Consider the following 55,096-nt stretch of genomic DNA (forward strand, 5'->3'; position numbering starts at 1 on the left):
GGGCCGTGACCGGGAGCTGAAGAAGGCGATCGAGGGCTACTGGAAGGGCCGCGTCACCGCCGACGCCCTCCGGTCCACCGCCGCCGAACTGCGCCGAACGAACTGGAAGCAGCTGGCCGAGGGCGGCGTCCACGAGGTGCCGACCGGCGACTTCTCGTACTACGACCACGTCCTGGACACCACCGTCATGGTGGGCGCGATCCCCGCGCGGCACCGCGAGGCCGTCGCGGCCGACGCCCTGGACGGCTACTTCGCCATGGCGCGCGGCACGCAGGACGTCGCCCCGCTGGAGATGACGAAGTGGTTCGACACCAACTACCACTACCTGGTGCCGGAGCTGGGCCCCGACACCGTCTTCACCGCCGACTCCGCCAAGCAGGTCGCGGAGCTGGAGGAGGCCCTCGCCCTGGGGCTGACCGCCCGCCCGGTCCTGGTCGGGCCCGTCACCTACCTGCTGCTCGCCAAGCCCGCGCCGGGCGTGGCGGCCGACTTCGACCCGCTGACCCTGCTCGACCGGCTCCTGCCGGTGTACGCGGAGGTCCTCGCCGACCTGAGGGCGGCCGGTGCCGCGTGGGTGCAGCTCGACGAGCCCGCGCTGGTGCAGGACCGGACCCCGGCCGACCTGAACGCCGCCGCGCGCGCCTACCGCGACCTCGGCGCGCTCACCGACCGGCCGAAGCTGCTCGTCGCCTCGTACTTCGACCGGCTCGGCGACGCCCTGCCCGTCCTGGCCAAGGCCCCGGTCGAGGGCCTCGCGCTCGACTTCACCGGCCCGGCGGCGGCCAACCTGGACGCCCTGGCCGCCGTCGGCGGCCTGCCCGGCAAGCGGCTCGTCGCCGGGGTGGTCGACGGACGCAACATCTGGGTCAACGACCTGGAGAAGTCCCTGGCCGTCCTCGGCACCCTGCTCGGCCTCGCCGACCGGGTCGACGTCTCCACCTCCTGCTCCCTGCTCCACGTGCCGCTCGACGCCGCGGCCGAGAAGGACGTCGACCCGCAGATCCTGCGCTGGCTCTCCTTCGCGAAGCAGAAGACCATCGAGATCACGACGCTGGCCGAGGGCCTGTCCCGGGGCACCCACGCCATCGCGGGCGAGCTGGCCGCCAACCGCGCCGCCCTCGCCTCCCGCGCGAACTCCCCCCTCACCCGGAACCCGGCCGTGCGGGCCCGCACCGAGGCCGTCACCGACACCGACTCCCGGCGCTCGCGGCCGTACGCCGAGCGGGCCGCCGCCCAGCGCGCCCGCCTGGGCCTGCCGCTGCTCCCGACCACCACCATCGGCTCCTTCCCGCAGACCGACGAGCTCCGCACGGCACGCGCCGACCTGCGGGCGGGCCGGATCGACGCGGCCGGGTACGAGGAGCGCATCCGGACCGAGATCCGGGAGGTGGTCTCGTACCAGGAGAAGACCGGGGTCGACGTCCTGGTGCACGGCGAGCCCGAGCGCAACGACATGGTGCAGTACTTCGCCGAGCGGCTCGACGGCTACCTCGCCACCCGGCACGGCTGGGTCCAGTCGTACGGCACCCGCTACGTCCGTCCGCCGGTCCTCGCCGGGGACATCTCGCGGCCCGAGCCGATGACGGTGCGCTGGACCTCCTACGCCCAGTCCCTCACCGCCAAGCCCGTCAAGGGGATGCTGACCGGCCCGGTCACCATGCTCGCCTGGTCCTTCGTCCGCGACGACCAGCCGCTGGGCGAGACCGCCCGGCAGGTCGCCCTCGCCCTGCGCGACGAGGTGGGCGACCTGGAGGCGGCCGGCACCTCCGTCATCCAGGTGGACGAGCCGGCGCTCCGCGAGACCCTGCCGCTGCGGGCCGCCGACCGCCCGGCGTACCTGGCGTGGGCGACCGAGGCGTTCCGGCTGGCCACCAGCGGCGTACGACCGGACACCCAGGTCCACACCCACATGTGCTACGCCGAGTTCGGCGACATCGTCCGGGCCATCGACGACCTCGACGCCGACGTCATCAGCCTGGAGGCGGCCCGCTCCCACATGCAGGTGGCCCGCGAGCTCGCCGCCCACGGCTACCCGCGCGAGGCCGGGCCCGGCGTCTGGGACATCCACTCGCCCCGGGTGCCGAGCGCCGAGGAGTCCGCCGCCCTGCTGCGCACCGGCCTGGAGGCGATCCCGGCCGAGCGGCTGTGGGTCAACCCGGACTGCGGTCTGAAGACCCGCGCCTGGCCGGAGACCCGGGCCTCCCTGGAGAACCTGGTCGCCGCCGCCCGGACGGTCCGCGAGGAGCTGTCCGGCGCGTGACGGTGCGCGCCCCCGGGGCCGTGGCCGGGAACCCCGGCCGACGCCCCGGGGGTGTGCGCGCGTAGCGTGGGGTACACGTCGGCATCGCCCCTCACCTCCGGAGATCCGCCTGTGTCCAGCAGCGTCGCACCCACCCGTACGTCCGTCGTGGAGTCCCTCATGGAGCGCTTCCCCGGGATTCCCCGGGAGGCCGTGCTCAAGGAGGACCTGCTGCGCGGCGGGGTCGCCTTCGACCCCTCCGCCCTGTCCGGCAACGAGGGGGGCGAGGTGAAGCCGAAGTCGTACTTCATCTTCTCCTTCGACCACCGGACGCTGCCGGAGCTCGGGGAGGCGGCGCTGAACCGCCCGCCGGAGGAGATCGTGCTGACCGGCGGCCCGTACGGGCTGCGCCGCACGGTGGTGTCGGTGCGGGTGAACCCGTCCTCGCCGTACCGGGTCGCGCCGGACGAGGACGGGGCGCTCGCCCTCTTCCTGGACGGGGCGCGGATCGCGGACGTCGGCCTGCCGCCGATGCCGGAGTACTACCGGCACCCGCTGTCGAACGGCAAGTCCGTGATGGAGGTGGCGCCGACGATCCAGTGGGGCTACCTGATCTATCTGACGGTCTTCCGGGTGTGCCAGTACTTCGGCGCCAAGGAGGAGTGCCAGTACTGCGACATCAACCACAACTGGCGCCAGCACAAGGCGGCGGGCCGCCCGTACACCGGGGTGAAGCCGGTGGACGAGGTCCTGGAGGCGCTGGAGATCATCGACCGGCACGACACGGCCCGCTCCTCGACCGCGTACACCCTGACCGGCGGGGCCGTCACCTCGAAGGTCGGCGGGAAGGACGAGGCCGACTTCTACGGGCAGTACGCGCAGGCGATCGAGGAGCGCTTCCCCGGCCGCTGGATCGGCAAGGTCGTCGCGCAGGCCCTGCCCAAGGCGGACGTGCAGCGCTTCCACGACTACGGCATCCGGATCTACCACCCGAACTACGAGGTGTGGGACCGGCGCCTGTTCGAGCTGTACTGCCCCGGCAAGGAGCGCTACATCGGCCGGGACGAGTGGCACCGCCGGATCCTGGACTCGGCGGAGGTCTTCGGGCCGCGCAACGTCATCCCGAACTTCGTCGCCGGGGTCGAGATGGCGCGCCCCACGGGCTTCCTGACCGTGGACGAGGCCATCGCCTCGACCCGGGAGGGCCTGCGGTTCTTCATGTCGCGCGGGATCACGCCCCGGTTCACCACCTGGTGCCCGGAGCCGACGACGCCGCTGGGCCGGGAGAACCCGGACGGCGCCCCGCTGGAGTACCACCTGCGGCTCCTGGAGGCGTACACGGAGACGCTCCGGGACAACGGCCTGACCGCCCCGCCCGGCTACGGTCCGGCCGGTCCCGGGCGCGCGGTCTTCTCGGTCAGCTCCTTCATGGACGCGCTGGCGCCGGAGCCCGGCGAAGGGGAGTAGGACGGTCCGGCCGTCCCCAGGAAGCGGACGTGGGGGCGGCCGCCGGGCTCCGGGTGCGTCACGGCGGCCCGGACCCGGTAGACGTCCGTGATCAGCTCCTCGGTGAGCACCTCGTCCGGCGTGCCCGAGGCGACGACCCGGCCGCCGGAGAGGACCACGAGCCGCTCGCAGTACGCGGCCGCGAGGTTCAGGTCGTGCAGGGCGACGACGGCGGTCAGGCGCAGCCCGGAGACCAGCTCCATGAGGTCCAGCTGGTGCTGGACGTCGAGGTGGTTGGTGGGCTCGTCGAGGAGGAGTTCGCGCGGCTCCTGGGCGAGGGCGCGGGCGATCTGGACGCGCTGGCGCTCGCCGCCGGAGAGGGTCCGCCAGGGCTGGCGGGCGCGGTCGGCGAGCCCGGTGCGGGCGAGGGCGGAGCGGACGGCGGTCTCGTCGGCCGCCGAGGGCGGGGTCCAGGCCCTGCGGTGCGGGACGCGGCCGAGGCGCACGACGTCGAGGACGGTCAGGTCGGTCTGGGTGTCGGACTGCTGGTCGACCGTGGCGAGGCGCCGGGCGACGGTCCTGCGGCCGAGTCCGGCGAGCGGGTCGCCGTCGAGGGTGACGATCCCGGAGTCGGGGGCGAGGACTCCGGCGAGCAGGCGCAGGAGCGTGGACTTGCCGGAGCCGTTGGGGCCGAGGAGGCCGGTGACGGTGCCGGGGACCGGGGCGACGCTGACGCCGTCGAGGACGAGGGTGCCGCCGGCGGTGCGCGAGACCCGGTCGGCGCGCAGGCCTTCCGTCCCGGGGGCCGTCGGGGTCATCGCGTGCTCCTCGTGCTGCGCGTGCGGTAGAGGACCAGGACGAAGGCCGGGACGCCGATCAGCGAGGTGACCACGCCCACCGGGACCTCCTGGGGGTCGAGGACGGTCCGGGCGAGGGTGTCGGCCCAGACCAGGAAGACCGCTCCGGCCAGGGCGGTGACCGGCAGGAGCCGGGCGTGGCCGGGGCCGGTGAGCGCGCGGGCGGCGTGCGGCAGGACGAGCCCGACGAAGCCGACGGCCCCGGCGGCGGAGACCAGGGCGGCCGTCAGGAGGGCGGTGACGCACAGCAGGACGATCCGGGTCCGGGCGACGGCGACGCCGAGGGACGCGGCGGCCTCCTCGCCGAAGGCGAACGCGTCCAGGGTCCGCGCGTACCCGAGGCAGGTCGTCAGGGCCACCGCGAGGACCCCGAGGCACACCCACACGTCGGTCCAGCCGGCCCCGGCGAGCGAGCCGAGCAGCCAGAAGAGGACGCCCCGGGTGGTCTCCGCGTCGGCGGCCGTCATCACCACGAAGGAGGTGAGGGCGGAGAAGAGCTGCATGGCGGCGACGCCGGAGAGGACCACGCGGTCCGTGGAGCCGCCGAGGGTGTGGCTGAGCAGCAGCACCAGCGCGAAGGAGCAGACCGCGCCGAGGAACGCCCCGCCGGTGACGGAGAGGAGTCCTCCGCCGATCCCGAGGACGACGACCGCGACCGCGCCGGTCGAGGCGCCGGAGGAGACGCCCAGGACGAAGGGGTCGGCGAGCGGGTTGCGCAGCAGCGACTGCATCACCGCGCCGCACAGGGCGAGCCCGGCGCCGCAGACGGCGGCCAGGAGGGTACGGGGAAGGCGCAGGTCCCACACGATGCCGTCCCGGATCGGGGAGAGCGCCGGGGCGCCGCCCCCGAGGTGGGCGGCGACCGTCGCCCACACGTCGGCGACGCCGATGCGGGCCGGGCCGATGGTGATGGCCACGGCCACCGACGCGGCCAGGAGCGCGAGTCCGGCCGCCGTCCACAGCAGGGCCGCCGCTCCCGCGCGCACCGGGGACGGCTTGGCGGCGGTGGGCGTCACTGGGCGAGACCGTACGAGCGGAGCGCGGCCGCCACCTTCTCGACGGCCTCGACCGTGCGGATCGTGGGGTTGAGCGCCTGGCCGCTGAGCAGCACGTACCGCTTGTTCCTGACCGCCGTCATGCTGCGGGTGACCGGGTCGGACTCCAGGAACTCGATCTTCTTGGCGGCGCTCTCGGCCGACTGCGAGCGGCGGGTGAGGTCGCCGATGACGAGGACGTCGGGGTCGCGGTCGGCGACGGTCTCCCAGTTGATCTGGGGCCACTCCTCCTTGGTGTCGTCGAAGACGTTCTTCGCGCCCAGCTCGCGGGAGACGATGCCGGGGGCTCCGCAGCAGCCCGCCATGTAGGGCGCCTCGGCGTTGGCGAACCAGTAGAGGACCGTGGCGTCCTTGAAATCCCCGCCCGAAGCGGCCTTCGTCACGCGGGCCCTCAGCTCCGCGACGAGCTTCTCGCCGCGCTCCGGGACGGCGAAGATCCGGGCCAGGTCGCGGATCTCGCCGTAGACCGTCTCCATGGTGAGCGGCCGGACGCGGACGCCGTCCCCGTCGCCGCTGTTGTCCTTGCCGACGCAGTCGGTGGGCGAGAGGTACGTGGGGACGCCGAGCTCCTCGAACCGCTCGCGGGTCGCCACGCCGCCCTTGCCGAGGGTGTACGTGAAGGAGGCGGCGGCGAAGTCGGGCTCGGCGTCGAGGACCTTCTCGAAGGAGGGGTAGCGGTCGGCGAGGCGCGGGACCTTGGCGTTCTCCTTCTCCAGGCCCTTGAGGACGGGGTCCGTCCAGGTGCCGGTGCCCACCATGCGGTCGGCGAGGCCGAGGGAGAGCATGATCTCCGCCGCGCCCTGGTCGAGGGCGACGGCCCGCTCCGGCGCGCGCTCGACGCGGACGGGCCGTCCGCAGTTGTCGTCGAGGACGACGGGGTATCCCGTCTTCGCCTTCCCAGCGCCGCCGGCGGGCCGGTCGGGGGCGGGGGTGGTCACCGTGCCGCAGCCGGTCGCGGTCAGGAGCAGGACTCCGGCGAGGAACGGCACGGCGGAGCGGACGGGGTGTGCGAGCGGCACGGGGCTTCCTTCTGCGGCCACGGCTCATACGCGGAGCCTGTCGTACGGTGCTCCCCGGGCGCGCGTGTGCCGCCGGGGCCGCCAGCAGGTCTTCGGACTCGGGGTCGGCCGGACGGGGCGCCTTCCCGGGCCGTCGTCGCCGCCCAGTGGCCGATGCTCCGCCCGTCACCCTCACCGCTGCGCGTCAGTTCCGGTCTCGCACCGGATTCCCTGACCCGTGCACCCACCCGTTCGGGTGCGTACAAAGGTGCGACTGGCCTCGGCACAGTACCACCGGCCCGGGGGCGTGCCCCGGGGCGCGGGGGCGTCAGACGCGCAGCTCCTTGGCCTCGAAGCGGCCGTCCCCGAGGACCAGGACGAAGGAGACCTGCTGCCCCTCCGAGACGGTCCGGCTCTCGTCCTCGATGTCCTCCGCGCTGAACCAGACCTGGTCCTCGGAGCCGACGGGGACGACGAACCCGTATCCCCCGAGACGGTTGAAGGAATGCACGAATCCCTTGCTCCTGCCCTCCACGGCGGCCTCCTCCTCGGCGTCGGGGACGCGGGCGAGGGGTGTCCCGGCCGGGTCCGGCCGTGTCCGCGTCTCAGGGGAGGTGTACCCCGCCGGCCCGCGCTTCGCCCGTCGGGACCGGTCGGCGCCCGCCGGACCTCTTCGCCCGGCGGGGCGGGTGCGAGCACCCCCGGCGATCTCGTAGAATATTCAACAGAGGTCCGGTGCCGAAGATCCCCCGTGTTCGGCACCGGGCCTCGTCGTGCGTCCGGCGCGGGACGGGGCCGTCTCAGGCGCCGCCGGGGTAGGCGATCCTCGTGGTGATCCTGGCGATGCGCGCCGCCGTCTCCGAGGGGGAGGCCACCGGCTGGACGATGTGGCTGACGGTGAGCCGCACGACCGTCTCGACGGCGAGGCCGCGGGACTCCTCGTCCACGTCGGGCCAGGCCTCGGTCGCGTACGCGTCGAGCATCGCCATCGCCGTGCCGAAGACCGGCTCCGCGCGGGTGGTGAGGTAGGCGAGGAGGTCGTCCTCGCCGCCCCGCGCCGCGACCAGGACGCTCTTGATGAGCGGGTTGTCCACGGTCTGCTGGAGCGTGTAGCCGACGCCGGCCGCCGCGGCCGCCTCCAACTCCCCTCGATGCGCGTCGAGTTCGCGCTCGATGCCGATCAGGAAGCCCTCCAGCTCGCGCTGGACCAGGGCGTTGCCGATGGCCTCCTTCGCGCCGAACTCGTTGTAGAGGGTCTGGCGGCTGATGCCGGCGGCCCGTGCGATGGAGGTCATGCGCAGCCCGCTCCACCCCTCGGCGGCGACGAGGCGGTAGGCGGCGTCGAGCACCTGCTCGCGCAGCAGGGACCGGACGCTCTCGCGGAAACGTGTCATCGTGCCCCCACTTTATCCACCGGGAACCGCCCCGAGGAGGGGTGCGGAAGGGGTCTCCGACGCCCCTCCCCGCACGGGTTCAGAGCGCGGTGCCGCCTGTCACGTCCACGTACTGGCCGGTGATCCAGCGGGCGTCGTCGGAGGCGAGGAAGGCGACCACGTCCGCCACGTCGGCGGGGGTCCCGATCCGGTTGAAGACCGAGAGCGCGGCGAGGGCGGCGCTCGCCTCGGGCGTCGTCCGGCGCCGCGCGTTCATCTCCGTCGCGATGTAGCCGGGGGCCACGGTGTTGACCGTGATCCCCCGGGGCCCCAGCTCCTTGGCGAGGGCGAGGGTCATCGTGTCGAGGGCCCCCTTGGTCATGGCGTACGTGACGGAGTCCGGGAAGGCGTGCCGGGTCACCGCCGAGGAGATGTTGACGATCCGGCCGCCGTCGCGCAGCCGGTCCAGGCCCCGCTGGATGAGGAAGAGCGGGGCCTTGACGTTGATCGCGAACAGTCGGTCGAAGACCTCGGGGGTGAGCTGGTGGATGCGGCCGGAGCCGCTCGCGCCCGCGTTGTTGACGAGGACGTCGAACCCCGGCCCCTCGCCCCGCTCCGCGAGGCCCGCGTCCAGGGCGGCGTAGAAGACGTCGACGGCGTCCGGCTCCGCCAGGTCCGCGCGGAACGGGAAGGCCCGGCCGCCCTCGCGCTCGACGGCCGCCACCGTCTCGCGGGCGGCCTCCTCGTCGCTGCCGTAGTGCACGGCGACCAGGGCTCCGTCCCGGGCGAGCCGCTGGGCGATGCCCCTTCCGATGCCCCGGCTCGCCCCGGTGACGATCGCGGTTCTGCCGGCCAGTGCGGACATGTCGGTGGTGCCTTCTCTCGGTGCGTTGTCCGGTGTGTTCGGTGCGTTCGGTGCGTCGGCTTCGCCCGGCTCGGGGCCGGGGCCGGTCAGGAGGGCCGGCGTCCGGCCGCCGGGGCCGGGTCGAGCGTATGCCGGTACCACTCCAGGTGGTCCACGACCCCCTCGGCGAAGCCCGGCCCGGGGTCGACGGCCAGCTCCCGCCAGGGCCGGTCGTCGGCGAACCAGTGGTCGGCGGCGAGCATGTCGAGGTGGTGGACGGCGAAGGGGTGGGCCGCCAGGAGGGCGCGCGCCTCCGCGAGGCCGAGGGCCGGTCCCCGGCGCGGTCCGGCCCTGTGGGCGAGCAGCTCCTCCCCCACCGCGAGCAGCTCGCCTGCGGGCACCGGATCGGGGTGGTTCACGTGGTACGGGCCGGGCCGGGTGTGCGGCGAGAGGGCCGCGGCGAGCAGGACCCGGGCCAGGCTTCCCACCTCGATCAGGGAGTGCAGCGAGGTGGCGTCGCGCAGCGGGCCGGGCAGCGCGCCGAGGAGCTTGACGAGGCCGGGCAGCAGCTGCCGGTCCCCGGTCCCGTAGACGAGGTGGGGGCGCAGGACGGTCCCGCCGGCCTCCATGACGTGCCGGTCGCCCGCCGCGCGGGTGCCGCTGGTGGCCGAGACCGGGGCGATCGGCAGGGTGCCGGGGGCGGCGGCGCGGAAGGGGCCGCGGCCGTGGACGGAGGCCGTGCTCAGGGCGACGATCCTGGTCACCCCGGCGCGTACGGCCGCGTCGACCAGGGCCCGGGTGCCCTCGTCGTTGACGGCGCGGGCCGTCTCCGCGTCGCCGCCGATCAGGGAGGCGCAGTGGATCAGGACGTCCGCCCCCTCGCAGGCCCGGCGCAGGGAGCCGGGGTCCCGGAGGTCGCCGGGGACGGTCTCGACCGGCGGGGCGGTGCCTTCCTGTCCGGCGGGCGGCGGGGCCAGCGGGCCGCGGGCGAGCAGGCGTACGTGTCCGGCCTCGGGCGTCGTCGCGGCGGCGGCCGCCACCCGGCCGCCGACGAACCCGGACGCGCCGGTGACGAGGATGCGGGGAGCCATCGTTGCCGTCCGGCCGCTCAGCCCGCGAGCCGGACGCCGGGGCCCGCCGCCACGAGCTCCCGGCACGGGGAGGTGAGCGTGCAGCGGAAGACCGGGCCGCCGTCCTGGTGGCCGGTGACGCGGACGGTGGTCGCCCCCGGGCCGGGGGCGGGCACGACCTCGGCCTCGATCCAGCAGGGGACGTCGAGTTCCACGTAGCGCGAGAAGGACAGCTCCGTGGCGACGGGGAGGTAGGCGGTGCTGCCGGTCTCCAGCATGGCCGCCTGCCGGGCGGCTTCGAGCAGGAGCATCCCGGGGACGTGGTCGTTCGGGCGGCGGAAGAGCGTGGGGTGGGCGGTGTTGATCCGCAGCTGCCACCGGCCGGGGCGGTCGCCGGGGCCCAGGACGACGTCCTTGGCGTCCTCGCGGCCGACCAGGTGCGGGGCCACCGCCGGTATGAGGGGGACCGGGCGGCCGAGGGCGGCCATGCGCTCGCCCCGCATCCTGCGGTAGGCCGGTGCCGAGGTGCAGCGGATCGTGCCGCCGCCGGTCGAGATCCGGCGGCCCTCCCGGCTCAGGACGACGTCGACGCGCAGGTTCCGCACCCGGCCCGCGCGCCCGTCGTAGCCGGGGAAGGAGAGGTCGGCGGTGAGGGCGAGGGGGGCGCCGTCGAGGGCGAGCGCCTCGGGGTCGGCGGTGTAATACAGGTCCCACATGACGAACTGATCGTCCACGGGTACCCCGAGCCCGGCGTGAACCACGAGCATGGTGGCCTGACGCATCGTCTCGGCCACCAGGACCGGGTCGTGCCGGTCCCCTGCCGCCGGGGAGAAGAAGGGATGCGAGGCAGGCCAGCGGGCGGAGACGGAGAAGCGGTCCTCCCGTGACCGCGTCCAGCCCGTGGGGATGATGTCGGCCGGGTCGTCCCGGTGGACGAACTCCCCGGGGACGGGTGCCGTCACTCCTCGGCGGTGCTGTTCCATCGCTCCCCCTCGCACTTCCTGCACACCCCGGACGGCAAATCCGTCCGGCGTAGGGTACGTAGAGCGCGGTTTTCTTTTCAATGCTTCATGTCACACGTTGAGCACAGACAGCGAGACAGCGGGAGGCGCCTTGGCGCAGCAAGCGCGTGCAATCCGGACCCGGCGGACGATTCTGGAGTCGGCCGCGGCCGTTTTCGCCGAGCGCGGCTACGAGCGGACGACCATCGGGGAGATCCTGGTGCGCGCCGGGGTGACCAAGGGGGCGCTGTATTTCCACTTCGCCTCCAAGGAGGAGCTGGCCCTCGGCGTGCTCGACGCCCAGATGCTCGACGAGCCGCTGACCCCGCAGGACGTCAAGGTGCAGGAGCTGGTCGACCAGGGCTTCCTGCTGGCCCACCGGCTGCAGCGCGACCCCCTGGTGCGGGCGAGCGTCGCGCTGGCGCTGGACAGCGGTGCCACGGGGATCGACCGGGCCGCCCCCTTCCGGGCCTGGATCGACCAGGTGTCGGAGGCCCTGATGGTGGCCAAGGCGCAGGGGGAGATCCTCGTCCACGTGGACGTGACGGACACGGCCGAGCTCTTCTCCGGCGCTTTCGCCGGAATCCAGACGATGTCCCAGATCCTGTGCGACCGGAATGACCTCACCCATCGCGTTCTGGTCCTGCTCCGGCACGTCATGCCGACGATATGCACTCCGGCGGTGTTGATCCGCCTGGAAATGACTGAGAGCCGCGCACGGCGACTGGCCGCCGAATACGACGCGAGCCGGCTCCGGCACAACGAGGAGAACCTCGCGGAAAGCGCCCACCCGTAGGCCGGCCGCACGGCCCGCGCAGCGCCCCGACGCGTCACGCGTCGGGGCGCTCTGGCGTTTGTGGCACTGAGTGTGCTTTGCTGAGGGTACTCAGTGCCACAAGCGTCTAGGGGAGCTCCACATCATGGGCAAGGACTTCGACCTTTACCGTCCTTCGGAGGAGCACGACATGCTCCGGGAGTCGGTGCGTGCGCTGGCGGAGGCGAAGATCGCCCCGTTCGCGGCTGCGGTGGACGAGGAGGGTCGCTTCCCGCAGGAGGCCCTGGACGCCCTGGTCGCCAACGACCTGCACGCGGTGCACGTGCCGGAGACGTACGGCGGCGCGGGCGCGGACGCGCTGGCGACCGTGATCGTGATCGAGGAGGTCGCCCGGGTCTGCGGCTCGTCCTCGCTGATCCCCGCGGTCAACAAGCTGGGCTCGCTGCCGGTGATCCTGTCCGGCTCGGAGGAGCTGAAGGCCAGGTTCCTCGGCCCGCTGGCCAAGGGCGACGCGATGTTCTCCTACGCCCTCTCGGAGCCGGACGCCGGTTCGGACGCGGCCGGGATGAAGACCCGCGCGGTCCGCGACGGCGACTTCTGGGTCCTCAACGGCGTGAAGCGCTGGATCACGAACGCCGGGGTGTCCCAGTACTACACGGTGATGGCCGTCACCGACCCGGAGAAGCGCTCCAAGGGCATCAGCGCGTTCGTGGTGGACAAGGACGACGAGGGCGTCTCCTTCGGCGCGCCGGAGAAGAAACTCGGCATCAAGGGCTCGCCGACCCGCGAGGTCTACCTCGACAACGTGCGCATCCCCGCCGACCGGATGATCGGCGCCGAGGGCACCGGCTTCGCCACCGCGATGAAGACCCTGGACCACACCCGCATCACCATCGCCGCCCAGGCGATCGGCATCGCCCAGGGCGCCCTGGACTACGCCAAGGGCTACGTCAAGGAGCGCAAGCAGTTCGGCAAGCCGATCGCCGACTTCCAGGGCGTGCAGTTCATGCTCGCCGACATGGCCATGAAGCTGGAGGCGGCCCGCCAGCTCACCTACGCGGCCGCCGCCAAGAGCGAGCGCGTCGACGGCGACCTGACCTTCTTCGGCGCGGCGGCGAAGTGCTTCGCCTCCGACGTCGCCATGGAGGTCACCACCGACGCCGTCCAGCTCCTGGGCGGTTACGGCTACACCCGTGACTACCCGGTCGAGCGCATGATGCGCGACGCCAAGATCACCCAGATCTACGAGGGCACCAACCAGGTCCAGCGCATCGTCATGGCCCGCAACCTCCCGTAACCACCAGACCGTTGACCCGTTGAAAGGAGACAGGCCGTGACCCTCAAGATCGCTGTCTGTGTGAAGTACGTCCCCGACGCGACCGGCGACCGCGGTTTCGCCGACGACCTGACGACCGACCGCGAGGCCGTCGACGGTCTGCTCTCGGAGCTGGACGAGTACGCGGTCGAGCAGGCCCTGCAGATCGCGGAGGAGGCCGACGACGCCGAGGTCACCGTCGTGACCGTGGGCCCGGACGACGCCAAGGACGCGCTGCGCAAGGCGCTGTCGATGGGCGCCGACAAGGCCGTCCACGTCAACGACGAGTCCATTCACGGCTCGGACGTCTTCGCCACCTCCGCGATCCTCGCCAAGGCCCTGGAGAAGACCGGCTTCGACCTGGTCGTCTGCGGCATGGCCTCGACGGACGGCGCCATGGGCGTGCTGCCCGCGCTGCTCGCCGAGCGGCTGAACCTGCCGCAGGTCACCCTGCTCTCCGAGGTCTCCGTCGAGGACGGCACCGTGAAGGGACGCCGGGACGGCGACGCCGCCACCGAGCTCCTGGAGGCCCCGCTGCCGGCCGTCGTGTCGGTCACCGACCAGTCCGGCGAGGCCCGTTACCCCTCCTTCAAGGGGATCATGGCCGCCAAGAAGAAGCCGGTCGAGGAGCTGGACCTGGACGACCTGGACGTCGACGCCGACGAGGTCGGCCTCGCCGGGTCCTGGACCCTGGTCGACTCCGCGACCCCGCGTCCGGCCCGCACCCAGGGCACGATCGTCACGGACGAGGGCGACGGCGGCAAGCAGCTCGCCGCCTTCCTCGCCGCCCAGAAGTTCATCTGACCCGCCCCGGCCAGACACCCACACAGGAGCAACGAATCATGGCTGAGATCCTGGTTCTCGTGGACCACGCCGACGGTGCGGTCCGCAAGCCGGCCCTCGAACTGCTGACTCTGGCCCGCCGCATCGGCGAGCCCTCGGCGGTCGTCCTCGGCGCCGGCGAGGCCGCGGCCTCGATCGCCGCCACCGCCGGCGAGTACGGCGCGGCCACCGTGTACGTGGCGGACGCCGCCGAGTTCGCCGACCAGCTGGTCGTGCCGAAGGTCGACGCGCTCACCCAGCTCGCGCAGGAGAAGGGGGCGGCGGCCGTCCTGGTGACCTCCTCCGGCGAGGGCAAGGAGATCGCGGCCCGCGTCGCGCTCCGCCTCGGCTCCGGTCTGATCACCGACGCCGTGGAGCTGGAGGCCGGCGAGAACGGCCCGGTCGCCACCCAGTCCGTCTTCGCCGCCTCGTACCAGGTCAAGTCGACGGTCTCGAAGGGCGTGCCGGTCGTCACCGTCAAGCCGAACTCGGCCGCCCCGGAGGCCGCTCCGGCCGCCGGCACCGTCGAGAACGTCTCGGTCGCCTTCACGGGCAACGCGGCGAAGGTCGTCTCGCGCACCCCGCGCGTCTCCACCGGCCGTCCCGAGCTGACCGAGTCCGCGATCGTGGTCTCCGGCGGCCGCGGCGTCGGCGCGGCCGAGGGCTTCGGGGTCGTCGAGAAGCTGGCCGACTCGCTCGGCGCGGCCGTCGGCGCCTCCCGCGCGGCCGTGGACGCCGGCTGGTACCCGCACGCCAACCAGGTCGGCCAGACCGGCAAGCAGGTCTCGCCGCAGCTGTACGTCGCGGCGGGCATCTCCGGCGCGATCCAGCACCGGGCCGGGATGCAGACGTCGAAGACGATCGTCGCGGTCAACAAGGACCCGGAGGCCCCGATCTTCGACCTCGTGGACTACGGCGTGGTCGGCGACCTCTTCGAGGTGCTGCCGCAGCTGACGGACGAGATCGGTCCCCGCTGACCTTCCGGCACCGGAAAGGGGCGGGTGGGTGGCACTCTGTGCCACCCACCCGCCCCTTTCGCCTGACGCGGGACCGGGGCCCCGCTCACATCCAGCCGTCGAGCGGGACCTCTTCGCAGAGCCGGACGACCGGCCGGCGGCCGGAGACGCCGACGTTCGAGGAGAGCTTGACCCGGACCCCGGGGCGCACCGCGTGCGGCGGTCCGTCGACCCGGCAGCGGACCACGAAGCCCTCCGTCATGTGCACCGGCCAGAGGTCGGCGTCGGCCGCGGCGACCCCGCGCCGTACGGAGATCACGCCCTCGCCCCCGCTGAGTTCGGGCGCGAGGTCGGTCGACCCGCAGGTCGGACAGAGCAGTCGCTGGAACGTGGTGGTGTGGCACCAGCGGCAGCGCTGGAAGTAGAGCTCGGAGTCGGGGTCCGACTCGTCGGCCTGGACGGCGGTCCCGCTCCTCAGTCCCGTGTGGAACACGATGCCTTCTCCTTGCACTCGGCGGCTCGACCGTGCATGGAGCAAAGATATGGCACTGAGTGCCATCAAATAAAGACCTGAGTTCCCTCAATTGGAGATACTGAGATCCCCGGGCCCCTTCGGACGCCGCTCCGACGCCGTCCAGGCGCTGTCAGGGCACCGTCCGGTCGCCGTCCGGGCGTCTCTCAGTCCTCGCCGAGGCTCGACTCCACCTCGCGCACCACGCGCCACATCGGGGTGGAGCGCTTGGTGATGACCACGACGACGTCCTCCGCCTCCTCGGCCGGGAGGTCGACGGCCGGGGCCGGGCTCCAGGTGGCGCGCACGAACTCCAGGGCCTCGTCCACCGCCGCCAGCGGGTCGCCCTCGCCGCCCGAGCGCAGCCAGTGGCGCAGGGCGTGGTTGTGGGCGGCGACCACGGCCGCCGCGACCACGTTGGCGCGCAGGGTGCCGTCCCTGCGGTCGGCCCAGCGGGTGCGCAGGTAGTCGCCGAGGGTCTTCTCGTACCGCCAGACCACCGACAGCTCGTACGTGCGGAGCCCGGCCACCTCGCGGGTGAGCCGGTAGCGCTGCACGGAGAAGGTGGGGTTCTCAGCGTACATCCGCATGACGAGCCGGGCGGCGCCGCAGACCCGGGCGATCGGGTCGTCGGAGTCCGCGCTCGCGGCGAGGAAGCGGGTCATGTCGTCGAGGCAGTGCTCGTGGTCGGGGAAGACCACGTCCTCCTTCGACGGGAAGTACCGGAAGAAGGACCGCCGGCCGACGCCCGCGAGCGTCACGATGTCGTCGACGGTGGTCTGCTCGTAGCCCCGCTCCAGGAAGAGCTGGAAGGCCGCGGCGATGAGGGAGTCCCGCATCACGGGCTTCGTTGAGTTCGTCGACGCTGTTCCCATGCGTCGAAACTAGCATCGGAAACGCATCCGCGCGGCACTGGGTGCCGGACGAATCCGGCACCCAGTGCTTTTCCGAGGGTACGGAGGCTCAGCGGGCGGACATCCGGAGCGCGCCGTCCATGCGGATCGTCTCGCCGTTGAGGTAGTCGTGCTCGGCGATCATCGTGACCAGCCGGGCGTACTCCTCCGGGCGGGCGAGGCGCTGCGGGAAGGTGACGCTCGCGGCGAGACCGGCCCGGACGTCCTCGGTGAACCCGGCCATCATCGGGGTGTCGACGATGCCGGGGGCCACGGTGACGACCCGGATGCCGAACTGCGCCAGGTCGCGGGCGGCGGTTACGGTCATGCCGGCGACGCCCGCCTTGGAGGCGGCGTACGCGATCTGGCCGACCTGGCCCTCGAAGGCGGCGATCGAGGCGGTGTTGACGACGAGGCCGCGCTGTCCGTGCTCGTCGGGCTCGTGCCGGGCGATGGCCTCGGCGGCGAGCCGCGTCACGTTGAAGGTGCCGATCAGGTTGACGTTCACGACGGCCCGGAACAGGTCGAGGTCGTGCGGGCCCTTGCGGCCCAGGATCCGGGCGGAGGGGGCGATGCCGGCGCAGTTCACGGCGAGCCGCAGCTCGGCGCCGTCGGCGTCGATCTCCGCGAGGGCGGCGCGGACCTGCTCCTCGTCGGTGACGTCGGCGGCGAGCAGCCGGACGCCCTCGGGCAGGGTCCCGGCGGCGGCCACGGCCTTGTCCAGGTCCAGGCCGTAGACGGTGGCGCCCCGGGCGGCGAGCGCGGCGGCGGTGGCGGCACCGAGGCCGGAGGCGGCGCCGGTGACGAGAGCGGCGGAGCCTGCGATGTCCATGGAACTCCTCGTTCGTGTCGTGCGGGGGCGACCCTGCCGCCGGGATGGCCGCCGGATCGGGCGCGTGCCCGCGGAGGACCGCGCGGTCCGCGCGATCTGCGCCGCCCACCATAGAACCGCGTGCGAGGCCCCCGGAAGCGGAGGCGGGGGCCGCGCCTCCGGGGCCGGGGGTCCGGAGCGGTCAGCCCGCGGCCGCCGGGGGCACGGCGTACGGCCGGAGGGTCATGAGGGAGTCCTCCACGGAGGCCACCATGGCGAAGGGGAAGCGGTCGAGTTCGAGGCAGAGCGCGACGTCGTCGGGGTGGGCCCCTTCGCGCACGCCCTCCCTCAACTCGGCGGCGGCGCGCGACTCCTCGGCGCGGCGGAGGAACCCGGCCGCGTCCGTCCCGGCCCCGGCGGCCCGCCCCGCGATGTACCGGGCGCACGCCAGGTCCTCCTCGGCGCGCCCGTCCTCGCCGGTCACCACGAACGTGACCCGGTCGCACCCGCGCGCCCGCAGCAGCCGGGCCGTCGCCTCCGCCACCACGAAGCCCGCGCACAGCACCAGCGACGCGTCCTTGACCGCGAGGGCGCCGACGGTCCCCGCCGTGGTCTTCTGCACGACGGTCCGCCCGCCGAGGTCGGCGGACCGCAGCAGGCCCGGCGAGTTGACGGCGTCGAAGCCGGGCGCGGGCGGGCCGTCCTTGAGCGCCACCCAGTCCGGGTGCCGGGCCTTCAGCGCCAGGGCCTCCTCCAGGGAACCGGCGAGGACGATCCGCTCCGCTCCCCGGCCGAAGGCCCAGGCGGCCACGGTGAAGGCGCGCATGACGTCGACCACGACGGCCGTGGAAGGGACTTCGGCCGGCTCGGGGATCCCGAGGAAACGAGCATCCATCCCGTCATGATCACGTACGACCGGCCTCCGGCGCCCGGGCAGTGGCGGGCGTCACACCCGCGGTAACGGCCGCGGCGGGGGCGTTGGCGCGACGGCAGCGGGACGTGAGCAGCGCCCGGCAGGCTGGGGACGACCATCGTGGCCGGCGCGCGCCGGCCACGGCCGGCAGACCGCGGGGGACCGCCGTGCGTGCCGGACACCGGCCCGGGGCACCGGCGCGGCCGCCTCGCCTTCCGTACCGGGCGCCCGACCACGCCCGGACGGCCGGGGCGCGCGAGAAGGAGCAGGTAGCGGAAGTGCTCACCAAGCGGGTGACGGTGACCGTCCACGCGTCCGATCCGCTCAGCCGGGCCGGACTGATCAGCCACTTGCGGCACCAGCCGTCCCTCGACGTCCTCCCGGAGCGGGCGGAGGACGGGCACGGCGGGCCGGAAGGAGCCCCGGAGAAGCGGGACGCCCCCGCCGTCGCCGTGCTGCTCGCGGACCGGATCGACGAGTCCACCACGGCCGAGCTGCGGCGCCTGCTGCGCGGCCGGGACCAGCGGGTCGTGCTCGTCGCGGGCGAACTGCGCGAGCCGGACCTGCTGTCGGTGGTCGAGTACGGGGTGCGCGCCATCATCTGGCGCCACCAGGCCACCGAACAGCGCCTGTTGAGCGCCGTGCACAGCGCGGCGCGCGGCGAGGGGGAACTGCCGCCGGACCTGGTCAGCCGGCTCCTCAACCAGGTGGGCCGGCTCCGGCGGGCGACCCCCGCTGGGCACCGGACGCCGGGCTGCCCGCCATGGACGCGCCGAACGGGAGGGCGGGCGGCGGCCTGTGGCGGCGCGGACTCGGCCCGCCGGGCGACGACTTCGATCCGGACGTGTTCTCACCTCCGCGTACCGCCTCGGCGAGGACCAGATCCGCCGGGCGGCCCGTTCGGCGTGTGCCCTCGCCGCGTTCGAGAGGTCCGCGCCGCCCTTCGCGTACGTGCGGCACGATGTCCGGCCGGTCTCCGCGCCGCTGCTCGACAGCCGCGCGCGGCGGATCCGGCCCGCCGTCGGCTTCGCTGATCCGGTGCTCCCCCGAGGAACCGTTGGGGATGCTGCGCGAGCCGATCGGGCGGGCCCGCGACCGGGGGCGGGTGGCGGCTGCGGACCGGCGGTGGGCGCGGCGTCGTCGCGCTGTTCGCCGGCGAGCCGGGCACCGGAAAGACACTCGGCGCCGAGGTGGTGCCGGGCGGAGGGCTGCCCCGGGCGCCGTGACGACCGGGAAGCTCCCGCGCGTCGCGCCGGGCCCCGCGGCGCCCGGCGGCCGTACTGTCGAACCCGTCACCGGGGGACGGCCGAGGAGGACTTCCGATGCGCAGCGTGACCTATTCGATGAACGTCTCGCTCGACGGCTACATCGTCGGACCGGACGGCGGCTTCGACTGGACGGAACCCGACGAGGAGGTCTTCCGCTTCTGGATCGACCAGATGCGGGGGGTCGACGTCCACCTGCTGGGCCGGCGGCTGTACGAGACGATGCTGTACTGGGAGACCGCCGAGCAGGACCCGGCGCTCGACGACGCGTCGCGCGAGTGGATCTCGCTCTGGAACCCGCTCCCGAAGGTGGTGTTCTCCACCACCCTGTCGACCGTACGGGGCAACGCCCGCCTGGCCTCCGGCAGCCCGGCGGAGGAGATCGAACGGCTGCGGTCCGCACCGGGCGACGGCGAGATCGCGATCGGCGGCGCGACCCTCGCCGCCCAGGCGGCCGAGGCGGACCTGATCGACGAGTACCGGGCCGTGATCTCTCCGGTCCTGGTCGGCGGCGGCATCCCGTTCTTCCCCCGCGACGAACGCCGGGTGGACCTCGAACTCGTCGAGACCCGCACCTTCGGCGCGAGGTTCGTCTACCTCCGCCACCGCGTGGTGCGCTAGCCGGGTCGTCCACGACGAGGTGGGGCAGTGCGCCACGGGCCCCGCCCCGGTCACATGACGCTGCCGCCGCGCATCATGTGGAGCGTGGCCTTGTCGAGGACGCCGGTGACGGGGAGGCCGACGGCCTCCTGGTAGAGGCGGACGTACCGCTCGACGTTGTCGTTGCAGCGGCTGGGGACCGTCTTCTTGGTGGTGAAGCAGTCGGCGCCCTGGCGGGCGTAGGCGCGGTCCCGGTCGAGGCCCTTGGCGCTGTGCTCACGGTTGTGGGTCCACCGTCGAGCGCGAGGCCTCCGCCCTCCCCGCCGACCGGCGCGGGGAACTGCTCGCGGACCTCGCCGAACACATCGAGGTGACGCGCACCGAACGCCCGGACACCCCGATCGGGGAGATCCTCGCGGAGCTGGGGGATCCCCGTACGATCGCGGCGACGGCGCTGGCCGAGACGGAGAACGGGGCGGCCCGGGGACCGGCCGGGAGCGGGGCGGGCGCGCCCGTCCGGCGCGGCAAGGTGCACCCGCTGGTCCCGCTCCTGACGATGACGCTCTCGCTGCCCTTCATCATGGTCTTCCCCGACCAGCCCGGGCCGCTGTTCGGCGTCCTGTTCCGGATCGTCGGCGCGGTGCTCCTCTGCACCTCGGTGCACTGGACCGCCACCCGGAAGACCACCGGGGTCCTGCTCGCCGCCGTCCTGCCGAGCGTCGTCATCGCCACGGCGAACCTGTCCGACGGCGGCCCGTCGGCCGGTGTCCCGACCCTCCTGGCCAACCTGGCGGCGCTCGCCCTGATGGCCGGCACGGCGGCATGGCTCTGGCGGAACCGCCGCGCCTGAGCGGGACCGGGCCTCGCGCGCGCAGCGCCGCCGAAGGCGCCCGGCCCGGTCGATCAGGCCTTGGCGGCCGGGGCGCCGGGGTCGCAGGAGAGGTGGGCCGCCGTCAGGGCCGGCTCCCCCTCCTTCGCGCCCTCGATCGGCGTGGAGCATTCCAGGAGGCCGGAGCCGTCGACGACCCAACTGGTCGCCCGGCCGGTCACCGGCTTCCCGGCCCCGCAGGCGTACCGGAAGTCGGCGGTGACCTGCTCCACCCAGGCGTACCGCACGACGGTCCCGACGCCGTCGATGGTGGTGGTACCGCCGCCGAGGTTCTGCGCGGGCCGGTGGACGTCGGCGAATGCGGTGCTCACACCGTCGTCATCGGCCTCCGCCACCCCGATGCGAACGGTCAGCGCCTGGAGGACGGCCTTCGCCTCGACCGCCCGCGCCCCCTTCTCGAAGGTGACGGCGACGCGCGGCGTGTGCAGGCGCGTCAGCGCGTGCGTGAGCGCGGCACCCTTCCTCTCGACCTTCTCCTTCTCGGCGACCCCGGTCAGCACGTCCCGCTTGTCCACGTTGAACCACGAGTAGACACCGCCCTCGCAGACGGCGTCGGCCGTGGGCGTGGCCTTGGCGGTCGCCCCGCCACCGCCCGAAGTGCAGGCAGCCGTCCCCGCCGGCACCGCGACAACCGCGCACGCCGACAGCAACGTCTCTTTGATCTTCATGCTTCCCCCCGGAACCACTGGTCAGATGGTGCGGCCGATCTTCCCCGGCCGAACACCCACCGGACAAGGGACTTGAGCCACCCCTGAGGTCGGGTCCGCACCCGGGTCAGACGGCCCCCGGCACCGAAGCCGCCCGAAAGGATCTCAGGCGTCTGCGCGCCGTATGTGCAGGTGGCCGTCGCGGGGGAAGGAGGGCGGCGCCGCGGGCAGGACGGTGTCGAAGTCGTAGCGGCACTTCTGCGCGACCCGGCACGATGCCAGGTTGTCCACCTGGTGCAGGAGTTCGAGACGCTCCAGCCCGTCGGCTTCGAAGGTGTCGAAGGCCCAGTCGGTGAGTGCTTCCAGAGCGCGGGAGGCCACTCCCCGCCCGCGAGCGTGCGCCGCGGTCCAGTAGCCCACTTCGGCCACCGGTCGGCCGGGGGCGACCTCCTTGAGGACCACGTTGCCCACCAACTGATCGCGCACCGAAGCGGGTTGCGTCTCAAGTACGGCGAAGCCGAACCGTTCCCCCGCCGCCCAGCCCCGCTGCTGGGCCCGCACCCACCGTGCCCCGTCGGCATCGTCGTCCACGGCGGAGTTCACCCACCGACGCAATGCGGGATCCCGGCTCACCTCGACCAATGCGGCGACGTCCTCCATGCTCCAGGGACGAAGAACAAGAGCGGGAAAGGCCGGTGTGGCGGCCACCCGAAGGACGACGGGGGCACTCAACCGATGAGAGGGGACGGTGTTTTCACCCGACACCGGCCGCGCCCGGTCCGCGTCGCCCTGCGACCGCCCCGTCATCGCCGCGTCCGGACGCGCAGAGCCCGGACGGACCAGTCGAACACCGGGGCCAGACTCTCCGGGGCCGGCCAGCCGTTGACCACGGCGAGCAGCCGGAGGTACCGCTCCCTGCGGGGGTCGTTCACGCTCTCCAGCCGCGTCACCAGCCGACGGCGGAGTTCGGCGTCGTCGGGGCGGCCGAGGAGACGCGCGTAGTGCGCCGTGAACGCCGCGACGATCGGATCGGCCCGGGGCGAGGCCGGATCGATGCCGGCGGCCAGGGCCGGGCCGGCCTGGTCACGGACGGCCACGGCGACGTCGCGGTGCGGGCCCGTCACGCCGCCGCGAGCCTGCTCGGCCGCCTGGTCCTCGACCGTCCGCCGCATCGCGGCGCGGAAGGACGGGTCCAGGGACATCTCGGCCAACTCCACCCACGCCCGGACCTGTTCCCCCTCCGGGCTGTCGGGCAGTTCGGGGGTCATCGAGCGCATGACCCCCGCGAATGCGGGGGCGGCGTCGAGGCCGCCGAAGACGGCATCGAGGAAATCACCGGTCAGACGCCGGCGTTCGTCCTCGGAGAGCTGGGCCAGTCGGTGCATGAGTTCCATCTCCTCGGGTGTGGACCCGCGCTCGGCCACCGCCATCAGCACCGCGCGCCGCAGGCGCAGGACGCGGATCTGCACCGCCAGCGCTTCGGCGTGCGCCGCGGCGACCCCGGGAAGCGAGAGCTCGCGGTCCACGACCTTGCGGACCGTCGGGAGGTCCAGCCCCAGCTCGCGCAAGGTCCGCACCAGGTCCAGACGCGCGACCGCGTCGACGTCGTACAGGCGGTAGCCCGCCGGGCTGCGGTCCGTCGGCGCCACGATTCCGCGATCGGAGTAGAACCGGATGGTCTTGACCGTGAGACCCGTCCGCCGGGCAAGCTCGCCGATCGAGTAGAGCGCGTCGTCGTCCATGCCCCCACCTTCGCGTCTCCCCTTACTGGAGACTCAAGCCCCTTCCACCGCCGGCGGGCAACCACTCCTCATCCACTCCACGAGTCCCGACAGTTCCCCGCCGTCGACGGCATCCCGCCCGCCCCGGCGTTGCCCCGCTACTTCTCCGCGAGCGCGAGCCCCCGGCTGATCACCAGCCGCTGGATCTGGTTCGTGCCCTCGAAGATCTGCATGATCTTGGCCTCGCGCATGTAGCGCTCCACCGGGAAGTCCCGGGTGTAGCCGTAGCCGCCGAGGACCTGGACCGCGTCCGTGGTGACCTTCATGGCCGTGTCGGTGGCGATGAGCTTGGCCGCGCTGGCCTGGCGGCTGAAGGGGCGGCCGAGGTCGCGGCGGCGGGCCGCGTCCAGGTAGGTGGCGCGGGCCGCGTCGACGGCGGCGGCCATGTCGGCGAGGAGGAAGCCAAGGCCCTGGTGGTCGACGATCCGGCGGCCGAAGGTGGTGCGCTCGTTGGCGTAGGCGACGGCGGTGTCCAGGGCGGCCTGGGCGAGGCCCGTGGCACAGGCGGCGATGCCGAGGCGGCCGTTGTCGAGGGCGCTGAAGGCGATCTGGAGGCCCTGGCCCTCCTTGCCGACGAGCCGGTCCTCCTCCAGGAGGGCCCCGTCCCAGTAGGCGGCAGTGGTGGGGACCGCCTGGAGCCCCATCTTGCGCTCCGGCGCGCCGAAGGTGAGGCCCTCGGTGGCGCCGGGCGCCAGGAAGCAGGAGACGCCGTGGCTGCCCGGGGCCGTACGGGCGAAGAGCGCGTAGAAGCCGGCCCGGCCGCCGTGGGTGATCCAGGCCTTGGTGCCGGTGACCCGGTACCCGCCGCCGTCCTCCTGCCGCTCCGCCTTGCAGCTGAGGGCCGCCGCGTCGGAGCCGGCCTGCGGCTCGGAGAGGCTGTAGCCGCCGATGGTCCGGCCCTCCAGCATCGCGGGCAGCCAGCGCTCCTTCTGCTCCCGCGTGCCGAAGGCGTGCAGGGGGTGGCAGGCCAGGGTGTGGACGCTGGTGGCGACGGCCACGGCCGCCCAGCGCGCGGCCAGTTCCTCCAGGACCTGGAGGTAGACCTCGTACGGCTGGCCCCCGCCGCCGTACTCCTCGGGGTACGCGAGGCCCAGCAGCCCCGCCTCGCCGAGGGTCTCGAAGAGCCCTTCGGGATAGGTCTCGGCGGCCTCGTGCTCGTCCACCCGCGGGGAGAGCTCCTTGTCGGCGATCTCCCGGGTGAGGGCGATGAGGTCCGCGGCTTCGGGGGTGGGAAGCAGGCGGTCGACATCCATGGCGACTCCAGCGGCGCGCAAAGTGGTACTGAGGAGGGTACTCCAGTACCGGTCAGAGTAGCGCAGACGGAGGCGGCCGCAACCCCTGGAGCGACGGACCCGCGCCGGGCGCGGGGCCGGGGCGATCCGGCACCGCCCGGGCCCGGAACACGAACCCCACGGGCGGGGAGCGGTGGCGGCCCCGCGCCGCCCGGACCCAGCGCGGGCCGGACCGACCGCGCGGGGACGGGACGGGAACGGCCCGGCGCCGTCCGGACCCGCAGCAGGAGCGCACGAACATGGAACGGAAGGCGCACCCGGGGCCAGGGAGGCCGCACGGGCACGGGACAGAGACAGGGACAGGGACAGGGACAGGGACAGCCCAGCACCGCTCGGACCTGCAACACGAGCCGCACGAACACGAAGCAGAAGCCGCCCGGGGCCGGGTCGGCCGTACGGGCACAGGACCCGGGCCGGCCGTACAGGCACAGGACGAAAACGGCCCCGCACCGCCCCGACCCGCAGCGCGAGCCACACGAGCACGCGGCAAGGGCGGCCGGCCCGTCCGCCCCCGGGGCCGCCCGAGCGCGGGCGCACCGCCCTCCCCCGCCCCGGCCTGGAATACTGGCCGGGTGATCGAGACCTCCGCCGCCGACGCCCCGCAGCTGACGGGCCGGGGAGCGGCGCGCCGTGCCGCCCTGTTCGAGGAGCTCGTCGCCCTCCTCGTCGGCGAGGGCTTCGCCCGTCTGACGCTCGACGACCTCGCCGCCCGGCTGCACTGCTCGAAGCGGACCCTGTACGGCCTGGCCGGCAGCAAGGAGCAGCTGGTCCGGGCGGCGGTCGTGCACTTCTTCCGGCGCGCCACCGCCCGGGTCGAGGCCGGCCTCGCCGCCGCCACCGGGCCCGCCGAACGGCTCGCCGCCTACCTGCGGGCCGTCTCGGCCGAACTGGCCCCGGTCTCCCCGCAGTTCTTCGACGACGTGGCGGCCTTCGAACCGGCGGCCGAGGTGTACGAGCGCAACACCCGCGCCGCCGCCGGGCGGGTCCAGCAGCTCATCGAGGAGGGCGTGCGGGCCGGTGTCTTCCGCGAGGTGCACGTGACCTTCGCGGCCGACGTCATCTCCTCGGTCATGGTCCGCATCCAGCGGCGCCAGGTGGCCGCCGCGACCGGCCTGGCCGACGCGGAGGCGTACGACCAGCTCGCCGAGCTGCTCCTCAGCGGCCTCAGGAAGGCCTGAACCTCCCGTACGGCCCCACAAGCGACACCCCCGCGCGAATGGCCGGTTTCCGCCCCCACCCCTCCCTCACCCTCCGCACCCCCTCCACTACTCTGTGCCGCGCCACTGATCACCCCCCTCCCAGGGAGACCTCCGCGTGGAGCACAGCCGTACCGTCCTCAGGATCCGTGCCGTACTCGCCGCCATGGGCGTCACCGCCGCCCTCACCGCGGCGTCCGCGGCGCAGGCCGCGCCCGTCGAGAGCGCCGGGAAGCACCGGCCCGCGCCCTGCACCGGGGAGTTCCTCGGTGACGCGCGGCTCGGGCCGAAGCACCTGCCGAACAAGCGGCAGAAGCCGGTCGGGCCGCTGCTCGACGGTTACCACCGGACGGGGAAGCTCTCCCCCGCCGCCTTCCTCAAGAAGTACTGGGAGGGCCCGGCCGACACCGGTGGCTGGAAGTATCCGCCGAACGACGGCTTCGGCGAGGTGAACGGCGAGGTCGACAAGGCGCCCGAGCTCCTGGTGAGGGGCGAGCGCCTGGACCGCTTCGGCTCGGAGTTCGGCGGCTACCTGGCCCCGGCGGGCGACGCCTACGCGAAGCGGGCACTGCCCCCGCAGAACCTCAACACCCGCGACACCGCCTTCCCCTGCGACTACCACCTGTACGAGGTGACGCGGGCCTTCGTGGTCTGGGAGGGCTCCATCGCGCCCTGGTTCGAGCAGCCGGGCGGCGGCCGCCAGATCAAGCTGGACCCGGTCTTCCTCGACCCGGGCGAGGGGCAGCGCCTCAACGTGAAGTGGCTGCTCGACAACGGCTACCTCGTGCGCGTCCCCGCATGACCGACCACCGCCGCACGCTCGAACGGGCGCTCCAGGAGGCCGGGGTGCCCGCCGGCTACTACTGGATCGAGGGCGTCCACGAACCCTCCCCCGTCCCGACCGACTTCGCCTATCTGCGGGCGGCGCCGGGCGGGGGCGGCTGGGAGACCGGGGTGTACGAGCGGGGCGCGTACGAGCCGGTCGCCACGCACCCGGCCGAGGCGGACGCCTGCGCCCACCTCCGGACCCTTCTGGGAGCCTAGGGCCCCCGACTCGCTCCCGGCACGTCCCGCGTTCGGGAAGTGAAGGCATCAGGGCCCAGCTCCCTTATTTCAGGTCATGACTTAAAGCTAAAGATAAAGGAGCCCCGGGGACCCCGCAGCGCGGTATGTTGCGGTCAGGACTACTTCACACCAGGGGGCCCAGTGACCATGCGGAACGGACGCACCGTCCGTGATCTGCGGCGCGAGAACCGCACCGCCGTCCTCCAGCGCCTGTACTTCGACGGGCCGATGAGCCGCTTCTCGCTGGGCCCCGCGACCGGACTGAGCTCCGGCTCCATCAGCAACGTGGTCGCGGAACTGGCCGCGGAGGGCCTGGTCGAGGAGGCGGGCAGCGTCGACTCGGCCGGCGGACGCCCCCGCACCCTGCTCCGGATCTCCTCCGGCAGCGGCTTCATGATCGGCGTCGACGTCGGCGAGACCCGGATCAGGATCGAGCTCTTCGACCTCGCCCTCACCGAACTCGCGCGCGCCGAGCGCCCGTTGGCCGTGGACAGTCCGCATCCGCACGACCGGTACGAGGTCGGGGTCGTCGTCGGGCACCTCCGGGACGGCATCGCGGAGGTGCTGCGGAGCGCGGACGTGCCCGCCGAGCAGCTCCTCGGCGTCGGCATCGGCGTCCCCGGCATCGTGGCCCGCACCGCCGAGGACGGTGCCGTCGTACACGGCCAGACCGTCGACTGGGACGCCGTCCCTCTGGAGCGGCTGCTGCGCGAGAGCGTGGAACTCCCGGCGTCGGTGCCGTACTGGATCGACAACGGCGCCAAGACCCTCGGCCAGGCCGAGATGTGGTTCGGCGCCGGGCGCGGCGCCCGCAGCGCCGTCGTCGTGCTCTTCGGCTCCGGCGTCGGCGCCTGTGTCGTCACCGACCCGACGGGGCCGGGGCGGGCGATCGAGTGGGGCCACCTGAAGGTACGGGTGCGGGGGCGGCGCTGCCGCTGCGGCGCCCTGGGCTGCCTGGAGGCGTACGCGGGCGCGGAAGCCCTGCTCGAACGCTGGCGGGAGGCGGGCGGGCGGCCTCCGGAGGGCGCGGACGAGGAGACGGCCCTGACGGCGATGCTCGCCGCCGCGTACCCCGCCGACACCGCGACCCCGCCCGACGCGACCGCCCTCGCCGTCCTGGAGGAGACCGCCGAATTCCTCGGCGCCGGATTCGCCGACCTCATCAACCTCTTCCAGCCCGAACGCATCCTCGTCGGCGGCTGGGCCGGGCTCCAGCTCGGCACCCGCTTCCTGGAGACGGTCGAGGGGTACGCCCGGGAGTACGCCCTCAAGTACCCGGCGGCCCGGGTCGGCATCGGCCTGGGGACGCTGGGCCCGGACGCGGTCACGGTCGGCGCGGCGATCCTGCCGCTCGCGGACTTCTTCGCGCGGGGCGGGAGGCGGGCCGAACCCGAGACCGAGGCCGTCGAGGAGCAGCCGGCGTGGGCGACGACCGTACGGGAGCGGACGGCCCAGTAGTCCCTGCGCTCACCACCCACGTTGTGTCATTCATTTGACACAAGTCGCGCGTTCCTCCATCTTGTGCTTACCGCTTGATACAAAAGCTCTGACGGGGGTCACCATGCTCGATTCCGCCCTGCCCGCCCCACACCGGCCGGCCCGCACCGAACTGCTCGTCCGCTGGGGCGGTGCGGCGATCGGCGCGGCGGCGGCCTGGACGGTCTCCTCCCACGGCGCCGGGCTCGGGCTCGGCGTCCTCCACGCCCTGCCGGTCTTCGCCGTCTGCGCCACGGCGGGCGTCCTGGCCGCCGACGCGCTGACGCCGGGGCCCGGAGGTGCGGTGCGCCGCGCGGGTCTCGCCCCGCGCCGCGTCCGCGACGTCCTGCCCGCCCGCTTCACCGTGCTGCTCGCCGCCGAGGCCGCCGTGCTCGTCGCACTGCTCGCCGTCGCCGCGCTCACCGCCTCCCCGGACGACATGGACAGGGCGGGCCGTACGCTCACCGTCGCCTGCGGGAGCCTCACCCAGTCCCGGGGGCCCTGGCCCGGCCTGTTCTACGGCGCCCCGGTGCTGGTCGCCCTCGCGTTCGGCACCGCCGCCTGCGGCTACGCGCTGCGCCGGATCACCGGGCGCCCGGTCCCCGGGGGCGACGCGGCGGCGGTGGCCGCCGACGCGGGGCGGCGCCGGGACCGCGCCCGTGCCGTGACGGCCGCGTGGGGGCTCCTGGTCTCGGCCCCGCTGGCCGGCACCGCCCTCTTCGCGTCCGGCGCGCTGCGCTCGCTGTCCTGCGTGGGGCCCGTGGTCCACACCGCCGGTCTGCTCCTGCTGCCGGTCGCCGCGGTCGCGGCCGGCACGGCGCTGTGGTCGCTCCTCACCGTCCTCGCCCCGCCGGCCGCCTTCCGGAGCCGGTCGTGACCGGCCCGGCCGTACGGGTGGACACGACCGGCCCGGTCCCGCCGTACGAGCAGATCCGCTCCCAGCTCGCGGCGCTCATCGGCGGCGGCGTCCTGCCGGAGGGCGAACGGCTCCCCACGGTCCGCCAGCTCGCCACCGACCTCGGGCTCGCCCCCGGCACCGTCAACCGCGCCTACAAGGAGCTGGAGGCGGCGGGGCTCGTCCGCACCCGCCGGGGCGCGGGCACCAGGGTCGCCGCCCGCCCCGGTACCGCCCCCGTCGACGCCGCCGCCCTGACCCGGCTCGCCCGCGCGTACGTCACCGGGGCCCGCGCGACGGGCGCCGACGAGGAGGCCGTCCTGGCCGCCGTACGGGCGGCCCTGGACGCGCCCCGTACCTGAGCCTCCGTCAGGAGGCGTCCCTGCGGGCGGGGAAGCCGTGGGCGCGGGCCGCGACGACCACGGCCGTCACGGGGACCAGGAGGGCCAGGACGCTCCAGGGCAGGGCCCCGGTGCCGAACGCGTCGAGGAGGAGGCCGCCGACCACCCCGCCGCCCGCCATGGCCACGTTCCAGAGGGTGACCAGCATCGCCTGTGCCGCGTCGGCCTGTTCGCCGCCCGCGTCGCCCGCCGCCGTCTGGAGCAGGGTCGGCGCGCCGCCCCAGCCCAGGCCCCAGAGCACCACCGCGCCGTAGACGAGCGCGGGCGACTGCGCGAAGAGCGCCAGGAGGCCGCCGGCCACCGCGACGAGCAGCGTGCCGGTGATCATCAGGGCGCGCAGCCGGCGGTTGATCAGGGCGCCGACGGCCCAGATGCTCAGCAGCGAGGCGCCGCCGAAGACCAGGAGGACCACGTCCGCCCGGCCGCCCATCCCGAGCCGGTCGAGGAAGGCGGCGATGTAGGTGTAGAGGAGGGTGTGGGCGAGGACGAAGACGAGGGTGACGGTGAGGACGGGGGTGACGCCGGGCACCTTGAGCGCCCCGAGCATCGACGGTGCGGAACCCTTCTCCGGGCGGTGTCCCGGATAGTCGGGGACGGCGGCCAGGATCCAGACGAGGAGGGCGAGCGTCAGGCCGGTCATGACGAGGAAGGCCGTCCGCCAGTCGACGGCCTTGCCGATGAACGTCCCGGCGGGCACACCGAGGGAGAGCGCGACGGGGATGCCCGCCATGGCCACCGCGATGGCCTTGCCCTGAAGGTGTGCGGGAGCCATCCGCCGGGCGTAGCCGGCGAGCAGCGCCCACGCGAGGCCCGCCGCGACCCCGGCGGCGAACCGGGCGCCCATCGTCAGCGGGTAGGACGTGGAGATCGCCGTCACGGTGTTGGCGGCGGCGAATCCGGCCATGGCGGTCAGCAGGAGCCGGCGGCGGCGCCACCCGGCGGTCGCGGCGGAGAGCGGGATGGCGGTGAGCACGGTGCCGAGGGCGTAGACCGTCACCGTCTGCCCGGTGGCGGACTCGCTGACGCCCAGGTCGCCGCCCATCGCGGGCAGCAGCCCGGCGGGGAGCGTCTCCGTGAGGCTCGTGATGAACACGGCGGTCGCCAGGGCGAGCAGCGCCGGAAGGGGCAACTTCCCCGAGGGTGAAGGCCGTTCGGTCCGGTGCGAGGAGGGGGCGGGGCCGTGGGAGGGTCCTCTGGTCAGGTCTGTGCTCGACATGGCACCATGCTCGAACCCTTCCATTGATGTGAAGGTCAAGCATGGATGTGAAGGTCGAACGGGATCCGGAAAAGCGTCGCGGGAGGCGGGAGTCGTGCGGATCGGGGAGCTGTCGGAACGCACCGGTGTCTCCCGCCGGATGCTGCGGTACTACGAGGAGCAGGAGCTGATCGCCTCCCGGCGGTGCGCCAACGGCTACCGGGACTATCCGGAGCCCTGCGTGGACCGCGTCCAGCAGGTGCGCGGGCTGCTCGACGCGGGCCTGCCGACGCAGACGATCCGCAGGATCCTGCCGTGCCTCGGGCCGCCGGGACGGATCGACATCCCGAACCCGACGCCGGAGACGATCGCGCTCCTGGAGCTGGAGTGCGCGCGCATGGCGCAGCGGATCGACCAGCTGACCCGCAACCGGGACGCCATGACCGCGTATCTCGCGGAGGTCCGGAAGGCCGTTCCGGACCTCGCGGAGGTCCGCAAGACGGTCCCGGCCGAGCCTGCGGCCTAGTGCGGCGGGGGCGCCGGGTCCAGCGCGTTGCCGACGCCGCAGCCGGCCTCCCCGGGCATCCGCTGCATCCGGGACGGCACCCACACCGAGGTGTCGCCGGGGGCCACGCGGGCGAGCAGGCAGTCCTGCGGGTCGAAGCCGTTGCCCGGCACGAGGAGCAGGACGCCGACCCGGTCGCCGTCCGCCCTCACCTCGGTGCGGATCTTCGGGTCCATGTCCAGGGCGGCGACCACCCGGCGCACCCCGGCCTCGTCCGCCCGGCCCCCCTTCGGCACCCGGGGAAGCTTCCTCCGGAGCTCCTCGTACGGCAGCCGGGGCGGTTCGGGCGGCGGGCGGAAGGCCAGCGCGGGGCCGTCCGGGCAGTCGACCTTGCGGGGCTCCGCGCCCCACTCCGCCTCGGGCGACACCCGCACCCTGAAGCAGCGCCGGACGACGTACCGTTCGGCGGCGAGCAGCGCCCCCTCGTACCCGTAACCGGTCGTGCGGACGATCACGTGGACGCCGTCCCCGTCGTGCGTCGAGGTGCCCGTCACCCGCATCACCTCCACCCGGTCGAAGAGGGAGGCGGCGTACCCGACCTCCTCCGCCGTGCGCGGGCGTTGGCTCTCCAGCCGTTCGCTCGCCTTCCTGGCCACCTCGCGGGCGGAGGCCGTCCCCTCGTCGTGGGAGAAGTGCACGACCCCGTAGACGACGACGATCAGGAACAGGGCGAGGAGCAACAGCGGTCGACGCATGGGGACACCCTCGCCACACCGCGCGCGGCGGACAACCCCTCGCGTACTCAGACCGGTATGGGCGATCGTACTCGGGCGGCCGCCGGACGGGTGGCGCACGGAGTCCGTGAACGCCCTTGCAAAAGAAGGCTGTTGACTTGGAGAGCACTCCACGTCCTAGCGTCGGTCCGTCGGTACAGGACGATCGATCGGTGGAAGAACATGGGAGTGTGGTTCGTCACGGGTGCCTCGCGCGGGCTCGGCGCGGAGATCACCCGCGAGGCGCTGGCCCGCGGGCATCGCGTGATCGCGACGGCGCGGGACGCCTCGGCGGTGCTCCGCGCGTACCCGGAGAAGCCGGACGGGCTGCTGGCGGTGAGCGCGGACGTGACCGCACCGGAGCGGCTGGCGGCCGCGGTGGAGGCGGGCCTGAAGGAGTTCGGCCGGATCGACGTCGTGGTCAACAACGCGGGTCACGGTCTGGTGGGCGCGATCGAGGAGACCTCCGACGAGGCCGCCCGGGCGCTGTTCGACGTCAACGTGTTCGGCGTGCTCAACACCCTGCGGGCGACCCTGCCGACGCTGCGCGCCCAGCGGTCGGGGCACGTCGTGAACATCGGCTCCGTGGGCGGCTTCGCCACCGTTCCGGCGGCGGGCCTGTACGGGGCGTCGAAGTTCGCCCTGGAGGGCGTCTCCGAGGCGCTGCACGGCGAGCTGGCCCCGCTCGGCGTGCGCGTCACGATCGTGGAACCGGGCGGATTCCGCACCGACTTCCTCAGCGCCTCCAGCATCCGGGTCGAGCCGGCCGCCATCGAGGACTACGCCGCCGGCGCGGGACCGGTGCGCGAGGCGCTGGCCCGGAACGACGGCCGCCAGCCGGGCGATCCGGCGAAGGCGGCCAGGGCCGTCGTCGACGTCACCGAGGCCGCCGAGCCGCCGCTGCGGCTGCAACTGGGCGCGGACGCGGTCGAGCGCGTCGAGGCGAAGCTGGACCTGGTGCGCCGCGAACTCGACCGGTGGCGTCACGTGGCCCTCTCGACGGGCATCTGAGAAACCCTCCGGGCGCCCCGGTCAGGCGGGGGCGAAGAGGTCCCCGGGCGCGTCGTCGAGGACGAACCCGTTGTCGAAGCGGACGCGGACGGTCGTGCGGAGCGTGCGCTCCAGGTAGGCGGTCCAGGCGGGTTCGAGCTCGGCGACCCGCTCTTCGAGCTGCCGCCTGCTGGCCGGGGGCATCTGGTGGCCGAAGTCGTCCAGGAGGGACTTGAGCCGCTCGTACTCGCGCACCTCCGGGCCCCGGGGACGGTCCTCGTCCACCCGCTCGACGGTGCCCTCGGCGCCCGCCGCCAGGGCCAGGAACCCCGCCCCGGCGCCCGTCTCCGCCCCGGGTCCGCCGGCCGGGACGACCTCTCCGGCCAGCCGGAGGTCCACCGCAAGCCGTACTCGCCGGCCCTCTTTCAGCATCGTCGGTCCTTCGTCCTCGGGATGGTCGGCCGCGCGCGTGGCCGCCTCGATTATCGCGGTCCGGAAGCCACGACCCCGTTTCGGGACCCTGTTCGCGGTTATGCGGCCTTTCACCAAGACAAGGGTTTTCCAGGTTCTCGGAGAGGAGCCGACATGTCGGGCAACGAGAAGATGAAGGCCAAGGGCGAGCAGGTCAAGGGCGCCGTCAAGGAGAACACGGGCCGTGCGCTCGGCGACGAGCGGATGGCCGGCGAGGGCCGCGCCGAGCGCGCCAAGGGCGACGCCCGGGAGGCCAAGGAGAAGACGAAGGACGCCTTCAAGCGCTGACCCTCCGGGCCGGCACGCGCCGCGGCCCCCGGCCCCTTCCGGGTCGGGGCCGCGGCATGTCCGGACCCGGACGCGCCACGCGGGAGGGGCCGTGGGCGAGGAGTTCGCACGCGGAGTCAGTACGCGGAGTCGGTACGTGGAGTTCGTACGTGAGGGAGGGGTCCGGATGGGGTTCGTCGGGGAGGACAGGGGTGCCGTCCGGCGCGGCCCCGTGGCGGTCGGGCGCGATCTGGTGCTCGCGATCGGGCTCGCGGGGACGTGCGTCGGCGGTCTGGCCCTCTTCCTGAAGACCGCCGGGGCGGCCGGGGACCGCGGTTCGGGGGTGCCGGCCGCGCTCCTGGTGGCGTTCGCCGCGATCGGGGCGATCGCCGTGGCCCTCGCCCTGTTCAGGAGGAGCGCGATGCCCGTACGGCGGGGCCGGGCGTCCTTCGGGAGGCGCGGGGCCCTCCGTACCGCCGCCGTCCCGGTCGCGGACGTGCCCGACGTCGGGGCGGAGGCGCTGGACCACACGGCGGTCGACCCGGACGGCTTCGAGCACACGGTCGCCGCGCTCTGCGCGCGGGACGGCTGCACCCCGGTGGAGGTGGTCGGCGGCGCGGGCGACCTGGGCGCGGACGTGATCGCGACGACCGTGGACGGGCGCCGGGTGGTGATCCAGTGCAAGCAGTACGCGGAGGACCACCGGGTCGGCTCCCAGGACCTCCAGCGGTTCGGCGGGACCTGCTTCACCGTGCACGGGGCCGACGTGGCGGTGCTGGTGACCACCAGCTCCCTCACCGCGCCGGCCGCCGAGTACGCCGCCACGTGCGGGATCGTCTGCGTGGACGGCGAGGCCCTGGCGGCCTGGACGGACCAGCTCGCGCCTCCCCCGTGGGAGGCGCTTCCGGTGGATCCGGCCGCCTGACGGGCGCGTCCTAGGCGACGGACCCTATCCGGCCCAGCGGCCCCCGGGGTCCGTCGTGGTGGATCGGGGTGTGGGCGCCGGTGAGGGAGACCCCGGTGCCGCCCCTGCGGTGGGCGACGATCTCGGCGCCGATCGACAGGGCGGTCTCCTCCGGCGTGCGGGCGCCGAGGTCGAGGCCGATCGGGGAGCGCAGCCGGGCGAGTTCGAGTTCGGTGACGCCGACCCCGCGCAGCCGCTCGTTGCGGTCCTCGTGGGTGCGGCGGGAGCCCATCGCGCCGACGTAGGCGACGGGGAGCCGGAGGGCGACCTGGAGCAGGGGCACGTCGAACTTGGCGTCGTGGGTGAGGACGCACAGGACGGTCCGGCCGTCCACTTCCGTGGACTCCAGGTAGCGGTGGGGCCATTCGACGACGATCTCGTCGGCCTCGGGGAAGCGGGCCGGGGTCGCGAAGACGGGCCGGGCGTCGCAGACGGTGACGTGGTAGCCGAGGAACTTGCCGACCCGGACGAGCGCGGCGGCGAAGTCGATGGCCCCGAAGACGATCATGCGGGGCGCGGGCACGGAGGACTCGACCAGGAGGCTCAGGGGCTGTCCGCAGCGGCTGCCGTCCTCGCCGATCTCCACGGTGCCGGTGCGGCCCGCGTCGAGCATCGCGCGGGCCTCGCCGGCCGCGGTGCGATCCAGCTCGGGGTGACCGCCGAGCTTGCCCTCGTACGAGCCGTCGGGGCGGACCAGGAGGGCCCGGCCGAGCAGGTCGTCGGGCCCGGAGACGATCCGGGCGAGGGCCGCCGCCTCGCCCCCGACGGCGGCGGCGAGCGCGGCGGGGAGGACCCCGCCGCGGACCGGGGTGACGAGGATGTCGATGATCCCGCCGCAGGTCAGGCCGACGGCGAAGGCGTCCTCGTCGCTGTAGCCGAAGCGCTCGACGACGGTCCGGCCGTCGTCGAGGGCCTGGACGCACAGGTCGTAGACCGCGCCCTCCACGCACCCCCCGGAGACCGATCCGATCGCCGTGCCCTCGCTGTCGACGGCGAGCGCGGCGCCCGGCTGCCGGGGCGCGCTGCCGCCGACCGCCACCACGGTGGCGACGGCGAAGGCGCGTCCCTGCTCGACCCACCGGTGCAGCTCTTCGGCGATGTCCAGCATCTCGGTTCTCCTTGGAAGGTGCGGGAGGGCGGCGGGGGCGTCAGCCGACGCCGAGCCAGCTCTCGATCGGATGGATGGCGAAGTACACGACGAAGATCGCGGTCAGGCCCCACATGAAGGCCCCGACCTCCCGCGCCTTCCCCTGGGCGGTCTTGATCACCGCGTAGGAGATGACACCGGCGGCGACACCCGTGGTGATGGTGTACGTGAACGGCATCAGGACCACGGTGAGGAAGACCGGGATGGCGACGGAGCGGTCGCTCCAGTCCACGTGCTTGGCGTTCTGCATCATCATCGAGCCGATGACGACCAGGGCCGCGGCGGCGACCTCCTGGGGCACGATCGCGGTGAGCGGGGTGAAGAAGAGGCAGAGGGCGAAGAAGCCGCCGGTGACCACGGAGGCCAGGCCGGTGCGGGCGCCCTCGCCGACGCCGGTGGCGGACTCGACGAAGACCGTCTGGCCCGAGGCTCCGGCGCCGCCGCCGATGACGCCGCCGGCGCCGTCGATGAAGAGGGCCTTGGAGAGGCCGGGCATACGGCCCTTGTCGTCGGCGAGCTTGGCCTCGGTGCCGACGCCCAGGATGGTCGCCATGGCGTCGAAGAAGCCGGCCAGCACCAGGGTGAAGACGATCATGGTGATCGTGATGTAGCCGACGTCGCCCCAGCCGCTGAAGGACACCTGTCCGAAGAGGGAGAAGTCGGGGGCGGAGACCGCGCTGCCGTGGAGCTCCGGCGGGCCGGAGAACCAGGCCTTGGCGGGTATGTCGGCGACCGCGTTGAGGACGACCGCGACGACCGTGCCGACGACGATGCCGATGAGGATGGCGCCAGGGACATTGCGGGCCTGGAGGGCGAAGATCAGCAGCAGGGTGACGGCGAAGATCAGGACGGGCCAGCCCTGGAGCTCGCCGGCCGGGCCGAGGGAGACGGGGCCGCCGCCCGGGGCGGGGTTCTCGTGGACGAAGCCGGCCTTCACGAAGCCGATGATCGCGATGAAGAGGCCGATGCCGATGGTGATGGCGTGCTTCAGGGCCAGCGGGATCGCGTTCATGATCATCTCGCGGAGGCCGGTGACCACCAGGAGACAGATCACCGCGCCGTACGCCACGGACATGCCCATGGCCTGCGGCCAGGTCATGACGGGGACGACCTGCGAGGCCATGACCCCGGAGACGCTCAGACCGGCGGCGAGGGCGAGCGGGACCTTGCCCCAGAAGCCCATGAGGAGGGTCGTCGCGGCCGCGGCGAGGGCGGTGGCGGTGATGAGCGCCGGCTGGCCGAGCAGATTGCCGTCGACGTCCTTGCCGCTGAGGATCAGGGGGTTGAGCAGGAGGATGTACGCCATCGCCATGAAGGTGGTGACGCCGCCGCGGACCTCCGTCGCGACGGTGGATCCTCTCTCCGAGATGTGAAAGTACCGGTCGAGCCAAGACCTGCCGGCGGGGGTGCGCGAGCCGGAGCCCGCGTCCTCGGCGCTGGTCTTGGGCTCCACTGACGACTGGGTCATGGGGCCTACTCCCAAGGTTCAAAGGGGCACCCGCGTCGGACTTCGAAGGGTTCTGGTCCGGCTGAAGCCGCGGGATTTGGGATGCTGCGTGGCTGCACGACCCGGGGGACGGCCCGAGACGAACGGGGGTGGTGCGTGGGGGCTCCGGGCGGTACGGGCGGGGAAGAGTGACGTTCCCGGTACGGGCCGTACCGCCCGGAGGGTCCTACAGGGTGCCGGTGAGCGCCTCGGGGCGGACCGGCGTCTTGTTGAGCTCCAGGCCCGTCGCGTTCCGGATCGCCGCGAGGACGGCCGGGGTGGACGACAGGGTCGGGGCCTCGCCGAGTCCCCGCAGGCCGTACGGCGCGTTGGGGTCGGCGAGTTCGAGCACGTCGACCGGGATGGTCGGCGTGTCGAGGATCGTCGGGATCAGGTAGTCCGTGAAGGAGGGGTTGCGCACCTTCGCGGTCTTCGGGTCCACGATGATCTCTTCCATCACCGCGACGCCCAGGCCCTGGGTGGTGCCACCCTGGATCTGGCCGACGACGGAGAGCATGTTGAGCGCCTTGCCGACGTCCTGGGCGGTGGCGAGCTCGATGACCTTGACGAGGCCGAGCTCGGTGTCCACCTCGACGACCGCGCGGTGCGCGGCGAAGGTGTACTGGACGTGGCCGTCGCCCTGGCCGGTGACCAGGTCGAAGGGGACGGTCGGGCGGTGCCGGAACTCCAGCTCCAGGTCGATCGGGTCCTCGCCCTCCAGGACGTCGGCGAGGGTCGCGAGGACCTCGCCGCCGTCGGTGACGACCTTGCCGCCCTCCAGGAGGAGTTCGGCGGTCGCCCAGGCGGGGTGGTAGGAGCCGTTCTTGCGGCGGCCGATCTCCAGGACCTTCTCGCGGACGGCCTCGCAGGTGTTCTTCACCGCGCCGCCGGTCATGTACGTCTGCCGGGAGGCGGACGTGGAGCCGGCGGAGCCGACCTGGGTGTCGGCCGGGTGGATGGTGACCTGGGTGACGCCGAGCTCCGTACGGGCGATCTGGGCGTGCACGGTGACGCCGCCCTGGCCGACCTCGGCCATGGCCGTGTGGACCATGGCGACGGGCTCGCCGTTGATGACCTGGAGGACCACGCGGGCGGTCGAGTAGTCGTCGAAGCCCTCGGAGAAGCCGACGTTCTTGATGCCGACGGCGTAGCCGACGCCGCGGACGACGCCCTCGCCGTGCGTGGTGTTGGAGAGGCCGCCGGGCAGCGCGCGGACGTCAGCCTGCTCGCCGGCGGCGAGCCACTGCTGCTCGGGCGGCATGGGGCGGGCCTTGACCCGGCGGAGCAGTTCGGCGACCGGGGCGGGCGAGTCGACGACCTGTCCCGTGGGCATGAGCGTGCCCTGTTCCATGGCGTTGATCTGCCGGAACTCGACCGGGTCCATGCCCAGCTTCTTCGCGAGCTTGTCCATCTGCGCCTCGTACGCGAAGCACGCCTGGACCGCGCCGAAGCCGCGCATGGCGCCGCAGGGCGGGTTGTTGGTGTAGAGGGCGACGGCCTCGATCTCGACGTCGTCGACCACGTACGGGCCGGCGCCGAGCGAGGAGGCGTTGCCGACGACGGCCGGGGAGGCCGAGGCGTAGGCGCCGCCGTCGAGGACGATCCGGGCCTTGAGGTGGGTGAGCTTGCCGTCCTTGGTGGCGCCGTGCTCGTAGTGGAGCTTCGCCGGGTGGCGGTGGACGTGGCCGAAGAAGGACTCGAAGCGGTTGTAGACGATCTTGACCGGCTTGCCGGTGCGGAGCGCCAGGAGGCAGGCGTGGATCTGCATCGACAGATCCTCGCGGCCGCCGAAGGCGCCGCCGACGCCGGAGAGCGTCATGCGGACCTTCTCCTCGGGCAGGCCGAGGACGGGCGCGATCTGGCGCAGGTCGGAGTGGAGCCACTGGGTGGCGACGTACAGGTCGACGCCGCCGTCCTCGGCGGGCACGGCGAGGCCGGACTCCGGGCCGAGGAAGGCCTGGTCCTGCATTCCGAAGACGTACTCGCCCTCGACGATCACGTCGGCCCGCTTGCGGGCCTCCTCCACGTTGCCGCGAATGATCGGCTGGCGGTGCACGATGTTGGGGTGCGGGACGTGTCCGGCGTGGTGGTCGTCGCGGCCCTCGTGGATGAGGGGGGCGTCGGGGGCGAGCGCGGAGGCCTCATCGGTGACGACGGGCAGCTCCTTGTACTCGATCCTGACCTTGGCGGCGGCGCGGCGGGCGGTCTCCGGGTGGTCGGCGGCGATCAGGGCGACCGGCTCGCCGTGGTGCCGTACCCGGCCGTGGGCGAGGACGGGGGTGTCCTGGATCTCCAGGCCGTAGTTCTTCATCTCGGCCGGCAGGTCGTCGTACGTGAGGACGGCGTAGACGCCGGACATCGCCAGGGCCTCGGAGACGTCGATGGAGACGATCTCGGCGTGGGCGACGGTGGAGCGGAGGGTCTGGCCCCAGAGCATGTCCTCGTGCCACATGTCCGAGGAGTAGGCGAACTCGCCGGTGACCTTGAGGGTGCCGTCGGGGCGGAGCGTGGACTCGCCGATGCCGCCCTTGGTGTGGTTCTGGGTGACGTTGGTGGGCGTACCGGCGGGTGCGGTACGGGTGTTCTGCGCCATGGTCAGACCGCCTCTCCCTGACGGGCGGCCGCGAGGCGGACCGCGTCGAGGATCTTCTCGTAGCCCGTGCAGCGGCACAGGTTGCCGGAGAGGGCCTCGCGGATGTCCTGGTCGGACGGGTCGCTCTGCCGCTCCAGGAGTTCGTCGGCGGCGATCAGCAGGCCGGGGGTGCAGAAGCCGCACTGGACGGCGCCGGCGTCGATGAACGCCTGCTGGATGGGGCTCAGTTCGACGCCCTCGCCGGTCTGGGAGTCCTGACCGGGCTTGGCCTCCCACTTCTTGGCGGCGTCGAGCGGGGTGCCGCAGCCGCCGGTGCCGCAGGAGCCGTGCTCCGCGCGCTCCTTGGCGAACTCGGCGAGGCCCTCGACGGTGACGACCTCGCGGCCCTCGACCTGGCCGGCGGCGACGAGGCAGGAACAGACGGGGACGCCGTCGAGGCGGACCGTGCAGGAACCGCACTCGCCCTGCTCGCAGGCGTTCTTGGAGCCGGGAAGGCCCATCCGCTCGCGCAGGACGTAGAGGAGGGACTCGCCCTCCCAGACGTCGTCGGCCTCCTGCGGACGTCCGTTGACCGTGAAATTGACGCGCATGTTATGCAGCTCCCTCAAGCGTGCGGCCGGTGCCGCGGTACTGCTCCCAGGTCCAGCCGAGCTGGCGGCGGGCCATGATGCCGACGGCGTGGCGGCGGTACTTGGCGGTGCCCCGGACGTCGTCGATCGGGTTCGCGGCGCCCGAGCAGAGGTCGGCGAACTGCTTCGCGATCGACGGGGTGATGATCTTTCCGTTGTCCCAGAAGCCGCCCTCTTCCAGGGCCGCGTTCAGGAAGGCCTCGGCCTCCTTGGCGCGGATCGGGGTCGGCGCGGCGGAGCCGATGCCGGTGCGGACGGTCCGGGTCTCCGGGTGGAGCGCCAGGCCGAAGGCGCAGACGGCGATGACCATCGCGTTGCGGGTGCCGACCTTGGAGTACTGCTGGGGGCCGTCCGCCTTCTTGATGTGGACGGTCTTGATCAGCTCGTCGGGCTCCAGGGCGTTGCGCTTCACGCCCGTGTAGAACGCGTCGATCGGGATGAAGCGGCTGCCGCGCACGGACTCGACCTCGACCTCGGCGCCCGCCGCGAGCAGGGCCGGGTGGGCGTCACCGGCCGGGGAGGCGGTGCCCAGGTTGCCGCCGACGCCGCCGCGGTTGCGGATCTGCGGGGAGGCCACCGTGTGCGAGGCGAGCGCCAGACCGGGCAGCTCGGCCCGCAGGTTCTCCATGATCCGGGTGTACGGGACGGAGGCGCCGAGCCGGACGTTCTCCTCGCCGACCTCCCACTCGCTCAGCAGCTCGATACGGTTCAGGTCCAGGAGGTACTCGGGACGCCGGTGGTCGAAATTGATCTCGACCATGACGTCGGTACCGCCCGCGATGGGCACGGCCGTGGGGTGCTCGGCCTTGGCGGCGAGCGCCTCCTCCCAGCTGGCGGGGCGAAGGAAGTCCATGGTGGCTCTCTTCTAGTGATTCTGGTGATCGGATGATCGGGGCGGTGCGGATGGGCCCGGGAAGACGGCCGGCCCTCGACTTGTTCATGTGCTGTTCACGCGGTGTGTGGCCTAGTACACAAGGCCACGTTCTCCTGGGTGCAGTCACCGAAAACATGAAGGAGTTGGCTGGTGCCCACCGTCGTCTTGTAGATTCGAACGAAAGGCGGTGAACGGAAACCTCACCGTTTCCCCCTGGAAACGGCGGCACCACCGACCCGTCGACAATGCGACAACGCGACATCCACGAGCACTGACGAGAAGGACGGCGGCGACATCATGCGGCTGCGCGCACTGCTGGAGAACGACGCGCTGGGGCTGCGCCTGCTCGGCGGCGAGGACGAGCTGGACCGCACCGTCCGGGGCGTGATGACGACGGACCTCAAGGATCCCAGCCGGTACCTGTCCGGCGGGGAGCTGGTCCTCACCGGTCTCGCCTGGCTGCGGGAGCCGGCCGACGCCGAGCCCTTCGCCCGGATCCTGGCCTCGGCCGGGGTGGCGGCGCTGGCGGCGGGCGAGGCGGAGCTCGGGGACATTCCCGACGATCTCGTAGCGGCGTGTTCGCGCCATCGGCTGCCGCTCTTCGCGGTCAACGAGTCCGTTGCGTTCGCGACGATCACCGAGCACGTTGTTCGACAGGTGTCCGGGGAGCGGGCCGGGGACCTGGCGGCCGTCGTCGACCGGCACAGGCGTCTGATGACCTCCGGTCCTGCGGGCGGCGGCCCCGAGGTCGTCCTCGACCTGCTCGGCTCCGACCTGGACCTGCGGGCCTGGGTCCTCTCCCCCACCGGCCGCCGGATCGCGGGCGCCGGGGAGCCCCTGGACGGCGCGCTCGCCGCCACCCTGGCCGGTGAGCACCTGGCCGCCGTCCGGACCGGCCGGCGCGGCCCGCACCGGGTGGCCGCAGGCGGCACGACGTACTCGCTCTTCCCGATCCGCAACACCGGCCGGGGCGCCGCGCCCGCCGTCCGGGACGTGCGCGAGACGGTCCTCTCGGACTGGCTGCTCGCCGTCGAGGCGGACGCCGGGGACTGGCCGGCCGCCCGGCTGGACCTGCTCCAGGGCGTGACCCAGCTGATCGCGGTCGAGCGGGACCGGCGCGACGCGGCCCGTACGGTGCGGCGCCGGCTCGCCCAGGAGGTCCTGGAGCTGGTGCAGACGGGCGCCGCGCCCGCCGAGATCGCGGCCCGGCTGCGGGTGGCCGCCCCGGTGCTGCTCCCCGGGCTCGGCACGGCCCCGCACTGGCAGGTCGTCGTGGCCCGGGTGGAGTGGGAGCAGGAGGCCGGTCAGGGGTCCGCCGTGGACGGCGGCCCGGTCGCGCAGGCGCTCCTGGAGGAGATCCTGGTGGACCCGGCGACCGCCGGTGCCGAGTCGGCCGACCGGATCGCCGTCGCGCACAGCGGGGACGAGGCCATCGCCCTGGTGCCGCTGGCCGCCGGGCCGCTGCCGGACAGCGAGGACGAGGGCCGTACGGCCGTCGCCGGACTGCACGCGGACGCGCTCCTCGCCGCCGTACGGGCTCCGCTCTCCGCCGGTCTCGCCGACGACGGGCGCCTGACCCTGGGCGTCAGCGCGGCCGTGCACTCGGCGGAGGGCCTGCGCGGGGCCCTGGAGGAGGCCCGGCACGCCCGCCGGGTCGCCGCGGCCCGGCCGGGCCGGGTCTGCGCGGCCGGGCACCACGAGCTGGCCTCGCACGTGCTGCTGCTGCCGTTCGTGCCGGACGACGTCCGCCGGGCGTTCACGGCCCGGCTGCTGGACCCGCTGCGGGACTACGACCGGCGCCACCGGGCGGAGCTGATCCCGACCCTGGAGGCGTTCCTGGACTGCGACGGCTCTTGGACGCGCTGCGCGTCCCGGCTCCACCTGCACGTGAACACGCTGCGGTACCGGGTGGGCCGGATCGAACAGCTCACCGGCCGCGACCTGTCCCGCCTGGAGGACAAGCTGGACTTCTTCCTGGCGCTGCGGATGAGTTGAGCGCCTTCGGCCGAGGCCCGGAAAGCCGTCCGGGAATTCACTCCTTCGGAGGAGTCCGAAGGAGTGACGTACGGGCTGGTGGGGGCCCGTCGGCCGGGGCGGCCGACGGGTCGTGCCGGGGCCCGGTCCCGGGCCCGGCGGCGATCTGACGGCCCGTCGGGCGCTCTCCGAAGGGTGGTCACCACACCGATCGTCCCTTTGTGAAATCTTTCACCCGACCCCTTGGCCGGGTGTGGCCCTTCGTGCTGAGATGCGGGTCTTACTCAACAGCTCGATGGCGCGCTCGGGGAGGGCAATGTGGCGGATACCGCCATGTCTGGTTCCGAATCAAGGGATGGCGAAGATCCGTCCCTCGCCCACGGCAAGGAGACTCCCCTGGAGACCGCCCTATGGCGTCTCCGCTCCCGGGGCTGCTGGACGGACGCGGCCGCGCTGCTCGCGCCGCGCGCCGCCGAACCGGCCGCGGCGCTCGAACGGGCCGCGCTGCTCATCGAGCGCTGCCTCTACACCGAGAAGGGCTGGGCCGACGCCGAGGAGGCCCTGCGGACGGCCGAGGCGGTCGCCCGCACCGACGAGGAGCGCGGGGCCGCCGCCTGCGAACGCGGCTACCTCGCCTACGCGTCGACCCTGCTCGGGGTCCGCGACCGGGCCGACGAGGCCCGGATGGCCCTGGGCCGGGCGGCGGCCCTGATCGCCCCGTCCGCCGAGGGCCGGCCGCTGCTCGACTTCCGGCGCGGCCTGATCGCGCAGAACCTCGGCGACTCCCCGCAGGCGGCCCGCGCCGCGTACCGCAGGGCGCACGCGGGGGCGGCGGCCCAGGGGGACTCGCTGCTGCTCTCCTCCACGTGGCGCCATCTGGCCGGACTGGCCCTGCGGGAGGGCGAGTTGGCGGAGGCGAGACACGGCTTCGCCGAATCGCTGCGGATCCGGGAGGAGTTGGGCTACCTGGTGGGTACGGCTCCGGCGCTCACCGCCCTGGCCACCACGGAGACGGAGCCGGAGGCCGGGCGGCTGCGGGCGGAGGCGCGGCGCCTCTTCCGGCTGCTCGGCGGGGTGCCGACCTGGCTGTCGGCCCAGCTGACCCCGTACCCGGCGACGTGAAGCCCCCTCGGCGCAAGGCCCGCTGACCCGGCGTCACCTCTTCGCCGCGAGGCACAGCAGGCTCTCGTCGGTGCCGACGAGGAGGGACCCGGAGCCGGTGACGGCGACGGCGCGGACCGGGGGGCCCGGCCGGAAGGAGAGCGTCGGGCCGCCCTCCGGCCGGTGGAGCTCGACGAGCCCGTCGGCCCAGGCCGCGGCGACCAGGGAGCCGTGCGGGGTCTCCGCGGCGTGCAGGGAGACCACCGGGGAGGGGCGTTCGGCAAGGGGTTCGGGGCGCGGGTCGCGGCCCGGGGTCCAGAGCCGTACGGTCCCGTCGGCGCCGCCGGAGCAGACGAAGGGGGTCGCGGACTCCACCGCCGCGACCGCCGTGACCCGGCCGCTGTGGGAGGCCGCCTGGTGCAGCCCGGTGAGGCCGAAGGCGTGCACGGAACCGAGTCGGTCCCCCACCACCACCGAACCGGCGATGGCCGCGAGGGCCGTGCCGGGGTGGCGGGCGAGGGTCGCGGAGACCGCCTCGGTGAGGCGCTCCAGGTAGGGGGGCCGGGGCGCCGTGCCCCGTACGGTGTGCAGTCGGCCCCGATCGTCCAGGATCAGCACCGTGCCGTCCGGCGCGGGCGCGAGGGCGGCGATCCGGCCGGGGACGGCGTGCGCCAGGCGCCCCGCGGAGCTCGCGTCGGTCTCGTGCAGCAGGCGTACGGTGCCGGTGCGGTCGCCCACGAGCAGGGTGCCCTCCAGCGGGCCGCCCGCCGCGCCGAGGACGGTGACCGGGCCGGGCCAGGGCGGGGTCAGGTCGCCCCGGTGGCGGGCCCAGCGGAGCCGCCAGGGCGCGGCCGCCGCGAGGCCCGCGAGGGCGGGGCGCAGCCGGGGGTCGGCCCCATCGCCGAGCGCGGCCAGCAGCACCAGGGCCCGTTCCGCCGGGGGCTGCGCGCGACAGAGGGACTGCCCGGCCCGCATCCAGGCGGTGCGCAGGCCGCCGTGGTCGTCGGCGGTGGTCTCGCCGGGGCGCCCGGAGGGTTCGGGCCCGTCGAGGGTGCCGGGCACGCCGGCCGGGGCGGAGCCGGTGACGTACGCCGTGGTGACGAGCAGCGGGTCGGCGGCGCAGACGGCCGCCGGGTCGGAGAGGTCCGGCAGCGGCCGGGCGTGCTCCGGGGGCGCGTCGAGGGGGGCGGGGTCGCCGTCGAGGTCCACGAGGGCCACCCGGCGGTCGGCGCGCAGGGCGGCGAGGGCGGGGGTCTCGTCGCGGGCCTCGACCACGAGCCGGACCCGGCCCACGCCGGCGAGTTCCGTGATCAGCCGGGCGAGCGCGTCCGGCTCGGCGGCGGCGTGCAGGTCGGTGAGGAGGAGGACGGCCCGGCCGGTGGGCCGCGCCTCGCTGGTGGCGAGGGCGTCGACGAGGTCGCCGGGGGTGCCGGCCACCACGCCGAGGCGGTCGGCGACGGTCCAGGCCGCGCCGAGGGCGCTCTGTCCGGCCAGCGGGACGAGCACCCGGGCGGGACGGCGGCGGGTGCGGCCGGAGCGCGGGCCGTGCGCGGCGAGCCAGCCGAGCAGCGCCGTCTTGCCGCTGCCGGGGGCGCCGGTGACGAGGCAGAGCCGGGGCGCGTCGGGATCGGTGAGCCAGCCGAGCAGGGCCGCCGCCCCGGGTTCCGTACCGGTGGCGGGCCGGCGTCCGTCCCAGGCCGGGGACGGGGTCGCGGACGGCATGGGAGCACCTCACGGACGGCACAGGTACGAGCGGCTGACGCCCCCGACCTTAGTCGCCCCGGAGGCTCAGCACTCCGATCCGGTGAAGTGCTCCCGTACGAGGGACCGGACGACCGTCAGGTCCTGGGCGATCAGGGCGTCGAGCAGGGCGGTGTGCTCGGCGGCGTCGGCGACGAGGACGCCGTGGCGGAGGGCGGGGGCGCTGATCAGGGGCCACTGGGAGCGGCGGTGGAGGTCGTCGGCGACGGCGAGGAGCTGCTGGTTCCCGGCGAGGGAGAGGACGGCCCGGTGGAAGGCGCGGTCGGCCTCGGCGTAGTGGGCGCGGTCGCCCCGGGCCGCAGCCGTCGCGGTGGCCTCGGCCAGCGGGCGCAGCTCGGCCCAGCGGGCGGCCGGGACGGTGCGGGCGAGCCGCAGCATGACGGGGACCTCGATGAGCGCGCGGATCTCGGCCAGCTCGGCCAGCTCGCGGGGGGTGCGCTCGGTGACGCGGAAGCCGCGGTTCGGCACGACCTCGACGGCGCCCTCGACCGCCAGGCGCTGCATGGCCTCGCGGACGGGGGTGGCGGAGACGCCGAAGCGCTCGGCGAGGGCGGGCGCGGAGTACACCTCGCCGGGGACCAGCTCGCCGCCGACGAGGGCGGTGCGGAGCGCTTCGAGGACCTGCCCGCGCACGGAGTGCCGGCGCACGGCCCGGGGCACCGTGAGCCCGACCGGCTCGCCGTGGGTGTGCTCGCCGCGCGCGTACGGAACGCCGGGGGGCGGGGTCGCGTCCTGGGCCCGTCCCTGGGCCCGGCCCCGGGTCGGGTGCAGGGTCGGGGCCGTGCCCTGCTCGCGCCCCGGATGCCGGCCGGGCTCCGCGCTTCGGGCCGGCTCCGTGCCCCGGGCCTGGCCCGGTACGCGTGCGGGGCGGGCGTCCGGGGTGTCGGACGGGTCCCCGTGCGCGGCGTCGGCGGGGGGCGGGGACGGGGGTTCCGTCGTCCGCTCGCGCGCTGCGCCCTGCTCCACCCGGGTCCTCCTGCGGCCTCGTGCCGGGCCCGGCTCGCGTCGCGCGGGTCCTCTGTGCACCATAGGCGAACGGACCCGTCCCAGGGGTGTGAGAGACGCCTCGCAGGTCGGAGCCGTGTGCTGGTGGTGAGACACCCGATCGAATCGGGTAAGGTAAGCCTTACCTGCCAACGATCGCGATTCGGTGGTCCGCATGACCGTCCCCGCCCTGTTGCCCGCCCCGCCCGCCTCGTCCGTCGCGGCGTCCTACGCCCGCCTCGCCGAGGTCTTCTCGTACCTGCGCATAGAGGAACACGCCCCCGGCGAGCTCCTGCCGCGAGGCGAGGGCTGGGTCGACGCGGAGGCGCTCGCGGCCGGCGGCACCGAGCTCGACGCCTTCCTGGCCTGGGACGACGAGCAGGTGCTGCGCGACTACGGCACCCGGGCCCGCCCCGACGTCGTCGCCAGCTTCGGCCTGCACCGCTACGCCTGGCCCGCCTGCCTCCTGGTCACCGTCCCCTGGTTCCTGGAGCGCCGGGTCCCCCGCCTGCCCGTCCGGAACGTGGCCTTCCAGCGCACGCTCGGCCGCATGGCGGTCCGGATCGAGGAGTTCGCCTGCCTGCCGGGCGACCCCGCCGCGGCCCTGCCCGGCGCCCGGGTCGTCGCCGACGAGGAGGCGCTGCGGGCCGAGGTGCGCTCCTCGCTCGCCGAGCACTTCGAGGCGGTCCTCGACGGCTTCGGCTCCCGGATGCGGCGCGGCCGCCGGGCCCTGTGGGGCATGGCGACGGACGAGATCGTCGAGGGCCTCTGGTACGTCGGCACCCTGCTCGGCGAGGAGCGCCGGGCGATGGCGGAGCTGGAGCTCCTCATGCCGGGCACGGCCAAGCCGTACGCGGGCTCCGCGGGCTTCCGGGAGCTGCCCGGCGCCGAGGGTCCGGGCGGCGCCCCGCTCACCACCCGGGACCGGGCCACCTGCTGCTTCTTCTACACGCTGCGGCCCGAGGACACCTGCGTCACCTGCCCGCGCACCTGCGACGCCGACCGGGTCCGCCGGCTGACCGCGGCCGCCTGAAACCCCCGACGGGCCGCACGACGATTACGCCACCCGGAAGGGTGGCGACAATCGAACGCAACTCCTCTTCCTTGCAAGGGCGTTCGACCAGATCGCCCCTATTCGTATGGACCCTCACCCCGATGGCGTGGTCTTGCCCCGAAACGCCGTGAGGGCCGTACGAGGTCGGTCAGTATGGGCGACCGAACGCCCTACCGCGATGCAAGGGACACCGCATGAGACTGACCGACATATCGCTGGACTGGCTGCTTCCCGGCGGCGTGATGGTCGCCGGGGTCCTGACGGCGGTGGCGGTGCTCGCGCGCGGGAAGCGCGCCGGTGACCAGGCCCCGGCCGAGGACTCCTGGGAACGCAGCGAGGAGCGCCGCCGGCGCAAGGAGGCGATCTACGGATTCGCCTCGTACGGCCTGCTGTTCTGCTGCGCGGCCGTGGCCGCAGCGCTCTCCTTCCACGGGCTGGTGGGCTTCGGCCGCCAGAACCTCAGCCTCTCCGGCGGCTGGGAGTACCTCGTGCCCTTCGGCCTCGACGGCGCGGCCATGTTCTGCTCGGTCCTCGCCGTCCGCGAGGCCAGCCACGGCGACGCGGCCCTCGGGTCGCGCCTGCTCGTCTGGCTGTTCGCGGGTGCGGCGGCCTGGTTCAACTGGGTGCACGCGCCCAGGGGCCTCGGCCACGACGGGGCACCGCAGTTCTTCGCGGGCATGTCCCTCTCGGCGGCGGTCCTCTTCGACCGGGCGCTGAAGCAGACGCGCCGGGCCGCGCTCCGCGAGCAGGGCCTCGTGCCCCGCCCGCTGCCGCAGATCCGGATCGTCCGCTGGCTGAGGGCGCCCCGGGAGACCTTCGCGGCCTGGTCCCTGATGCTCCTGGAGAACGTGCGGACCCTGGACGAGGCGGTCGACGAGGTGCGGGAGGACCGCAAGGAGAAGGAGCAGAACCGGATCCGCAGGCGGGACCAGGTGAAGCTGGACCGGGCCCGGCTCAAGGCGATCAACCGTCAGCACCGCTCCTTCGGGCTCGGTCGTGGCGGTGGCCGCCAGGTCGAGATGGCGGCGCTGAACGCCACGGCCGTCCCGGGCGCGGCGCCCGCCCAGGTCGCCGGGTCGGGCTCCACGACGGGGGCCGTCCAGGCGCCCGTCGTGGAGCCCGCCATAGCGGATCCCGGACAACTGCCGCTTCGGCCCCGGCCATCCCTGCAAGCCGTGAGGGGCGATGAGCCCCGGACGGGAGACTCCCGGGCGGTGGACCTCACCGCCGAGGACGACACCCAGGCGCTGCCCCGTCTCGACTCCCTGGAGCGCAAGCTCAAGGACCTGGAGCAGCAGTTCGGCTGAGCGAGGAAGTACGGAGAACGGCGGGGTCGCCCCCTCAGGCGGCCCCGCCGTTCAGTTCGAACCACACCACCTTGCCCACCCCCTGGTCCTCGACTCCCCAGGAGTCGGCCAGGGCCTGGACGAGGACGAGCCCCCGGCCGTTCGTGCGGTCGTCGGCGGGCAGCGCGTGCGGCGCGTCCAGGCCGGGGACGAAGTCGCGGACCTCGACCCTCAGCTGCTCGGGGACGACCGTCGCGGTCACGACGGCCCCGTGGTCGGTGTGCACCAGGGCGTTGGTCACCAGCTCGCTGGTGAGGAGTTCGGCCACGTCGGAGGCGCCAGGACCGCCCCACTTCCGCAGCAGTTCGCGTAAGGCGTGCCGTACTTCCGGTACGGCCGTGAGATCCGCGCAGCCCACCTTTCTGAGCAGTTGAGTCGGCTGTCGTGACTCCCCGGTCATGTCCCCCACCCGTGGTCGCGTCGAACAGGCTCACGGGGATGAATGCCCCACAGGACCGTCGGCACACATGGGTCGTGGCGGAGGGTCAGGGCCTGGGCACGTTCCGCAGGTTCGAGCGGGCCATCTGGAGCATCCTGCCCACGCCCCCGTCCAGGACCATCTTGCTGGCGGAGAGCGCGAAGCCGGTCACCATGTCCGCCTTGATCTTCGGCGGGATGGAGAGCGCGTTGGGGTCGGTGACGACGTCCACCAGGGCCGGACCCTTGTGTTTGAAGGCCGCCTTGAGGGCGCCCGCGAGCTGCTTGGGCTTCTCGACCCGGACGCCGTAGGCCCCGGCGGCGCGGGCGACGGCCGCGAAGTCCGGGTTCTTGTTCGTCGTCCCGTACGAGGGCAGGCCCGCGACCATCATCTCCAGCTCGACCATGCCGAGCGAGGAGTTGTCGAAGAGCACGACCTTCACGGGCAGGTCGTACTGGACCAGGGTGAGGAAGTCGCCCATGAGCATGGAGAACCCGCCGTCGCCGGAGAGCGAGACGACCTGGCGGTTCCGGTCGGTGAACTGGGCGCCGATCGCCTGCGGGAGCGCGTTCGCCATCGAGCCGTGGCTGAACGAACCGATGATCCTGCGCCGCCCGTTGGGCGTGAGGTAGCGGGCCGCCCAGACGTTGCACATGCCCGTGTCGACGGTGAAGACGGCGTCCTCGTCGGCGAGTTCGTCGAGGACGGAGGCGACGTACTCGGGGTGGATAGGGGTGTGCTTCTCGACCTTGCGGGTGTAGGCCTTGACGACCCCTTCGAGGGCGTCGGCGTGCTTCTTGAGCATCTTGTCGAGGAAGCGGCGGTCCTTCTTGGCCCGGACCCGGGGGGTCACGCAGCGCAGGGTCTCCCGGACGTCCCCCCAGACGGCGAGGTCGAGCCGGGAGCGGCGCCCCAGGTGCTCGGCCCTCACGTCCACCTGGACGATCTTCACGTCGTCGGGCAGGAAGGCGTTGTACGGAAAGTCGGTGCCGAGCAGGATCAGCAGGTCGCACTCGTGGGTGGCCTCGTAGGCGGCGCCGTACCCGAGGAGCCCGCTCATGCCGACGTCGTACGGGTTGTCGTACTGGATCCACTCCTTGCCGCGCAGGGCGTGGCCGACGGGCGACTTGATCCGCTCGGCGAACCGCATCACCTCGGCGTGCGCCCCGGCGGTGCCGCTGCCGCAGAAGAGCGTCACCCGGTCGGCGTCGTCGATCATCCGGACCAGGGCGTCGATCTCGGCGTCGCCGGGGCGGACGGTGGGCCGGGTGGTGACGAGGGCGGACTCCACCGCCTTCTCCGGGGCCGGCTCGGCGGCGATGTCGCCGGGTAGCGAGACGACGCTGACGCCGCCGCGGCCGACGGCGTGCTGGATCGCCGTGTGGAGCAGCCGGGGCATCTGCTTCGGGCTGGAGATCAGCTCGCTGTAGTGGCTGCACTCGCGGAACAGCTGGTCGGGATGGGTCTCCTGGAAGTAGGAGAGGCCGATCTCGCTGGACGGGATCTGGGAGGCGAGGGCGAGGACCGGGGCCATGGAGCGGTGGGCGTCGTACAGCCCGTTGATGAGGTGCAGGTTGCCCGGTCCGCAGGAGCCCGCGCAGGCGGCGAGGCCACCGGTGATCTGGGCCTCGGCGCCCGCGGCGAAGGCGGCGGTCTCCTCGTGCCGGACGTGGATCCAGTCGATCCCCTTGGTGCGGCGGATCGCGTCCACGACCGGGTTCAGACTGTCGCCGACCACTCCGTAGAGGCGTTGCACGCCCGCGCGCACGAGGATGTCGACGAACTGTTCGGCGACGTTCTGTTTGGCCATGGCTCCATCAACACACGGCCCGGCGGATCACGCCTCCCAGACGGCCACCCCCGTACGGTCATCGGCGTAACCGGTCACCCTCAGCTGGGTGTCGGCGAGGAAGGCGGCGAGGCCGGGCGGCTCCGCGTCGGCCCAGCGGTCGGCCAGCTCGCGGGCGAGGCCGGGCTCGTCGCGCATCGGGTCCGCGAGCCCCGGCGAGGCGAGCAGCAGGGTGTCACCGGGACGGGCGACGGAGGCGCGGAAGCGGAACGGCTCGGCGGGCGGCGGCACGGGCTCCTCGACGAGCGGTCCGGGCGCGGTCGTGATGCCGAGGTCCATGGTGAGCCGGTCGCCCTCCTCGGTCGCCTCCGGGGCGGACGGGGCGGCCGGCGGGGAGCCGAAGCCCACGACGGGGGCGCCGGTGACGGCGGCCCGCTCGGGCAGCAGCGGCTCGATGTCCTGCCAGGCACCGTCGCGGAGCCGGAAGAGACCGCCGCCGCCGATGCCGAAGAAGACCCGGGTGCGGCAGTCGGGGTCGGCGGGGAGCAGGAGGCAGCGGAGGGACGCGGTGTACGCGTCGGGGGCGAGGCCGCGCTCGGCGGCGCGGGCGCGCAGCTTGCCGTACGTGCGGTCGGTGAGCCGGTGCAGTCCGGACTTGAGGTCGCCCCGGCGGCCGGACCTGATGTCCTCGGAGAGCCGGGTGTGGCTGCGGCAGACGGCCTCCGCGATCCACCGGCAGGCGTCGGCGGCGGCGAGGTGGGCGTCCTCGGCGGCGCGGGATCCGGCGGCGACGGCGACGAGGACGAGCGCGGCCTCGTCGTGGCCGAAGCGGGCGGTGAGGAGGGCGTCGCGGCGGGGCTCGCCCCGGAAGCGGGCCGAGTCGCCGCGCACGGAGGCGGCGCGCAGCGTGCAGGTGCCGTAGCGGGCGCCGTCGAGGACGGTGTCCGTGACCACGTCGGCGAGTTCGCCGGGGCGGGCGAGGGGCAGGGCGGTGGGCTCGGGCTCGTAGGTGGGCGGCCTGCTGCCGACGAATCCGGTACGGGGCCGGGGGACGGGCAGGGCGACCTGGACGGTCGGGGCGTGGTCGGGGCGGGTGCCGGTGTCGCCGTCGGCCGGTTCCTTCTCGGGCTCGGGCTCCCGCTCCGGGAGGTCCGGGGGCACCGGCACCTGGACGGTGGGCTCCTCGACGGGCACCTCGGCCGGCGGGGGCGGCGGCCCGGGGAAGGTCCGCGGCCCGGGGGCCCCGGCCGTCTCCCAGGGGGCGGACGTGCCCGGGGCGGCGGACGGCGGCGGGGGCGGTACGGGAGGTACCGGTGGGGCGGTCGGGGCGCTGGGGGCGGCGGCCGTGAGCGGTGCGGACGGCTCGGGGGCCGTCGCTGGCGCGGACGACGGAGGAGGCGGCGGCAGTGGAGGCGGGGCGGAGGGCCGGGGCGGTTCCGGGACCGCGCCGGGGGTCCCGCTCGTGTCCGCCTTCGGGGCCGGGGCCGTCTTCGGGGCCGGAATCGGGGCCGGGGCCGGTGGCGTGGACCGGGGGTCCGGGGTCCCGGTCCGGGCCGGAGGCGTCACCGCGTCCGTAACCGCGTCCGTCGTCGCGTCCTTCGTCGGAGGCGCCGGAGGTACCGGAGGCGTCGGAGGGCGCGGGTCGCCCGGTGGGCCCGTCGTGGCGCGGGCCGCCGTGTCGAAGTGGTCGTCGAGCGTGTCACCCGAGGCCGTCGGGGCCGTGTCCGGCGCCGACTCGTCGTAGAGCTTGTCCCACCAGCTGTCCCCCTGCTGCGTCATGCCCTTATTGTCCACCGCGCGGGGGGTCCGAAAACGGGACATCGGGAAAAGCGTTGCGGCGAATGGGTGGTCCGCCGGGCGACCCCACCCCCCACGGGAAGGACGCCCGGCGGACCGGCGTGGTCAGCGCACGTCGTAAGCGCGGACCACGGTCTGGGTGACGGAGTTGCCCCTGGCGTCCGTCAGTTCGGTCTTCAGGGTGACCTGCTCGCCGGTCGCGCCCGCGTGGTTCACGGTCGCGGTCCAGCGGCCGCCCTGCTGGGAGACCCGCGCTTCGGTCCAGGTCGTGCCGCCGTCGTAGGAGTACGAGAGCCTGGCCGAGGTGAGCGCCGCGGGGGTGTAGCCCGCGTGTCCCGTCGCGGTGAGGCCGATGTGCTGGCCGTCGGTCGCGGCGAGGGTCTTGAGGCCGTCCTCCGGAAGGTCGTACCGGGGGAAGAGAATCGGGATGCCCTGAGAATAGACGCTCTCGTCAAGCTTGGAGGTGAATTCCCACACCGAGTTGACGGTCGTGGAGCGGTCCCACACCTTGCTGCCGATCTTCATGGTGTTCTGTTCGAGCGTGTACGTCCCGGCTTCGGCCGGTACCTCGAAGACGCCGTACGGCCGGCCGGTCTCGCCGAGGAGTTCGCCGTCGCGGCGGAGGCGGAGGCTGCCGATGTCGCCGAAGGAGCCGGGCTCGGCGTGGTGGGTGTTGTCGCCCCACATGGCGGAGGCGAAGCCGATGAGGTTGCCCTGGCGCTCGGAGACGAGGACCGGCTTCCCGGTGGTGTCGCGCGGGGCGGTGGGGGCGAGGACGCCGTCGTACCAGCGCTCGGTGCGCTTCTCCCCCGCCCCGTAGGCGTGGCGGGCGCCGACCATGAGCTCGCCGAACGGGAAGTTGCTGCCGATCAGCTGCTCCCAGGCGGTGTCGCCGGCGGAGTAGTACTCGGTGCGGGTACCGGGCACGGGGACCGTCTCCAGGGAGCCGAAGAAGACGCGGGTGCCGTTGGGGCGGTACGCGGCGGGGCTGTCGAAGAAGTCGGTGGTGACGCCGGTGGAGCCGTACGTGGAGTCCGTGCGGCCCAGGGAGCGGTCGCGGACCCGGTACTCCTTGGCGGAGCGGATCGCGCCGGTCTCGGGGAACGCCAGGTTGTAGACGTACGGGCTCTTCGCGGTGGCCTTCCAGGCGAGGGTGACCGGTCCGGCGGCCAGCTTCCCCAGGAGCGCGGTGGCCTCGGTGGAGGGGACGGAGAGGACGGGGAGGCCGATGCCCATGAAGCCTCCGGCCGGGTACCAGCGGCCGGGGGCCGTGTGGTGGGCGACGACGGCGACGGCTCCGGCGGCCTTGGCGTCGCGGGCGACGGTGCTCGCCTGGCTGGTGTCGTCGGGGAGGCGGACGAGGGCGACGCGGCCCTTGACGTCGGCGGCCTTCAGTTCGTCGGGGGTGCCGGTTCCGGCGTCGACGAGGCGGGCGGAGCCGGTGCCGTCGAGGTTGTCGGAGGCGAGGGAGCCGGTGAGCGGGTGCAGGGTCAGGCCGTCGGTGGTGCGCAGGGAGGTGATCTGCGGGGCGGCGGCCCGCCAGTAGCTGCCGAACTCGAAGTCGCCGTCGTCGGCGCGGCCTTCGACCGAGG

General features: G+C 73.8%; 52 protein-coding genes, 2 pseudogenes and 1 riboswitch (2 of these 55 only partly in view). Of the genes and pseudogenes, 23 read left to right on the forward strand and 31 right to left on the reverse strand.

What is annotated here, in order from left to right; genetic code table 11:
- Positions 1 to 2,260: the 3' portion of a 5-methyltetrahydropteroyltriglutamate--homocysteine S-methyltransferase gene (gene metE / locus ACIQD7_RS03285; protein ID WP_402438954.1), read on the forward strand. The gene continues 59 nt to the left of window position 1, outside the view; the window shows 2,260 of its 2,319 coding nt (coding positions 60–2,319); its start codon lies off the left edge, out of view; its stop codon occupies positions 2,258 to 2,260.
- 159 nt (positions 2,261 to 2,419) lie between these two features.
- On the forward strand, positions 2,420 to 3,706 hold the full coding sequence (locus ACIQD7_RS03290) for a radical SAM protein (RefSeq protein WP_402439699.1): 1,287 nt from the start codon (positions 2,420 to 2,422) through the stop codon (positions 3,704 to 3,706).
- On the opposite strand, the gene ACIQD7_RS03295 is transcribed toward ACIQD7_RS03290, so the two are convergent.
- The 8 genes from ACIQD7_RS03295 to ACIQD7_RS03330 all read right to left on the reverse strand — a co-directional run bounded on the left by ACIQD7_RS03295 (position 3,619) and on the right by ACIQD7_RS03330 (position 10,865).
- The gene (locus ACIQD7_RS03295) at positions 3,619 to 4,503 is read right to left on the reverse strand and encodes an ABC transporter ATP-binding protein (protein ID WP_402438956.1); all 885 of its coding nucleotides are present in this window, start codon (positions 4,501 to 4,503) and stop codon (positions 3,619 to 3,621) included. The genes ACIQD7_RS03290 and ACIQD7_RS03295 overlap by 88 nt on opposite strands.
- A complete protein-coding gene (locus ACIQD7_RS03300; RefSeq protein WP_402438958.1) occupies positions 4,500 to 5,558 on the reverse strand; it encodes a FecCD family ABC transporter permease in 1,059 nt (352 codons plus the stop codon). The genes ACIQD7_RS03295 and ACIQD7_RS03300 overlap by 4 nt, the downstream gene beginning before the upstream one ends.
- Positions 5,555 to 6,616 carry an ABC transporter substrate-binding protein gene (locus ACIQD7_RS03305; RefSeq protein ID WP_402438961.1) on the reverse strand — a complete coding sequence of 354 codons (1,062 nt, stop codon included), beginning with the start codon at positions 6,614 to 6,616 and terminating at the stop codon, positions 5,555 to 5,557. The genes ACIQD7_RS03300 and ACIQD7_RS03305 overlap by 4 nt, the downstream gene beginning before the upstream one ends.
- Before the next feature lie 86 nt (positions 6,617 to 6,702).
- Positions 6,703 to 6,828, reverse strand: a riboswitch (cobalamin riboswitch).
- A gap of 95 nt (positions 6,829 to 6,923) precedes the next feature.
- Positions 6,924 to 7,106 carry a cold-shock protein gene (locus ACIQD7_RS03310; RefSeq protein ID WP_234323290.1) on the reverse strand — a complete coding sequence of 61 codons (183 nt, stop codon included), beginning with the start codon at positions 7,104 to 7,106 and terminating at the stop codon, positions 6,924 to 6,926.
- A gap of 289 nt (positions 7,107 to 7,395) precedes the next feature.
- Positions 7,396 to 7,989 carry a TetR family transcriptional regulator gene (locus tag ACIQD7_RS03315; RefSeq protein WP_402438963.1) on the reverse strand — a complete coding sequence of 198 codons (594 nt, stop codon included), beginning with the start codon at positions 7,987 to 7,989 and terminating at the stop codon, positions 7,396 to 7,398.
- Positions 7,990 to 8,068: 79 nt separating this feature from the next.
- Positions 8,069 to 8,833 (reverse strand): SDR family NAD(P)-dependent oxidoreductase, encoded by a 765-nt coding sequence (locus tag ACIQD7_RS03320; RefSeq protein ID WP_402438965.1) that lies wholly within the window; start codon positions 8,831 to 8,833, stop codon positions 8,069 to 8,071.
- Between the two features lie 86 nt (positions 8,834 to 8,919).
- A complete protein-coding gene (locus ACIQD7_RS03325) occupies positions 8,920 to 9,903 on the reverse strand; it encodes an NAD-dependent epimerase/dehydratase family protein (RefSeq protein ID WP_402438967.1) in 984 nt (327 codons plus the stop codon).
- Positions 9,904 to 9,920: 17 nt separating this feature from the next.
- Positions 9,921 to 10,865 carry a ScbA/BarX family gamma-butyrolactone biosynthesis protein gene (locus ACIQD7_RS03330; protein WP_402438969.1) on the reverse strand — a complete coding sequence of 315 codons (945 nt, stop codon included), beginning with the start codon at positions 10,863 to 10,865 and terminating at the stop codon, positions 9,921 to 9,923.
- 130 nt (positions 10,866 to 10,995) lie between these two features.
- Between ACIQD7_RS03330 and ACIQD7_RS03335 the strand changes: the two genes are divergently transcribed.
- From ACIQD7_RS03335 to ACIQD7_RS03350, 4 genes are all read left to right on the forward strand, one after another.
- Entirely contained in the window at positions 10,996 to 11,679 is a 684-nt protein-coding gene (locus ACIQD7_RS03335) for a ScbR family autoregulator-binding transcription factor (RefSeq protein WP_121829402.1), read from the forward strand.
- A 124-nt stretch (positions 11,680 to 11,803) separates the two neighbouring features.
- The gene (locus ACIQD7_RS03340) at positions 11,804 to 12,955 is read left to right on the forward strand and encodes an acyl-CoA dehydrogenase family protein (protein ID WP_389668959.1); all 1,152 of its coding nucleotides are present in this window, start codon (positions 11,804 to 11,806) and stop codon (positions 12,953 to 12,955) included.
- A 36-nt stretch (positions 12,956 to 12,991) separates the two neighbouring features.
- Positions 12,992 to 13,777: an electron transfer flavoprotein subunit beta/FixA family protein gene (locus tag ACIQD7_RS03345; protein ID WP_402438972.1), complete on the forward strand. Its 786-nt coding sequence runs from the start codon at positions 12,992 to 12,994 to the stop codon at positions 13,775 to 13,777.
- 38 nt (positions 13,778 to 13,815) lie between these two features.
- On the forward strand, positions 13,816 to 14,772 hold the full coding sequence (locus ACIQD7_RS03350) for an electron transfer flavoprotein subunit alpha/FixB family protein (protein ID WP_402438974.1): 957 nt from the start codon (positions 13,816 to 13,818) through the stop codon (positions 14,770 to 14,772).
- Between the two features lie 85 nt (positions 14,773 to 14,857).
- Here the strand turns inward: ACIQD7_RS03350 and ACIQD7_RS03355 are convergent, their stop codons facing one another.
- The 4 genes from ACIQD7_RS03355 to ACIQD7_RS03370 form a co-directional block, all read right to left on the reverse strand.
- Positions 14,858 to 15,244, reverse strand: a complete 387-nt coding sequence (locus ACIQD7_RS03355) for a zinc ribbon domain-containing protein (protein ID WP_121829398.1) — start codon at positions 15,242 to 15,244, stop codon at positions 14,858 to 14,860.
- Positions 15,245 to 15,429: 185 nt separating this feature from the next.
- The gene (locus tag ACIQD7_RS03360) at positions 15,430 to 16,137 is read right to left on the reverse strand and encodes a TetR/AcrR family transcriptional regulator (RefSeq protein ID WP_402438976.1); all 708 of its coding nucleotides are present in this window, start codon (positions 16,135 to 16,137) and stop codon (positions 15,430 to 15,432) included.
- An 88-nt stretch (positions 16,138 to 16,225) separates the two neighbouring features.
- Positions 16,226 to 16,987, reverse strand: coding sequence for an SDR family NAD(P)-dependent oxidoreductase (locus tag ACIQD7_RS03365; protein WP_383405370.1), 762 nt, complete (start codon positions 16,985 to 16,987; stop codon positions 16,226 to 16,228).
- 181 nt (positions 16,988 to 17,168) lie between these two features.
- Positions 17,169 to 17,861, reverse strand: coding sequence for a 2-phosphosulfolactate phosphatase (locus tag ACIQD7_RS03370; RefSeq protein WP_402438978.1), 693 nt, complete (start codon positions 17,859 to 17,861; stop codon positions 17,169 to 17,171).
- Positions 17,862 to 18,157: 296 nt separating this feature from the next.
- On the opposite strand from ACIQD7_RS03370, the gene ACIQD7_RS03375 reads away from it, so the two are divergent.
- Positions 18,158 to 18,913 carry a hypothetical protein gene (locus tag ACIQD7_RS03375; RefSeq protein WP_402438980.1) on the forward strand — a complete coding sequence of 252 codons (756 nt, stop codon included), beginning with the start codon at positions 18,158 to 18,160 and terminating at the stop codon, positions 18,911 to 18,913.
- A 288-nt stretch (positions 18,914 to 19,201) separates the two neighbouring features.
- On the forward strand, positions 19,202 to 19,765 hold the full coding sequence (locus ACIQD7_RS03380) for a dihydrofolate reductase family protein (RefSeq protein ID WP_402438982.1): 564 nt from the start codon (positions 19,202 to 19,204) through the stop codon (positions 19,763 to 19,765).
- A 50-nt stretch (positions 19,766 to 19,815) separates the two neighbouring features.
- Here the strand turns inward: ACIQD7_RS03380 and ACIQD7_RS03385 are convergent.
- Positions 19,816 to 19,911 (reverse strand): annotated as a pseudogene (locus ACIQD7_RS03385) (peptidoglycan-binding protein); the annotation flags it as partial.
- A gap of 122 nt (positions 19,912 to 20,033) precedes the next feature.
- Here ACIQD7_RS03385 and ACIQD7_RS03390 point away from each other — a divergent pair.
- Positions 20,034 to 20,594 (forward strand): annotated as a pseudogene (locus ACIQD7_RS03390) (HAAS signaling domain-containing protein); the annotation flags it as partial.
- Between the two features lie 53 nt (positions 20,595 to 20,647).
- Here the strand turns inward: ACIQD7_RS03390 and ACIQD7_RS03395 are convergent.
- From ACIQD7_RS03395 to ACIQD7_RS03410, 4 genes are all read right to left on the reverse strand, one after another.
- A complete protein-coding gene (locus ACIQD7_RS03395) occupies positions 20,648 to 21,301 on the reverse strand; it encodes a hypothetical protein (protein ID WP_402438983.1) in 654 nt (217 codons plus the stop codon).
- Between the two features lie 144 nt (positions 21,302 to 21,445).
- Complete coding sequence (locus ACIQD7_RS03400; RefSeq protein WP_402438985.1) at positions 21,446 to 22,012, reverse strand: GNAT family N-acetyltransferase; 567 nt, start codon at positions 22,010 to 22,012, stop codon at positions 21,446 to 21,448.
- Positions 22,013 to 22,083: 71 nt separating this feature from the next.
- Complete coding sequence (locus ACIQD7_RS03405) at positions 22,084 to 23,022, reverse strand: MerR family transcriptional regulator (RefSeq protein WP_402438987.1); 939 nt, start codon at positions 23,020 to 23,022, stop codon at positions 22,084 to 22,086.
- 137 nt (positions 23,023 to 23,159) lie between these two features.
- Entirely contained in the window at positions 23,160 to 24,314 is a 1,155-nt protein-coding gene (locus ACIQD7_RS03410; protein ID WP_121829388.1) for an acyl-CoA dehydrogenase family protein, read from the reverse strand.
- Between the two features lie 611 nt (positions 24,315 to 24,925).
- Between ACIQD7_RS03410 and ACIQD7_RS03415 the strand changes: the two genes are divergently transcribed.
- The 6 genes from ACIQD7_RS03415 (at position 24,926) to ACIQD7_RS03440 (ending at position 29,347) form a co-directional block, all read left to right on the forward strand.
- Positions 24,926 to 25,531, forward strand: a complete 606-nt coding sequence (locus tag ACIQD7_RS03415) for a TetR/AcrR family transcriptional regulator (protein ID WP_121832320.1) — start codon at positions 24,926 to 24,928, stop codon at positions 25,529 to 25,531.
- A 184-nt stretch (positions 25,532 to 25,715) separates the two neighbouring features.
- Positions 25,716 to 26,351, forward strand: coding sequence for a TNT domain-containing protein (locus ACIQD7_RS03420; protein WP_402439701.1), 636 nt, complete (start codon positions 25,716 to 25,718; stop codon positions 26,349 to 26,351).
- Positions 26,348 to 26,593, forward strand: a complete 246-nt coding sequence (locus ACIQD7_RS03425; RefSeq protein WP_121832319.1) for a hypothetical protein — start codon at positions 26,348 to 26,350, stop codon at positions 26,591 to 26,593. The genes ACIQD7_RS03420 and ACIQD7_RS03425 overlap by 4 nt, the downstream gene beginning before the upstream one ends.
- Before the next feature lie 162 nt (positions 26,594 to 26,755).
- Entirely contained in the window at positions 26,756 to 28,072 is a 1,317-nt protein-coding gene (locus tag ACIQD7_RS03430) for an ROK family protein (protein ID WP_402438991.1), read from the forward strand.
- Between the two features lie 103 nt (positions 28,073 to 28,175).
- The gene (locus ACIQD7_RS03435) at positions 28,176 to 28,967 is read left to right on the forward strand and encodes a hypothetical protein (RefSeq protein ID WP_402438993.1); all 792 of its coding nucleotides are present in this window, start codon (positions 28,176 to 28,178) and stop codon (positions 28,965 to 28,967) included.
- A complete protein-coding gene (locus tag ACIQD7_RS03440) occupies positions 28,964 to 29,347 on the forward strand; it encodes a GntR family transcriptional regulator (RefSeq protein WP_402438995.1) in 384 nt (127 codons plus the stop codon). The genes ACIQD7_RS03435 and ACIQD7_RS03440 overlap by 4 nt, the downstream gene beginning before the upstream one ends.
- 7 nt (positions 29,348 to 29,354) lie before the next feature.
- Here ACIQD7_RS03440 and ACIQD7_RS03445 read toward each other — a convergent pair whose 3' ends face one another.
- Positions 29,355 to 30,602: an MFS transporter gene (locus ACIQD7_RS03445; protein ID WP_402438997.1), complete on the reverse strand. Its 1,248-nt coding sequence runs from the start codon at positions 30,600 to 30,602 to the stop codon at positions 29,355 to 29,357.
- Between the two features lie 94 nt (positions 30,603 to 30,696).
- On the opposite strand from ACIQD7_RS03445, the gene ACIQD7_RS03450 reads away from it, so the two are divergent.
- Positions 30,697 to 31,107, forward strand: a complete 411-nt coding sequence (locus tag ACIQD7_RS03450; RefSeq protein WP_402438999.1) for a MerR family transcriptional regulator — start codon at positions 30,697 to 30,699, stop codon at positions 31,105 to 31,107.
- Here ACIQD7_RS03450 and ACIQD7_RS03455 read toward each other — a convergent pair.
- Complete coding sequence (locus ACIQD7_RS03455) at positions 31,104 to 31,841, reverse strand: translation initiation factor IF-2 (RefSeq protein WP_402439001.1); 738 nt, start codon at positions 31,839 to 31,841, stop codon at positions 31,104 to 31,106. The two genes, ACIQD7_RS03450 and ACIQD7_RS03455, sit on opposite strands and share 4 nt — an antisense overlap.
- Positions 31,842 to 32,042: 201 nt before the next feature.
- Here ACIQD7_RS03455 and ACIQD7_RS03460 point away from each other — a divergent pair, with 201 nt between their 5' ends.
- A complete protein-coding gene (locus ACIQD7_RS03460; protein WP_402439003.1) occupies positions 32,043 to 32,870 on the forward strand; it encodes an oxidoreductase in 828 nt (275 codons plus the stop codon).
- A gap of 21 nt (positions 32,871 to 32,891) precedes the next feature.
- Here ACIQD7_RS03460 and ACIQD7_RS03465 read toward each other — a convergent pair whose 3' ends face one another.
- Positions 32,892 to 33,281 carry a hypothetical protein gene (locus tag ACIQD7_RS03465; RefSeq protein ID WP_402439005.1) on the reverse strand — a complete coding sequence of 130 codons (390 nt, stop codon included), beginning with the start codon at positions 33,279 to 33,281 and terminating at the stop codon, positions 32,892 to 32,894.
- Positions 33,282 to 33,434: 153 nt separating this feature from the next.
- Between ACIQD7_RS03465 and ACIQD7_RS03470 the strand changes: the two genes are divergently transcribed.
- Complete coding sequence (locus ACIQD7_RS03470; protein WP_366378466.1) at positions 33,435 to 33,608, forward strand: CsbD family protein; 174 nt, start codon at positions 33,435 to 33,437, stop codon at positions 33,606 to 33,608.
- A gap of 166 nt (positions 33,609 to 33,774) precedes the next feature.
- Positions 33,775 to 34,512, forward strand: a complete 738-nt coding sequence (locus ACIQD7_RS03475) for a restriction endonuclease (protein WP_121832310.1) — start codon at positions 33,775 to 33,777, stop codon at positions 34,510 to 34,512.
- 10 nt (positions 34,513 to 34,522) lie between these two features.
- On the opposite strand, the gene ACIQD7_RS03480 is transcribed toward ACIQD7_RS03475, so the two are convergent.
- The 5 genes from ACIQD7_RS03480 to ACIQD7_RS03500 all read right to left on the reverse strand — a co-directional run bounded on the left by ACIQD7_RS03480 (position 34,523) and on the right by ACIQD7_RS03500 (position 41,259).
- Positions 34,523 to 35,659, reverse strand: a complete 1,137-nt coding sequence (locus tag ACIQD7_RS03480) for an XdhC family protein (RefSeq protein WP_121832309.1) — start codon at positions 35,657 to 35,659, stop codon at positions 34,523 to 34,525.
- 40 nt (positions 35,660 to 35,699) lie between these two features.
- Positions 35,700 to 37,166 (reverse strand): NCS2 family permease, encoded by a 1,467-nt coding sequence (locus tag ACIQD7_RS03485; protein ID WP_121832308.1) that lies wholly within the window; start codon positions 37,164 to 37,166, stop codon positions 35,700 to 35,702.
- A 205-nt stretch (positions 37,167 to 37,371) separates the two neighbouring features.
- A complete protein-coding gene (pucD, locus tag ACIQD7_RS03490) occupies positions 37,372 to 39,777 on the reverse strand; it encodes a xanthine dehydrogenase subunit D (protein WP_402439007.1) in 2,406 nt (801 codons plus the stop codon).
- Between the two features lie 2 nt (positions 39,778 to 39,779).
- On the reverse strand, positions 39,780 to 40,367 hold the full coding sequence (locus tag ACIQD7_RS03495; protein ID WP_121832306.1) for a (2Fe-2S)-binding protein: 588 nt from the start codon (positions 40,365 to 40,367) through the stop codon (positions 39,780 to 39,782).
- A gap of 1 nt (position 40,368) precedes the next feature.
- Entirely contained in the window at positions 40,369 to 41,259 is an 891-nt protein-coding gene (locus tag ACIQD7_RS03500) for a xanthine dehydrogenase family protein subunit M (protein ID WP_121832305.1), read from the reverse strand.
- Between the two features lie 318 nt (positions 41,260 to 41,577).
- Between ACIQD7_RS03500 and ACIQD7_RS03505 the strand changes: the two genes are divergently transcribed.
- Together ACIQD7_RS03505 and ACIQD7_RS03510 are read left to right on the forward strand one after the other, a co-directional pair.
- On the forward strand, positions 41,578 to 43,275 hold the full coding sequence (locus tag ACIQD7_RS03505; protein WP_402439009.1) for a PucR family transcriptional regulator: 1,698 nt from the start codon (positions 41,578 to 41,580) through the stop codon (positions 43,273 to 43,275).
- Positions 43,276 to 43,587: 312 nt separating this feature from the next.
- Entirely contained in the window at positions 43,588 to 44,376 is a 789-nt protein-coding gene (locus ACIQD7_RS03510; RefSeq protein WP_402439011.1) for a hypothetical protein, read from the forward strand.
- A 33-nt stretch (positions 44,377 to 44,409) separates the two neighbouring features.
- Here the strand turns inward: ACIQD7_RS03510 and ACIQD7_RS03515 are convergent, their stop codons facing one another.
- Both ACIQD7_RS03515 and ACIQD7_RS03520 read right to left on the reverse strand, forming a co-directional pair.
- On the reverse strand, positions 44,410 to 46,077 hold the full coding sequence (locus ACIQD7_RS03515) for a hypothetical protein (protein WP_402439013.1): 1,668 nt from the start codon (positions 46,075 to 46,077) through the stop codon (positions 44,410 to 44,412).
- A 66-nt stretch (positions 46,078 to 46,143) separates the two neighbouring features.
- A complete protein-coding gene (locus ACIQD7_RS03520) occupies positions 46,144 to 47,082 on the reverse strand; it encodes a GntR family transcriptional regulator (protein WP_402439015.1) in 939 nt (312 codons plus the stop codon).
- A gap of 193 nt (positions 47,083 to 47,275) precedes the next feature.
- Here ACIQD7_RS03520 and ACIQD7_RS03525 point away from each other — a divergent pair, with 193 nt between their 5' ends.
- Positions 47,276 to 48,133: a (2Fe-2S)-binding protein gene (locus ACIQD7_RS03525; RefSeq protein ID WP_402439017.1), complete on the forward strand. Its 858-nt coding sequence runs from the start codon at positions 47,276 to 47,278 to the stop codon at positions 48,131 to 48,133.
- Positions 48,134 to 48,348: 215 nt separating this feature from the next.
- Positions 48,349 to 49,461, forward strand: coding sequence for a DUF2637 domain-containing protein (locus ACIQD7_RS03530; RefSeq protein WP_121833655.1), 1,113 nt, complete (start codon positions 48,349 to 48,351; stop codon positions 49,459 to 49,461).
- 34 nt (positions 49,462 to 49,495) lie between these two features.
- Here the strand turns inward: ACIQD7_RS03530 and ACIQD7_RS03535 are convergent, their stop codons facing one another.
- The 4 genes from ACIQD7_RS03535 to ACIQD7_RS03550 all read right to left on the reverse strand — a co-directional run.
- Complete coding sequence (locus ACIQD7_RS03535) at positions 49,496 to 49,900, reverse strand: ATP-binding protein (protein WP_402439019.1); 405 nt, start codon at positions 49,898 to 49,900, stop codon at positions 49,496 to 49,498.
- A gap of 85 nt (positions 49,901 to 49,985) precedes the next feature.
- Positions 49,986 to 51,728, reverse strand: coding sequence for a pyruvate dehydrogenase (locus tag ACIQD7_RS03540; protein WP_161373488.1), 1,743 nt, complete (start codon positions 51,726 to 51,728; stop codon positions 49,986 to 49,988).
- Between the two features lie 27 nt (positions 51,729 to 51,755).
- Positions 51,756 to 53,486 (reverse strand): protein phosphatase 2C domain-containing protein, encoded by a 1,731-nt coding sequence (locus tag ACIQD7_RS03545; protein ID WP_402439021.1) that lies wholly within the window; start codon positions 53,484 to 53,486, stop codon positions 51,756 to 51,758.
- A 123-nt stretch (positions 53,487 to 53,609) separates the two neighbouring features.
- Positions 53,610 to 55,096 carry the 3' portion of a S8 family peptidase gene (locus tag ACIQD7_RS03550; protein WP_402439023.1) on the reverse strand. It continues 2,275 nt past the right edge of the window, so the window shows 1,487 of its 3,762 coding nt (coding positions 2,276–3,762); its start codon lies beyond the right edge, outside the window; it ends in the stop codon at positions 53,610 to 53,612.

The organism is Streptomyces sp. NPDC093071 (assembly GCF_044754545.1).
GTDB lineage: Bacteria > Actinomycetota > Actinomycetes > Streptomycetales > Streptomycetaceae > Streptomyces.

Bases quoted from the DNA above. Each gene is read 5' to 3' on its own strand.
- ACIQD7_RS03290 (WP_402439699.1), top strand. From the start codon at position 2,420: ATGGAGCGCTTCCCCGGGATTCCCCGGGAGGCCGTGCTCAAGGAGGAC.
- ACIQD7_RS03295 (WP_402438956.1), bottom strand. From the start codon at position 4,503: ATGACCCCGACGGCCCCCGGGACGGAAGGCCTGCGCGCCGACCGGGTC.
- ACIQD7_RS03315 (WP_402438963.1), bottom strand. From the start codon at position 7,989: ATGACACGTTTCCGCGAGAGCGTCCGGTCCCTGCTGCGCGAGCAGGTG.
- ACIQD7_RS03320 (WP_402438965.1), bottom strand. From the start codon at position 8,833: ATGTCCGCACTGGCCGGCAGAACCGCGATCGTCACCGGGGCGAGCCGG.
- ACIQD7_RS03325 (WP_402438967.1), bottom strand. From the start codon at position 9,903: ATGGCTCCCCGCATCCTCGTCACCGGCGCGTCCGGGTTCGTCGGCGGC.
- ACIQD7_RS03330 (WP_402438969.1), bottom strand. From the start codon at position 10,865: ATGGAACAGCACCGCCGAGGAGTGACGGCACCCGTCCCCGGGGAGTTC.
- ACIQD7_RS03340 (WP_389668959.1), top strand. From the start codon at position 11,804: ATGGGCAAGGACTTCGACCTTTACCGTCCTTCGGAGGAGCACGACATG.
- ACIQD7_RS03350 (WP_402438974.1), top strand. From the start codon at position 13,816: ATGGCTGAGATCCTGGTTCTCGTGGACCACGCCGACGGTGCGGTCCGC.
- ACIQD7_RS03360 (WP_402438976.1), bottom strand. From the start codon at position 16,137: ATGGGAACAGCGTCGACGAACTCAACGAAGCCCGTGATGCGGGACTCC.
- ACIQD7_RS03365 (WP_383405370.1), bottom strand. From the start codon at position 16,987: ATGGACATCGCAGGCTCCGCCGCTCTCGTCACCGGCGCCGCCTCCGGC.
- ACIQD7_RS03370 (WP_402438978.1), bottom strand. From the start codon at position 17,861: ATGGATGCTCGTTTCCTCGGGATCCCCGAGCCGGCCGAAGTCCCTTCC.
- ACIQD7_RS03380 (WP_402438982.1), top strand. From the start codon at position 19,202: ATGCGCAGCGTGACCTATTCGATGAACGTCTCGCTCGACGGCTACATC.
- ACIQD7_RS03395 (WP_402438983.1), bottom strand. From the start codon at position 21,301: ATGAAGATCAAAGAGACGTTGCTGTCGGCGTGCGCGGTTGTCGCGGTG.
- ACIQD7_RS03405 (WP_402438987.1), bottom strand. From the start codon at position 23,022: ATGGACGACGACGCGCTCTACTCGATCGGCGAGCTTGCCCGGCGGACG.
- ACIQD7_RS03410 (WP_121829388.1), bottom strand. From the start codon at position 24,314: ATGGATGTCGACCGCCTGCTTCCCACCCCCGAAGCCGCGGACCTCATC.
- ACIQD7_RS03420 (WP_402439701.1), top strand. From the start codon at position 25,716: ATGGGCGTCACCGCCGCCCTCACCGCGGCGTCCGCGGCGCAGGCCGCG.
- ACIQD7_RS03425 (WP_121832319.1), top strand. From the start codon at position 26,348: ATGACCGACCACCGCCGCACGCTCGAACGGGCGCTCCAGGAGGCCGGG.
- ACIQD7_RS03435 (WP_402438993.1), top strand. From the start codon at position 28,176: ATGCTCGATTCCGCCCTGCCCGCCCCACACCGGCCGGCCCGCACCGAA.
- ACIQD7_RS03445 (WP_402438997.1), bottom strand. From the start codon at position 30,602: ATGTCGAGCACAGACCTGACCAGAGGACCCTCCCACGGCCCCGCCCCC.
- ACIQD7_RS03455 (WP_402439001.1), bottom strand. From the start codon at position 31,841: ATGCGTCGACCGCTGTTGCTCCTCGCCCTGTTCCTGATCGTCGTCGTC.
- ACIQD7_RS03460 (WP_402439003.1), top strand. From the start codon at position 32,043: ATGGGAGTGTGGTTCGTCACGGGTGCCTCGCGCGGGCTCGGCGCGGAG.
- ACIQD7_RS03465 (WP_402439005.1), bottom strand. From the start codon at position 33,281: ATGCTGAAAGAGGGCCGGCGAGTACGGCTTGCGGTGGACCTCCGGCTG.
- ACIQD7_RS03470 (WP_366378466.1), top strand. From the start codon at position 33,435: ATGTCGGGCAACGAGAAGATGAAGGCCAAGGGCGAGCAGGTCAAGGGC.
- ACIQD7_RS03475 (WP_121832310.1), top strand. From the start codon at position 33,775: ATGGGGTTCGTCGGGGAGGACAGGGGTGCCGTCCGGCGCGGCCCCGTG.
- ACIQD7_RS03480 (WP_121832309.1), bottom strand. From the start codon at position 35,659: ATGCTGGACATCGCCGAAGAGCTGCACCGGTGGGTCGAGCAGGGACGC.
- ACIQD7_RS03485 (WP_121832308.1), bottom strand. From the start codon at position 37,166: ATGACCCAGTCGTCAGTGGAGCCCAAGACCAGCGCCGAGGACGCGGGC.
- pucD (WP_402439007.1), bottom strand. From the start codon at position 39,777: ATGGCGCAGAACACCCGTACCGCACCCGCCGGTACGCCCACCAACGTC.
- ACIQD7_RS03495 (WP_121832306.1), bottom strand. From the start codon at position 40,367: ATGCGCGTCAATTTCACGGTCAACGGACGTCCGCAGGAGGCCGACGAC.
- ACIQD7_RS03500 (WP_121832305.1), bottom strand. From the start codon at position 41,259: ATGGACTTCCTTCGCCCCGCCAGCTGGGAGGAGGCGCTCGCCGCCAAG.
- ACIQD7_RS03505 (WP_402439009.1), top strand. From the start codon at position 41,578: ATGCGGCTGCGCGCACTGCTGGAGAACGACGCGCTGGGGCTGCGCCTG.
- ACIQD7_RS03510 (WP_402439011.1), top strand. From the start codon at position 43,588: ATGTCTGGTTCCGAATCAAGGGATGGCGAAGATCCGTCCCTCGCCCAC.
- ACIQD7_RS03515 (WP_402439013.1), bottom strand. From the start codon at position 46,077: ATGCCGTCCGCGACCCCGTCCCCGGCCTGGGACGGACGCCGGCCCGCC.
- ACIQD7_RS03525 (WP_402439017.1), top strand. From the start codon at position 47,276: ATGACCGTCCCCGCCCTGTTGCCCGCCCCGCCCGCCTCGTCCGTCGCG.
- ACIQD7_RS03530 (WP_121833655.1), top strand. From the start codon at position 48,349: ATGAGACTGACCGACATATCGCTGGACTGGCTGCTTCCCGGCGGCGTG.
- ACIQD7_RS03535 (WP_402439019.1), bottom strand. From the start codon at position 49,900: ATGACCGGGGAGTCACGACAGCCGACTCAACTGCTCAGAAAGGTGGGC.
- ACIQD7_RS03540 (WP_161373488.1), bottom strand. From the start codon at position 51,728: ATGGCCAAACAGAACGTCGCCGAACAGTTCGTCGACATCCTCGTGCGC.
- ACIQD7_RS03545 (WP_402439021.1), bottom strand. From the start codon at position 53,486: ATGACGCAGCAGGGGGACAGCTGGTGGGACAAGCTCTACGACGAGTCG.